The sequence below is a fragment of the Kitasatospora sp. NPDC101801 genome, from assembly GCF_044766665.1.
Classification (GTDB): Bacteria; Actinomycetota; Actinomycetes; order Streptomycetales; family Streptomycetaceae; genus Kitasatospora.
Genome location: NZ_JBIWML010000017.1, coordinates 1 through 54,767 on the forward strand (window position 1 = coordinate 1; position 54,767 = coordinate 54,767).

Below are 54,767 nucleotides of genomic sequence, written 5' to 3' on the forward strand. Positions count from 1 at the left end.
CGGCGGGCATGGGCGATGATGTTCGGGCAGGCACGGTCTCGCTCGGTTCTCATGGGTCTCGACAACCACATGATCACCGGCGCCGTGCCTGCACTGCTTCCCTGGGAACATCCCGCCCTATAACGGGATATGACGTCACGTCATACACGAGACCGGCGAACCGGACCAATCCCGAACACGCAATGGCCCTGATCTGGCGTCGATCGCCATACCGGACCCGCTGAGCAGCCCCATGCCCTCGCCTGGCCCTTCAAGGGTCGGGCGGGGGCTTTCTCTCGTTGGCGGATCGAACTGCCAGGATCATCCAAGATCTTTTATGCCAGAACAGGAATAGTTCTGTGTTCGCATGGACCGATGCGCCCTAGCTGCGTAGCGTCGTCTGCGATCGGCCCAACCGAGGCCGCTGGCAAGGGGGTTCACGATGGCGAACAAGCCGGGGCTCACTCGACTTACGGGTACAGGTAACGGCAGTGGTTCGGGGGAGTGTGGTCAGAACGACTGCCCCAACGTCTACGCCACGGATCGGGGGTCGTTCGTGGTTCAGGGCGACTTGTTCAACGGCTTCACCCCGCCGGAAGGTGAGGGACTGGTTGAGATTCCCAAAGCGGTTCTTCGGGAGGCCATCCGTGTTCTTGGATGGTGAAGAGTGGCAAGCCAAGTTCCGAGACTTCCAGACGGAAGCGTGGCGGCTTGAGACTCTTCCGGAATATCGGATGCCGCAGGAGGCTGAGGAATTCCGCCGGTTTCGCTCGGGTGAGACGTTCGCGGGCCCATTCGAGGACTACTGGACTGGGCTGATTCGCCGGTGCAAGGAAAACGGCGGTAGTATCGGGCGAGTTCACATCCTTTCTCGTCCGCTGTCGGATTACCTCCGATTCGAATTCCAGCGGTACTATGCGCACAGTGCCCGAGCTGGCGAGGATATCCGCATCCTTGATGTGACCGGCCGAGAGAACCCGCTGTCGGGTATTCAGGATTTCTGGATGTTCGACAAGAAGACCATCGTGCTCATGAATTATGAGCCGGACGGCCGACAGGTCAACCGAGAGGTCTACAGGGGTGATCCGAATCCCTTCATCGAATGCCAGCAAATTGCCATTTCGGAGTCAGTTCCGTTCCTGGAGTACGTGAGCAAGATTGACCTTCGATCCTGAAGAGCTAGGCCGGGGCAAGACTGACCTAGCGGAAACATTGAAAGAGCTACGCAAGCGGGCCGGTCTGAGCGGAGACCGGCCCGCTCAGCGTTGTTCCATCTCTCAGTCAAAAATCAGCAAGATTGAGACCGGGAAGACTACGCCTTCCTTGGTGGATGTAGAGCGCATCTTGCGAGCCCTGGAGGCTCCGCCTGCACTTATTGCTGAGATCACTGCTCTGGCAAGGATCGCAAATACCGAATGGCAAGACGCTCGTGCGCTGCGGCGCAAGGGGCTAGAGAAGAAGCAGAGTGAACTCTCCGATCTTGAGAAGACCTCGCAGGAATTTAGGTTCTTCCTGCTGTCGATGATTACCGCTCTACTCTCGACCCCGGAGTACATCAAGGCGAGCCTTGGCCATATCCCTGGTGACCACAGCAAGGCGATTGCAAAGAAGCTCGACCGGCAGGCCATCCTCTATGACCCCAAAAAGAGCTTCACATTCATTCTCACTGAACAGGCGGTCAGGTGGCCTCTTCTTCCGCCGGCCGCCATGGCCATTCAAATTGATCGGTTGGTGTCGCTGAGTCACCTGGCGAGTGTAAGGATTGGTGTAATCCCGATCAGCGGTCACTTGCCGGGATGTCCGCTCAATACCTTCACGATTTATGACGAGAGGATGGCGACAGTCGAAATCTCGACTGGCGCGATGGTTTTCCGGGACTCCCGTGACGTAGCGAGCTACCTTGATGAGTTCGCCAGCTACGAGCGAAATGCACTTTTTGGGGACGATGCCCGATCGCAGCTTTCTGAGTGGTCGGCAGTGTGCCGTAGAGATCTTTAGTCACGGACGGGAATATAGTTGATTGCCGTCCTGGAGTCCTCTTAGCCTGATTGCAATTCGGAATAGTCGATCAGGCGAGCGAGGTGGGCGGCGCATGGCGGAGGCCGAACGGAAAACAGACCGACTGCGAGAGTTCCGTGCGGGAGTCGAGGAAGCTGCCAAGGCCGTTGGGCGGGGCATTCTGCGGGACTGGCCGCCGTGCACCTGCGACAGGCCGGAGTGTCCGGACAGAGCGGCGAACCGGTGAAGCGCCAAGACGACTGGCGGGACCGGTCCACAACCACCCCCGCGCAGCGCGCGCAGGACCGCGAGAACTACCTCAGGGGCCAGGCCGCTGTGTTGGCCAGGGGGCGGCCGTACATATGCCCCGGCTGTGGCCACTCTCGGGAGCCGCACGAAGTGACTGGCACCAAGGTCCCGTGCACTGTTCGAACCCGGGTGATCAACACGCGCCGTGCGGCTTGAGCCGGTCACAACGAGAGGATTCCCGGATGGACAGCGCCGCAGTGTGGTCCGAGCCCCCGTCCCCCGCCGGCCAGCCGGATGAGCAGTCAGGTGAGACCCCCGACGAACCCAACTCCCCGTGCGGCCCAAGCGCGTTGAGGCCCGCTGAGTCGGAGACCATGCGGAAGCTGCGGGCGGCCATGGGGCTATACCGCCACCGCATCTAAGACCCCCGTACCGGGCCGTTGAAAGGGTCGTACGGCCCGGTACGGGTTGCCACACCCGACAGTGACGCGCCCCAACGAAAGGCACCCCTATGCCCAATCTCGGTAAGAACCGGGGCAGCAGCAGCGGCGACAAGGTTGATCCCAAGGGGACAGCCGCCGCGAACAAGCAGGGGGCCGACAAGGCTGCGCTGGTCGACAAGTTCAAGGCCAAGTCCGATGGCAAGGGCAAGCCGTAGAGCTGAGCCCTTGTCTCCAAAGCTCCCGCCCCGATCGGCGTTCCTGGACAGCACACCGACCGGAGCGGGGTCCGCAACACCGAACGGCCTGACCACCATCAGGCGGCCGGTTCCCTCAGTGTGAGGAGTCACCAGTATGCGCGACGACCCGACCAAGAAGACGGAGCGACCGCCCGGCCCGACGGCGCCGGACACCGCCACCGCCGTCAGCTTCGAGTAGAGGAGACCACCATGCCCGTTGAGATCATCGAGTCCAAGCACAAGGGTGCGGAGAAGCCCCCGCCGAAGCACCAGGGCAACCCCGCCCCGGAGACCCCGCCGCAGCAGCCGCAGAAGTAGCAGACTGACTGCCCCGGGCGCGAGTTGCCCGGGGCAGTCCCGTTGCAAGGGAGCCCCATGGCTGAACGGTTCGTGATCTCGTATGCGGCGGCGCACTACGCCGATGCCGACTGGTCACAGTTCGCCGAGCGCTGGACGGCCACGTTCTACACGGCCAGCGTGCCGAACATCGGTACTGCCACCATCACGCGCGTAGTCCCCGGAGTGACTCCAAACCCCTTGCGGGCGTACGAAGTTGACCCTGGCCTACTCGACCGCATCCCGCGCGTGATCTTCACCGAGGATGGCGACCTGGTCCCCGCGCTGGCCGAGCTGCGCCCCTCGCTGCTGCTCCTGTTGGAGTCGGTCCACGTCGCGGACGAATGGCGGGGCAAGGGCGTGGGCATGAGCCTGGCCATTACGGCGCTGCGACGGCTCGCTGTGCCCCGAACGCTGGCCATCTGCTACCCCGCCCCCATCCATGACCACGGGCCCGCTGAACCGTGCTCCTACGAGTCGGACGACCCGGAGATCCGGCGGCCGGACGAAGAGGCTGTGACCAAGCTCCGAAAGGCGTGGGAGCGACAGGGCTTCTCACATCTTGACCAAGGCGTCTACGTCATGCCGCTTGGCTGAGGCTGCCAACCGCTACTTGTCGGCGCGACGGGATGCGAGAAGGCCCCGGAGGCCAATGACACCGACGGCCGTCCCCAGCAGGAACGAGACGACGGTGAGCAGCAGGTGGACCCAGAAGAAAGTGGTCGGCTGCCCATGGTCGCCGTTGGCGAACGCCTGGCCGCCGGAGTCCTTCCATAGGTTCTTGGCGAAGGTTGCCCAGATCACCCAAGACCAGACGCCGAATACTGCGAGGAACCAGGAAACGGGGCGGGTGAGCTTCACGGGGCGTCCTTCAGGCGGTGAGAGGGGCGGTTCCTTGCCAGTATCTGGCCCATGGTCTCCAGTCTGACCACCGGGGGTCGTCCAGTTCACTAGGTTCTTGCGCGTGAACGACCTTCCTGAAGAACCTCTGGAAGGACTCCGGCGGCCAGGCTTTCGTCGGCGGCGACCACGGCCGGCCCACCGCCTTCTTCTGGGTCCACCTGCTGCTCGCCGTCACCTCGCTCCTCCTCGGCCTGGCGGTCGGCGGCATCGGCGTCCGCAGCCTGCGCACCCTGCGCCGCCCCTGAGAAATGCCGTTGCCCCCACCCGGCGGCCCTGCCAGGATCCCCGCCGGGAGGCGTGCACGACGCACCCCATTTCCTCTCCAGGAGTGGGTCATCCAGATGTATCCCGCACGGCTGCTGACCGCCGCCGCCACCGTCGCGCTCGCGGCCGGTCTGCTGTCCGCCCCCGCCGCATCGGCGGCCGGCTCCGCCGTCACCGACCCGCACGCCGTCCCGGCCCCGGGTTTCGCCTCCACCGGCGCCCGCACGGATGCCTGCGACGACACCACGGCGCCCGGTTTCGTCCGGACCACCGCCCCGGTCCTGACCGCCCGCACCACCGGTACCCAGGCCCGCTACGCGCTGTGGGACGAGACCACCGGCGGCAAGCTCTTCGACCAGTCCGTCCCCGCCGTCGACGGCCTGCTCTCCGCAGCCCCCACCGGCCTGACGGACGGTCACACCTACGCCTGGCGCTACTGGCCGGCAGGCGGCGGCAAGCCCACCCCCAAGTGCCACTTCCGGGTGGACGTCACCGCCCCGGTCACCACCGTGTCCTCCACCGACTTCCCGGCCTCGGGCAGCGGCCAGACCCCGCAGAAGTACGCGGGCCAGGTCGGCACCTTCACCTTCAGCAGCGCTGACGCGACCTGCTACCGGTACGTCCTGAACAACGTCCTCGGGGTGGGTGCGACCTGTGACGTCCGGGCTCGACCGGACGGCAGCGCGACCGTCCAGATCAAGCCCACGCAGTGGGGCAGCAACAACCTCACCGTCCAGGCCATGGACGATGCGGGAAACATCACGCATTCGGTGAACTACGGGTTCTACGCCCCGTGGAACCCCCACCCGGTGAGTGGCCCCGGTGATGTGGACGGTGACGGAATCGCGGACATCCTGCTTCCGGACCAGGCCGGCGACCTCCAGGTGATCAGCACCGGCGGGACCGGTACCACCCCGTCCTCCGTCATCTCGGCCTACCAGTCGCCGTCCGCGGTGAGCTGGGCGGGGACGGAGATCGTGAACCGGGGATACGAGGGCCACGATCCGGTGAACGACCTGCTCGTACTCGCCCCGGGGCAGGAGTACACGTACTTCTACCGGAACTTCGACCAGGGCGGGTTCACCAACGGAGCCACCCTGGTTGCCGGAAGGCCGGACGGGACGCCCGGGATGGCGTCGGACTGGAGCCGGGCGACCCAGCTGGTCGGGCTCGGCCCGCTCGACGAGTTCCCCGGCTCCTCGGTGCTCAGCGTCGAGGACGACGACCTCTGGCTGTTCGCCGAGCCGGGTAACCTCCGGTTCTGGAGCGCCAAGCGGCTGAGCACCGGCGCCGCCTGGGCCGGCTACCAGGTGATCGAGCCTGCCGTCGCCGCCGACGGCTCGCTCACCCTGCGGTCGCGCGAGCTGGCGACCGGTCAGCTCCGGGAGTACGCCGTCCCGAAGGCCGCCGACGGCACGTACGACTTCGCCGCCCTCGCCGCCCCGGCGGCGGGCGCCGTGGTCGGCAGCTTCCCGGTCGCCGACTACCCGACCCTGGACAGCAGCGCCGACGGCAACCTCTACGCCGTCACCGCCGGCCGGCACCTGCTCACCTTCACCGGGGTGACCAACCCGAAGGACCGCGGTCTGCTGAAGTAGGACCGGTCGGTCCAAGGCCGACGACCGAGGGCCCGTCCGGAGATCTTAGGACGGGCCCTCGGGGTGTGGCGACGACTAGAAGCGGCGGGTCACCAGGGCCCGCTTCACTTCCTGGATCGCCTTGGTGACCTCGATGCCACGCGGGCAGGCCTCGGAGCAGTTGAAGGTGGTGCGGCAACGCCACACGCCCTCACGGTCGTTCAGGATCTCCAGGCGCTGCTCGGCACCCTCGTCGCGCGAGTCGAAGATGAAGCGGTGCGCGTTGACGATGGCGGCCGGGCCGAAGTACTGGCCGTCGTTCCAGAACACCGGGCAGGACGAGGTGCACGCGGCGCACAGGATGCACTTGGTGGTGTCGTCGAACCGCTCGCGGTCCTCGGCGGTCTGCAGGCGCTCGCGGGTCGGCTCGTTCCCGTTGGTGATCAGGAACGGCATGACGTCCTTGTACGCCTGGAAGAACGGGTCCATGTCCACGATCAGGTCCTTGAGGACCGCGAGGCCCTTGATGGCCTCGATCGTGATCGGCTGCTCCGGGTTGACGTCCTTGATCAGGGTCTTGCACGCCAGCCGGTTGCGGCCGTTGATCCGCATCGCGTCGGAGCCGCAGATGCCGTGCGCACAGGACCGACGGTACGTCAGCGTGCCGTCCTGCTCCCACTTGACCTTGTTGAGGGCGTCCAGGACGCGCTCCTTCGGGTCCATCTCCAGCTGGTAGTCGACCCACACCGGGTCCGGCAGCTCCTCCGGGTTGAACCGGCGGATCCTGAGGGTCACGGTGATCAGCTTGACGCCACCGGCCTCGGCCGCGTCCAGAGCGGCCGAGTGCTTCTCCACGGTCGGAGTGCTCATCAGTACTTACGCTCCATCGGCTGGTAGCGGGTCGTGACGACCGGCTTGTAGTCGAGGCGGATCGAGGTGGTGCCGTCCGCGGCGACCTCCTGGTACGCCATGGTGTGCTGCATGAACTTCACGTCGTCACGGGTCGGGAAGTCCTCGCGGTAGTGACCGCCGCGCGACTCCTCGCGGGCGAGCGCGGAGACGGCCAGCACCTCGGCCAGGTCGAGCAGGTTGCCCAGCTCGACGGCCTCCAGCAGGTCCGTGTTGTAGCGCTGGCCCTTGTCCTGGATCGCGACGTTCTTGTACCGCTCGCGCAGGCCGGCGATGTCGGCCACGGCCTGCTTGAGGGTCTCGCCGGTGCGGTAGACCATGGCGTTGGTGTCCATGGTCTCCTGCAGCTCCTTGCGGATCTGCGCGACCGACTCGGTGCCCTCGGAGTCACGGAGGCCCTCGATGATCGAGATGACCTTCTCGGCCGGGTTCTCGGGGAGCTCGGTGAAGTCGACGGTCCCCGCGTAGTCGGCGGCGGCGATCCCGGCCCGCTTGCCGAACACGTTGATGTCGAGCAGCGAGTTGGTGCCCAGGCGGTTGGCGCCGTGCACCGAGACGCAGGCCACCTCGCCGGCCGCGTAGAGGCCGGGCACCACGTCGGTGTTGTTGCGCAGCACCTCGCCCTCGACGTTGGTCGGGATGCCGCCCATCGCGTAGTGCGCCGTGGGCTGGATCGGGATCGGGTCCGTGTAGGGCTCGATGCCGAGGTAGGTCCGGGCGAACTCGGTGATGTCCGGGAGCTTGGCGTCCAGCTGCTCCGGCGGAAGGTGCGTGAGGTCCAGGTAGACGTGGTCGCCGTCCGGACCGCAGCCGCGACCCTCGCGGATCTCGGTGTAGATCGCGCGGGAGCAGACGTCACGGGACGCGAGGTCCTTCATGACCGGGGCGTAGCGCTCCATGAAGCGCTCGCCGTCCTTGTTGCGGAGGATGCCGCCCTCGCCGCGGGCGCCCTCGGTGAGCAGGATGCCCATCCGCCAGATGCCCGTCGGGTGGAACTGGAAGAACTCCATGTCCTCCAGCGGCAGGCCGCGCCGGTAGACCAGCGCCTGGCCGTCGCCGGTCAGGGTGTGCGCGTTGGAGGTCACCTTGAAGAACTTGCCGGTGCCGCCGGAGGCGAAGACCACCGACTTGGCCTGGAAGACGTGGATCTCGCCGGTGGCCAGCTCGTAGGCGACGACGCCCGCGGTCTTGCCGTCGTTGATCAGCAGGTCCAGGACGTAGAACTCGTTGAAGAACTCGACGCCGTGCTTGACGCAGTTCTGGAACAGCGTCTGCAGGATCATGTGACCGGTGCGGTCGGCCGCGTAGCAGGAGCGGCGGACCGCCGCCTCGCCGTGGTTGCGGGTGTGGCCGCCGAAGCGCCGCTGGTCGATCCGGCCCTGCTCGGTCCGGGAGAACGGGAGGCCCATCTTCTCCAGGTCGAGAACGGCGTCGATCGCCTCCTTGCACATGATCTCGGCGGCGTCCTGGTCGACCAGGTAGTCACCACCCTTGATCGTGTCGAAGGTGTGCCACTCCCAGTTGTCCTCCTCGACGTTGGCGAGGGCGGCGCACATGCCGCCCTGGGCCGCGCCGGTGTGGGAGCGGGTGGGGTACAGCTTGGTCAGCACCGCGGTGCGGCTGCGCTGGGTCGACTCGATGGCCGCGCGCATGCCCGCGCCACCGGCGCCGACGATGACGGTGTCGTACTTGTGAATCTGCATGGGGTCTACGTCGCCTCTGGCTGGCCGATTAGATGTTCGGGTCGAAGGTGAAGATCACCAGGGTGCCGAGCAGGACCGTGAACACGGTCGCGGCGCCCATCAGGGTCTTCAGCCACAGCCTGGTGGAGTCCTTCTCCGCGTAGTCGTTGATGACCGTGCGCATGCCGTTGCTGCCGTGCAGCATGGCGAGCCACAGCATCAGCAGGTCCCAGCCCTGCCAGAACGGCGAGGCCCAGCGACCCGCCACGAAGGCGAAGTTGATCTTCGACACGCCACCGTCGAGCACCAGCATGATCAGCAGGTGACCGAGGATCAGCACGACCAGCAGGACACCCGACAGGCGCATGAACAGCCAGGCGAGCATCTCGAAGTTGGTGCGGGTACGCCGAGGGGTCTTCTTGGTACGCGCACGGGGGGGCTCGACGACGAAGGCGTCGGCGGGGTTCCCGGTGCCCAGGCCCTGGCCCGTGTGGGCCTGGAGCGAGGGAACCACCAGGGTCTCGTTGGCGTCAGTAGCCATCGCGGATCAGCCCCCGAACCAGGTACGCAGCGTGTGCTGGAGGATGTGGTAGAACGACGCCGCCAGCAGGACGACCCAGACACCCACGACGGTCCAGAGCATCTGCTTCTGGAGCTTCGGGCCCTTGGACCAGAAGTCCACCGCGATGACCCGGAGGCCGTTCAGGGCGTGGAACAGGATGGCGGCGGTGAGGCCGTACTCCATCAGGTTCACCAGCGGTGTCTTGTACGTCGCGATGACGGTGTCGTACGACTCGGGGGACACCCGCACGAGTGCGGTGTCGAGAACATGGGCGAACAGGAAGAAGAAGATGAGGACGCCGGTGACTCGATGAGCCACCCAACTCCACATGCCTTCCCGGCCGCGGTACAGCGTTCCAGCCGGCACGGAAAACCCTCCGGAAGCGGATTGGGGGCTCGGCCGGCTTCGGTGTCGGTCAGCCCGGCCGGTACGGTCCTCCGGCCGCCAGCATCCTATCGACGCCGTGTCGTGAACCGCCTCCGGGGGTGTCAGGTGTGATCAATCAGGCACGCACGGCCTAATCGGACCCCCGAATGTGACTCTGCGTGATGGTCCCGCGGCGGCGCGAGGGCTTCCTCCTGACGGCGGCTCACCTCCGGGGACGCTCCCGACGCCGCCGCCACCGCCGGCCCGGCAGTGGCGGCGGCCGGGTCAGTTGCCCGACCGGGCGGCGGCCGAGGCGACCAGGTGCTCCAGCCGGGTCAGGGCGATCCGGCGCAGCTCGTCGGCCGCGATCAGCCGCTCCTCGTCCGGGTCGTTGGCGAGCCTGGTCCGTACGGACGTGAGCACGGTGTCGAGCATCTCCTCCGGTTCGATCCCGTCCAGGCAGACCACGAAGACGTGGCCGAAGCGCGCCTCGTACGCCGCGTGGGCGGCCCGCAGTGCGGTGTGCGCGGCCTGGCTGCCGGGTGCGCACATGCCGAGCAGCGGCTGCGGCATCCAGCTCTCGTCGGCCAGCGCCTCGGCCAGATCGGCCGGACGCAGGTCGTAGGACGCCTCGCTGGCGGCGGCCAACAGGGCCTCTATGTCGGGGTAGGGGCGGTGTGCGGTGAGCCGGAGGGCCCAGCGGTGACTACCGCAGCAGGCCAGGAGGGCCTCCTCGGCGGCGCCGGGGTCGGCCTCGTTGAAACGGTGAAGCCCGAGCAGGGACGGCACCAGCAACGGCAGGTCGAACCGTTGCGGCGGGATGTCACTGGACAGCGGGTCCTCCTCGTGAGGGCGGGAAGGGGAGATGCTCCAGAGACGAAACGTAGGTGGTCAGCGGTTCCGTACGGAACCGCTCGCCCAGGCCCGGGACCAGGGATCTTGTGGACCGCCCGGGCAGCGGCACCACGGTAGTTGAGGGTTCGTCAATTGAGGAAGGGTCATGTCGAATTCACTCGATCGAGCTATCAAGTCGTGACGTTGTCATGTTCGTTGAGGTGGCCGACCGGGTCGGCCACCCCGACGACGGACGGTGGTCAGCCCCGGTGCACCTTGTGGTTGGCCGCCTGGGCGCGCGGCCGGACCACCAGTAGGTCGATGTTGACGTGCGGCGGCCGGGTGACCGCCCAGGAGACGGTGTCGGCGACGTCCTCGGAGCTGAGCGGTTCGGCCACGCCCGCGTAGACCGCCGCCGCCTTCTCCTCGTCGCCCCGGAACCGGGTGACCGCGAACCCCTCGGACTTCACCATGCCGGGTGCGATCTCGATCACCCGGATCGGCTCGCCGCACAGCTCCAGCCGCAGGGTGGCCGCCACGGTGTGCGCGGCGGTCTTCGCCGCCACGTACCCGCCGCCGCCCTCGTACGCGGCCAGCGCGGCGGTCGAACTGAGCACCAGTACGGTGCCGTCGCCGCTCGCCCGCAGCGCGGGCAGCAGGGCCTGCGTCACGTGCAGCACCCCGAGCACGTTCACCTGGTACATCGCCAGCCAGTCGGCCGGGTCGCCGTTCTCGACGCTCTCCGCGCCGATCGCGCCGCCGGCGTTGTTGACCAGCACGTCGACCGGGCCGACCTCGGCGGCGAACGCGTCCACCGCCGTCCGGTCGGTCACGTCGACGGTGTAGGCCCGTCCGCCGATCTCCTTGGCCAGGGCCTCGACCCGGTCGGTCCGGCGGGCCGTCACCACCACCTCGAAGCCGTCCGCGGCCAGCCGTCGGGCCGTCGCCGCACCGATGCCGCTGCTGGCACCGGTGACCACGGCCACCTTCCGCTCGGTCATTTCCACTCCCAGGTCTGGTTCGGTCGTTGCCGCCGATCATCGCAGGGGGCCTGGCCCGGACCCCGACCGTGGTCCCCGCCGCCTCCGGACCGTCCCGCCCGGGTGTCCGCGTCCGCGCCGGGCAGCGGAGCTGACCGTCCGTCAGCCGGGCCGTCGAGGCGGACGGGGGCGCGCCGCCCGGGGGGTCCGCGCCGTGTCCTGCCCCGGGACCGCTCGTTGCACAGATCAGCGAGCACGGAAGGCGGACGAAACGGTATGTCATACCCAGCTGCGGGGCCGGTATGCACCCATCCGGGGACCAGTTCGGCGGAAGCCGGGCCAAAACCCCACCACCGGCCTAGTCTTGTTGAGGTGAACGATCCTCAGCCCGCCGCTCAGGCCACTCTCACCCCCGCCCGCCCCGGATCGGACCTGCGCGCACGGGTACGGGCCTACCAGGCGGAGTTGATCGCCTTCCGCCGTGACCTGCACCGGCACCCCGAGCTCGGTCGGCAGGAGTTCCGCACCACCCGGCTGCTCCGGGAGCGGCTGCTGGCCGCCGGGCTCTCGCCCAAGCTGCTGCCGGGCGGCACCGGGATGACGGTCGACATCCTGCCCGCCGGCCACAAGCCGGGCACCCCGTTCCTGGCCTTCCGGGCGGACATCGACGCGCTGCCGATCGACGACGCCAAGACCGAGGCCCCCTACCGCTCCACGCTGCCCGGCCGGGCGCACGCCTGCGGCCACGACGTGCACACCTCGGTGGTGCTCGGCACCGCACTGGTGCTGGCCCAGGCGGCCCGGACGGGCGAGCTGAAGCAGCCGGTGCGGCTGATCTTCCAGCCCGCCGAGGAGGTGATGCCCGGCGGTGCGCTGGACGTCATCGAGGCGGGCGGGATGGCGGACGTCGGCCGGATCTTCGCGGTGCACTGCGACCCCAAGGTCCAGGTCGGCCGGATCGGCCTCAAGGTCGGCGCGATCACCTCCGCCTGCGACCGGCTGGTGCTGCACCTGGACGGGCCCGGCGGCCACACCGCCCGCCCGCACCTGACGACCGATCTGGTCACCGCGGTGGCCCGGCTGGCCTCCGACCTGCCGCCCGCGCTGGCCCGCCGGATGGACCCGCGCTGGGGCGTCAGCCTGGTCTGGGGCCGGATCGCCTCCGGCACCACCTCGAACGTGATCCCGCAGCACGCCGAGCTGGAGGGCACCGTCCGCTGCCTGGAGCTGGCCGGCTGGCGCGAGGCGCCGGACGCGCTGCACGAGCTGACCGCCAAGCTGGCCGAGCTGTACCGGGCCAAGTGGACGGTGGACTACCACCGCGGCGTCCCGCCGGTGGTGAACGAGCACGAGTCGATCAGCCAGCTGGAGGCGGCGATGACCGGCCGCTTCGCGGCCGGCGCGGGCCCGGTGGTGGAGGACACCGAGCAGAGTCTCGGCGGCGAGGACTTCTCCTGGTACCTGGAGCACGCCCCCGGCGCGCTGGCCCGGCTCGGCGTCCGGAGCCCGCACGACAGCACCGTCCGCGACCTCCACCAGGGCCGTTTCGACGTGGACGAGCGGTCGATCGCGATCGGCGTGGAGCTGTTCGCGGCCCTGGCGCTGGAGTACGGCCGAGTCTGAGACCGTTGGCCCCGGTCGGCGTAGAGTGGCGGAGCACTACCAGGGAGTAGTGACATTCCGGTGTGGCAAGCGTGGTCATATGTCCGGTTCGTCCTGACGTAGCACCACGTTTTGATAACAACCCGAATGCCCTTCCTGCCCGTAACACAACCGTGTTCTACGCGCGTTACGGTGGCGCTCGACCACGCCATACGGGTGTGTGAGAAGGAGATACTCCCTTGCGCCGTTCAATGAAGCTCGCCGCGGTTGTGCTCTCGGGTTCCCTGGGCATCGCCTCGCTCGCCGCTTGCGGCGCAAAGAGCACGGACAACAACACCGGCGCCTCGGCGTCCGGCAGCGCCTCCGGCATCAAGGTCGGCATGGCCTACGACATCGGTGGCCGTGGCGACCAGTCGTTCAACGACTCCGCCGCCCGGGGCCTGGACAAGGCCAAGGCCGACCTCGGCGTGCAGATCACCGAGGCCGAGGCCAAGACCGGTGAGGCCGAGGCCGACAAGGAGACCCGCCTCAAGACGCTGGTGACCGGTGGTTTCAACCCGATCATCGCCGTCGGCTTCGTCTACCAGGGCGCCGTCGAGAAGGTCGCCAAGGAGAACCCGAACGTCAAGTTCGCGATCATCGACTCCGGCTCCTCCACCCAGCCGACCAACGTCACCTCGCTGACGTTCTCGGAGCAGGAGGGCTCGTACCTGGCCGGCGTCGCCGCCGCCTCGAAGAGCACCGCGAAGCACATCGGCTTCATCGGTGGCGTGCAGTCCGAGCTGATCAAGAAGTTCGAGGCCGGTTACGTCGCGGGCGCCAAGTCGGTCACCCCGGACATCAAGGTGGAGACCACCTACCTCACCACCCCGCCGGACTTCTCGGGCTTCAACGACCCGGGCAAGGGCAAGGACGCCGCGCAGGGCCAGATCGACAAGGGCGCGGACGTCATCTACTCCGCCGCCGGCTCCTCCGGCAACGGCGCCATCGAGGCCGTCTTCAACGCGAAGAAGTGGGCCATCGGCGTCGACTCGGACCAGGCCGCCCAGCCGGCCCTGTCCAAGTACAAGGAGCGCATCCTCACCTCGATGGTGAAGAACGTCGACACCGCGGTGTTCTCGTACATCGACGCCTTCAAGAAGGGCACCCCGATCACGGGCACCAAGAACTTCGACCTGAAGGAGAAGGGCGTGTCGCTGGCCACCACCGGCGGCTACATCTCCGACATCCAGGCGAAGCTGGACGCGGCCACCACGGCCATCACCTCGGGCGCCACCAAGATCCCGACCACCACCGGCTGACACTCGCTCAGCCTGCCGCCGACCGCTCCGGTCAGCGCGCATGATTGACAGAGCATCAGGGCGGGGCCCGGCGGGTGCGCATACGACGCGCGCCACCGGGCCTCGCCCGTTCCCCCAAGCCTTCTCCAGCGCAACGACGCGCCCTGTGACCACCAGGAGATCGCCATCACCGCTTCCGAACCCGCCCCGACCCCCACGGGCGGCAACCCCAGCGCGGGGACGGCGACACCGGCCGTCGAACTGCGCGGCATCACCAAGCGCTTCCCCGGCGTCGTGGCCAACCACGACATCGACATCACCGTGGCCCCCGGCACCGTGCACGCCCTGATGGGCGAGAACGGGGCGGGCAAGTCCACCCTGATGAAGATCCTCTACGGCATGCAGAAGCCGGACGAGGGCACCATCGCCATCAACGGCGAGCAGGTCGAGTTCAACACCCCCGGGGACGCCATCGCGCGCGGCATCGGCATGGTGCACCAGCACTTCATGCTGGCCGACTACCTGACGGTGTGGGAGAACGTCGTCCTGGGCGGCGAGAAGCTCTACGGGATAGGAGCCAAGGCCAAGGCGAAGATCCGCGAGATCTCCGACCAGTACGGCCTGGGCGTCCGCCCGGACGCGCTGGTCGAGGACCTCGGCGTGGCGGACCGCCAGCGGGTGGAGATCCTCAAGGTGCTCTACCGGGGTGCCAAGATCCTGATCCTGGACGAGCCCACCGCCGTGCTGGTGCCCCAGGAGGTCGACGCGCTCTTCGGCAACCTGCGCGAGCTCAAGGCCGAGGGCGTCACCGTCATCTTCATCTCGCACAAGCTGCACGAGGTGCTCTCGGTGGCCGACGCGATCAGCGTCATCCGCCGCGGCACCACGGTCGGCGACGCCGACCCGCGCACCGTGACGGCCCGTCAGCTGGCCGAGCTGATGGTCGGTGCCGAGCTGCCCTCCCCGGAGAGCCGCGAGTCGACCGTCACCGAGACCGAGATGCTCAGGGTCGACACCCTGCGGATCGCCAAGGCGGACGCCGAGGGCGTCGAGCGCGTGGTGCTGGACGACATCTCGCTGCGGATCCGCAAGGGCGAGATCCTCGGCATCGCCGGCGTCGAGGGCAACGGCCAGGCCGAGCTGGTCGAGGCCATCATGGGCATGCTGCCGCTGGACGGCGGCGCCGTCACGCTGGACGGCAAGGACCTGACCGGGACGCTGACCCGGGCCCGCCGCGAGGCCGGGATCGGCTACATCCCCGAGGACCGGCACAAGCACGGCCTGCTGCTGGAGGCCCCGCTCTGGGAGAACCGGATCCTCGGTCACGTCACCGAGGAGCCCAACTCCAAGGGCCTGCTGCTGGACCCGGCCGGGGCCCGCAAGGACACCCGGCGGATCGTCGAGGAGTACGACGTCCGCACGCCCGGCATCGAGGTCACCGCGGCCTCGCTCTCCGGTGGCAACCAGCAGAAGCTGATCATCGGCCGCGAGATGAGCCACCACCCCAAGCTGCTGATCGCCTCCCACCCCACCCGTGGCGTGGACGTCGGTGCGCAGGCGCAGATCTGGGAGCAGATCCGGGCCGCCCAGCGCGAGGGCCTGGCGGTGCTGCTGATCTCCGCCGACCTGGACGAGCTGATCGGCCTCTCCGACACCATCCGGGTGATCTACCGCGGCCGGCTGGTCGCCGACGCCGACCCGGCCACCGTGACGGCCGAGGACCTGGGCACCGCGATGACGGGTGCGGCCACCGGCCGCATCGAGTCGGACCCGGAGGCGGTCGCCGAGGCGCACGCCTTCGTGGCCGAGATCACCGAGCCCGCGCGGCCCACCGACGACACCGCCACCGACGCACAGGCGGGGGAGTAACCCACATGACCAGTCCCAACCCCGCTGCCACCGCACCGGTGGCGAAGAAGCGGTTCGACACCGAGAAGATCGTGCTCGGCCTCGCCGCCCCGGTCCTCGCGGTGCTGCTCTCCCTGGTGATCTGCAGCGTGCTGCTGGCGGTCTCGGGCAAGGAGCCGTTCGAGGCGTTCGACGTGCTGTTCACGTACGGGACGGCCTCGGACGGCCAGGTGGGCATCCTGAACCGGGCCACCACGTACTACCTGGCCGGTGCCGCCGCCGCCTTCGGCTTCCGGATGAACCTCTTCAACATCGGCGTCGACGGCCAGTACAAGCTGGGCGTGCTGTTCGCCGCCTTCGTCGGCAGCCAGGTGGACCTGCCCGCGATCCTGCAGATCCCGCTGCTGCTGCTGACCGCCATGGCGGTCGGTGGCCTGTGGGCGAGCATCGCCGGCCTGCTCAAGGTCTACCGGGGCGTCAGCGAGGTCATCTCGACCATCATGCTGAACGCCATCGCCACGTCGGTGGTCGGCCTGCTGCTGGTGCCCGGCATCTTCGCGCCGGAGAAGGGCACCACCACCAACAGCATCCAGACCGACCCGGTCTCGGCGTCCAGCCACTTCTTCACGCTGGAGACCGCGGGCGGGACCCTCTGGGGCTTCCTGGTGATCGCCGTCCTGGTCGGTGTCGCCTTCCAGTTCACCCTGACCCGGACCCGGTTCGGTTTCGACCTGCGCGCCACCGGCCGCTCGGAGAGCGCCGCCACCGCCTCCGGCGTGAACGTCAAGCGGATGGTGATCACCTCGATGGTGGTCTCCGGTGCCATCGCCGGTCTGATCGGTCTGCCCGAACTGCTCTCCAGCTCCTACTACTTCGGCCAGGGCATCCAGCCCGGCCTCGGCTTCATCGGCATCTCGGTCGCCCTGCTCGGTCGTAACTCGCCGATCGGCATCGCCTTCTCGGCGCTGCTGTTCGCCTTCCTCGACGTGGCCGGGACCCAGCTCCCGACCCACGGCGACTACCCGCAGGAAATCGTCACCGTCATGCAGGGCACCATCGTCATCTGCGTCGTCGTCGCCTACGAGCTGGTGCGCCGCTACGGCCTCAAGCGCCAGCAGCAGAAGGTCGGCGCCGAGCTGGCCGCGCAGGCCGCCGCCGCTGCCAAGAAGGAGGTGGCCGCATGAGTACCGCCACTGCCGCCCGGCCGAAGTCGCCGGGTACCCCCGTCAAGAAGCGCAAGCTGACCGTCCCGGTCGTGCTGCTGCTGATCGCCGGTGCCCTGCTGCTGTTCTCCGCCGTGGGCGCGGCCACCGGCAACCACGGTCTGACCTCCTCGGGCCAGGTCACCGCCGCGCTCGGCGCCTCGGTGCCGATCGCGATGGCCGGTCTCGGTGGTCTCTGGGCCGAGCGGGCCGGTGTGGTCAACATCGGTCTCGAAGGCATGATGGTGGCCGGCACCTTCTGCGGCGCCTGGGTCGGCTACCTGGTCAACCCCTGGGTCGGCCTGCTGGCCGGCATGGCGGGCGGTGCGCTCGGCGGTCTGCTGCACGCGCTGGTCACCGTCACCTTCGGCGTCGACCACATCGTCTCCGGCGTCGGCATCAACCTGCTGATCCCCGGCATCTGCGCCTACGTCAACCGGATCTACTACCGCGACTACGTGGCCTTCGGCGCCGGGGCGAACCAGTCCCCGCCGGCCGATCCGCTGCCGTACATCACCGTCCCTGGTCTGGCCGACTGGCTGGACAAGATCGAGGCGCACCACTGGTTCCTGGTCTCCGACGTCGCGGGCATCCTCGGCGGCCTGGTCTCCAACCTCTCGGTGGTCGTGGTGATCGCCGCGGTGTTCGTGGTGGCCAGCTACTTCGTGCTCTGGCGGACGGTCTTCGGTCTGCGGCTGCGCTCCTGCGGCGAGAACCCGACCGCCGCCGAGTCGCTGGGCGTCAACGTCTACAAGTACAAGTACCTCGCGGTGATCACCTCGGGCGCGTTCGCCGGTCTGGCCGGCGCGTACCTCTCGCTGGTCGCGGCGCACTTCTACAAGGACGGCATGACCCAGGGCCGGGGCTTCATCGGTCTGGCCGCGATGATCTTCGGCAACTGGATGCCGGGCGGCCTGGCGATGGGTGCGGGCCTGTTCGGCTTCACCGACAGCCTCCAGCTGCGTGACGCCGACTCGGTGCACGTGCTGCTGCTGACCGTCTCGATCGCGATGGCGCTGCTGGCGCTCTGGAAGCTGTACCGGCGTCAGTTCCGCGGTGCGGCGATCAGCCTCGTGGTCGCCGGCGGTCTGGCGCTCTGGTTCGCCACCACCGACTCGGTGCCGCGTCCGCTGATCGTGGCCACCCCGTACGTGATCACCCTGGTGGTGCTCGCACTGGCCTCGCAGCGACTGCGGATGCCGAAGGCGGACGGTCAGATCTACCGGCGCGGGCAGGGCAAGTGACGGCCGCTCAGGTGGACCGTACCGCCGGGTCGGTCGACTGGGAGCGGCTGCGGACCGCCGCCCGGGACGCGATGGGGCACGCGTACGCCCCGTACAGCAAGTTCCCGGTCGGCGCCGCCGCGCTGGTCGACGACGGCCGGGTGGTCACCGGCTGCAACGTGGAGAACGCCAGCTACGGTCTGGCGCTGTGCGCCGAGTGCGGGCTGGTCTCGGCGCTGCACGCGAGCGGTGGCGGCCGGCTGGTGGCGTTCACCTGTGTGGACGGCGCGGGCGCGCTGCTGGTGCCGTGCGGGCGCTGCCGTCAGCTGCTGTACGAGCACGGCGGGCCCGAGCTGCTGGTCGACCTGCCCTCCGGGCTGCGGCCGATGAGCGAGGTGCTGCCGGACGCGTTCGGCCCGGAGCACCTGGGCTGACCGAAGCCGCGCAGGCCGGGCCGGAGCGGCTCTGGCAACCGCTGCAGTTACGCGCGTAGAGTGTCGCGGGGGATCAGCTCCCTCGCGGCACTCTTCGCATTTCCTCTTCTTCGAACCTCCTGGAGAACCCTCATGGACGCCCCCTCCGTCATCCGGACCAAGCGCGACCGCGGCGAGCTGACCGATCCTCAGATCGACTGGGTGATCGACGCCTACACCCGCGGCGAGGTCGCCGACGAGCAGATGTCCGCGCTGGCCATGGCGATCCTGCTGAACGGCATGAACCTGCGCGAGATCAGCCGCTGGACCGACGCGATGATCCGCTCCGGCGTCCGGATGGACTTCTCCGCGCTCGGCGTTCCGACCTCCGACAAGCACTCCACCGGCGGGGTCGGCGACAAGATCACCCTCCCGCTGGCCCCGCTGGTCGCCGCCTGCGGCGCGGCCGTCCCGCAGCTCTCCGGCCGCGGCCTCGGCCACACCGGCGGCACCCTGGACAAGCTGGAGTCCATCCCCGGCTGGCGGGCGCTGCTCTCCAACGAGGAGATGATGTCGGTCCTGCACGGCGCCGGAGCGGTGATCTGTGCCGCCGGTGACGGTCTGGCCCCCGCCGACAAGAAGCTCTACGCGCTGCGCGACGTGACCGGCACGGTCGAGGCGATCCCGCTGATCGCCTCCTCGATCATGTCCAAGAAGATCGCCGAGGGCACCGGCGCCCTGGTGCTGGACGTCAAGGTCGGCTCCGGCGCCTTCATGAAGAACCTGGCCGACGCCCAGGAGCTGGCCCGCACCATGGTCGGCCTGGGCAAGGCGGCCGGGGTCAACACCGTCGCGCTGCTCACCGACATGTCGACCCCGCTCGGTCTCACCGCGGGCAACGCGCTGGAGGTCCGCGAGTCGGTCGAGGTGCTGGCCGGCGGCGGCCCCGCCGACGTGGTCGAGCTGACCCTGGCGCTGGCCCGCGAGATGCTCGCGGCGGCGGGCGTGCACGGCAAGGACCCGGCCGACGCGCTGCGGGACGGCTCCGCGATGGACCACTGGCGCCGGATGATCTCCGCGCAGGGCGGCGACGTGGACGCCCCGCTCCCGGTGGCCCGCGAGCAGCACGTGATCACCGCCTCCGCCACCGGTGTGCTGACCGGCCTGGACGCGTACGCCGTCGGTGTCTGCGCCTGGCGCCTGGGCGCCGGCCGGGCCCGCAAGGAGGACCCGGTGCAGGCCGGCGCGGGTGTCGAGATGCACGCCAAGCCGGGCGACCTGGTGACGGCCGGTCAGCCGCTGCTGACCCTGCACACCGACACCCCCGAGCGCTACGACTACGCGATCGAGGCGCTGGCCGGTGGCGTCACCATCGCGCCCGCCGGCACCGCGTTCACCGCGAACCCGATCGTGCTCGACCGGATCGCGTGACACCCGCACCGCCCAGTGAGCCCCGGCAGCCCGCCTGCCGGGGCTCCGCGCCGTTCACCGGGCACGCAGTCGCAGGTAGCTGAGCACCAGGCCCGCCGCCCCGGCGACGCCGATCAGCCCGTACCCCAGCTGCCGCAGCCCGGGGCCGACCGGCACCAGGGCGTTCAGCCCGGCCAGCAGGAGGGCCGCCAGCAGCGCGGTGAGCAGCCCGGCGACGAAGGCGACGAACGCGTCCAGCTCGGCGGTGCGGTCCTGGCTCCGGTGCACGGCGGTCCCAACTCTCGGTGCGGCGACACCCGTTGACCTACCCAGGACCGCCCGGCCTCAGCCGTAGGTGAGCAGCCCGCCGGTGTCGAGCGTCCAGGGGCCGACCGGGACGGTGTCGCCGAAGACGAACTTCTCGCGAACGGCGAAGCCGGGCTCGGAGTGCACGATGCCGGTACCCTCGCGCGGATCGACCAGCAGGTAGAGCGGGATGCCCATCGCCGCGTAGTCGTGGACCTTGTTCTCGTAGTCGTTCTCGGGGTTGGAGACGATCTCGACCACCAGCAGGACCTCGTGCGGATGCAGCGAAGGCGCCGTGCTCTCCAGTGCCGCCTCCGCGAAGACCATCAGGTCCGGGCAGCGGAGGCGCCCGAGCCCGGGGTCTTCCAGGCCCGCGCCGGGGTGTGCGGTGTGGCCCGGGTGGGTGCTGGGGAGTTGGGCGTTCAGCTGGCGCGCCAGCCTGAGCACCGCGAGTTCGTGCCGTCGCACCGGGGACATCGTCATGACGATCTCGCCGTTCGCGATCTCGACCTTGCCGATCCCCGGGACGGCCGGCAGGTGAGCGGCGATCTCACGGAGCCTGGCGTACGTGGCCGGGCCGATGCTCATACCCGGAGTGTGCTGACGGCGCGGCGGGTGATGACTGCCTTGCGGGTGGCGTACAGGGTGACGCCGGCGGCCAGGGTCATCGCGACCAGGCCGACGGCCGCCGCGCCTGGCCAGCCGGTGGAGTGGTAGGCGTCGGCGCCCAGGGTGCCGCCGAGGCTGTTGCCCAGGTAGTAGGCGATCAGGTAGAGGGCGGAGGCCTGGGCGCGGCCCTCGGTGGCGGTGCGGCCGACCGAGGAGGAGGCGGTGGCGTGGCCGGCGAAGAAGCCGGCCGTGATCAGGACCAGGCCGAGCAGGACGGCGGCCAGGGTGTCGGCGAGCGAGAGCAGCAGGCCGGCGGTGGTGGTGCCGATCGCGACGTAGAGGGTGCCGCGCCGGCCGAGCCGGCCGACCAGGCGGCCGGCGCAGGCCGAGGAGACGGTGCCGACCAGGTAGACCACGAAGATCGACGCGGCCACCGACTCGGGGAGGTCGAAGGGGGCGGTGGTCAGCCGGTACCCGACGGTGTTGTAGACCGCGCCGAAGACGGCCATGAAGAGCAGACCGAGGGAGTAGAGCCGGAGCAGCAGCGGGTTGCGCAGGTGGCCGGTGACGGTGCGGGCCAGCGCGCGGGCGTCCAGCGGGGTGCGCCGGAACTGCCGGGCGGCCGGGATCAGCAGCCGGAAGGCCAGCGCGGCGGCGAGGGCGAGGACGGCCGAGACCGCAAGCCCCCAGCGCCAGCCCCAGGCCGCGCCCGCCCAGCCGGAGGCGAGCCGGCCGCCCATGCCGCCGATGCTGTTGCCCGCCACGTACAGGCCCATCGCGGAGGCCAGCGCGCTCGGGTGGATCTCCTCGGCCAGGTACGCCATCGCGGTGGCGGGCAGTCCGGCGAGGGCGGCGCCCTGGACGCCGCGCAGGATCACCAGGGTGGTGAGGTTCGGCGCGAACGGCAGGGCCAGTGCGATACCGGCGGCGGCCAGCATGGAGGCGGTCATCACCGCCGTCCGCCCGTACCGGTCGGACAGCGCGCTGGCCGGGAGCAGCGCCAGGGCGAGCCCGAGGGTGGCCACCGAGGCGGTCCAGCTGGCCTGACCGGGGGTCAGGTCGAGGTCGGCGGAGAGCAGCGGCAGCAGGCCCTGGGTGGAGTACAGCAGGACGAAGGTGGCGATCCCGGCGGCGAACAGCGCCAGGTTCGCGCGCCGGAAGGCGCGGTCACCGGGGCGGTGCCGGGTGTCGGCCGGAGCGGAGGCGACCGGGGGTGGCGAGGGGAGGGCATCCGGCAGCTGGACTGCGGATGCCCCGGTACTGGCAGGCGGCATGGAAGCGAAGTTAGGGGGTCGGCCGCTGATGCGTCCAATGCATGACTCGTCGATAATTCATGCCATGTCGCATGAGAGCAGCTCACCGCCGCTGACCGTGGCCGCCCTCGGGCCGGATACCGATCTCGCACTGCTCGCCCCGCAGTTGGCGCAGTTCGCGGCGGTGGCCCGGCTGGAGCACGTGACCCAGGCGGCCCAGCTGCTCGGGATGCCGCAGCCGACGCTGTCCCGGTCGGTGGCCCGGCTGGAGGCGGAGCTCGGGGTGGAGCTGCTGGCCCGGCAGGGGCGGACGGTGCGGCTGACCCGGGCCGGCCGGCTGCTGCTCGGCTCGGTGGAGCGGGCGCTGGCCGAGCTGGAGCGCGGGGCGGAGACGGCCAGGGCGGAGGCCGATCCGACGGTCGGCCGGGTCGCGTTCGGCTTCCTGCACACGATGGGGTCGGACGCCGTCCCGGCGCTGCTGCGGGGCTTCCGGGTGGAGCATCCGCAGGTCAGGTTCCAACTGGTGCAGGACCACGTCACGGCGATGCTGGAGCGGTTGCGGGACGGGGAGCTGGACCTCTGCCTGGTCTCCCCGCTGCCGGTCGCCGCCGAGCTGACGGCCCGTCCGCTGGACGAGCAGCGGCTGCACCTGGCCGTCCCGGCCGACCACCGGCTGGCCGGGCGGCGCCGGATCAGGCTGGCGGAGGTGGCCGAGGATCCGTTCGTCGCGGTCGGGGAGGGGTACGGCCTGCGGGTGATCACCGACGGGTTCTGCGCGGAGGCGGGGTTCTCGCCCCGGATCGCGTTCGAGGGCGAGGAGGCGGAGACCCTGCGCGGACTGGTCGCCGCCGGTCTCGGGGTGGCCCTGCTGCCCCCGGCGCTGGTGCCCCGGCCCGGCGTGGTGGAGCTGGAGGTGACCTCCCCGCGCACCCGGCGGGCGATCGGCCTGGCCTGGGTGACTGGCCGTCCGCTCGCCCCGCCGGCGGTCGTGTTCCGGGACTTCGTGCTGTCCCGCCGGGGGCGGCTGCTCGACCACGACTGAGCTGCCCCGCGCCGTCCGCCACGGCCCCGCGCCGTCCGTCACGCCGCCGCGCCGAGGCGGACCGGCGCGGCGGTCCGCCGCTCCAGCACGGCGGAGAGCACCGCCAGCAGCAGGGCCGAGCCGGTGAGCGCGGCGCCGACCAGGTTCGGCGCGGTGTAGCCGTAGCCGGCCGAGATGACCACGCCGCCGAGCCAGGCGGCGAGGGCGTTGCCGAGGTTGAAGGCGCCGATGTTGACGGCGGAGGCCAGGGTCGGGGCCTGGGCGGTCTGGTCCAGCACCCGCTTCTGCAGCGGGGGGACGGTGGCGAAGCCGAAGAAGCCGAGCAGCGGCACGGTGACCACGGCCGCCGGCTGGCTGTGCGCGGTGAAGGTGAACGCCAGCAGGGTCAGGCTGAGCAGGCCGAGCGAGACGTACAGCAGCGGCATCAGGGCCCGGTCGGCGAATCGGCCGCCGACCAGGTTGCCGATCACCATGCCGAGGCCGAACAGCACCAGCAGCCAGGTGACCGAGGAGTCGGCGAAGCCGGCCGGGCCGGTCATCATCGGCGCGATGTAGGTGATGGCGGCGAACACCCCGCCGAAGCCGAGCACCGTCATCGCCATCGCCAGGCCGACCTGGACGTTGCGGAAGGCGGACAGCTCCTGGCGCAGCCGGGCGGCCACCCGGGGGCGCGGCAGCTCGGGGACGAGCAGTGCGATCCCGGCGATCCCGGCCACGCCGACGGCGGCGACCAGGGCGAAGGTGACCCGCCAGCCGAGCTGCTGGCCGATCAGGGTGCCGAGCGGGACGCCGACCACGTTGGCCACGGTGAGGCCGGTGAACATGGTGGCGATCGCGCCCGCCTTGCGGTCGGGGGCGACCAGTTCGGCGGCGAGCACCGCGCCGATGCCGAAGAAGGCGCCGTGCGCGAGCGAGGTCACCACCCGTCCGGCGATCAGTAGTTCGAAGCTCGGCGTGACGGCGGAGAGCAGGTTGCCGATCACGAACACGCCCATCAGCAGCATCAGCATCCGCTTGCGCGGGATCCGGGTGCCGAGCGCGGTGAGCAGTGGGGCGCCGACCACCACGCCGAGCGCGTAGCCGGTGACCAGGATGCCGGCGGTCGGGATCGAGACGTCGAAGTCGGTCGCGATCTCTGGGAGCAGCCCGGTGATCACGAACTCGGTGGTACCGATGCCGAAGGCGCCGATGGCGAGGGCGAGCAGGGCCGGCAGGCTGCTGCGCGAGGTCCTCGAACTGGTTGCGGGAGCTGGTTGCATGCTTGAACAATAAATGCAGACGCTGGATACTTGCAAACGCGGGATATTTCGGTGGGTCGCTATCCTGGACCCGAGAGGCAGGAGGCCCCGGTGGTGCAGAGCGGTGAGCAGACGGTGGGACGCGGACTCGCGCAGGGCTGGTGCGCGCTGGCGGCGCTGCACGGCCGGATCGAGGCCAGGCTGGAGCGCGAGCTGCAGGCGGCGCACGGGCTGAGCGTGCGGGAGTTCTCGCTGCTGGACGTGTTGAGCCGTCAGCACTCGGGCGAGGGGGGTCACCTGCGGATGGGCGAGGTGGCCGAGGCGGTGGTGCTCAGCCAGAGCGCGACCACCCGGCTGGTCTCCCGGCTGGAGGACCGCGGCCTGCTGTCCCGCTACCTCTGCCCGACCGACCGCCGCGGCATCTACACCGAGGTCTCGCCGGCCGGTCTGGACCTGCTCGAACAGGCGCGCCCCACCAACGGCGCGGCGCTCGACGCGGCGCTCGGTGAGGCGGCCGGGCGGCCGGAGCTGGCCCCGTTGGTCGAGGTGGTCCGGGGTCGGTAGCCCGTACCGCCCGGTAGTCGTCCGCACAGGGTCTTCACCGATCCGGCCGGGCTGCGGCCGGGGGTCGGCCGGTTCGTTCCCGCACCTCAGTGCGGGGCGTCGGAATCCGGCCAGGAGCGGGTCAACTTCCCGAACTTATACCGCTCTTTACCAAATTGAGGGATATTGATGGGGGCCTGCAGGCACGGCTGCACGGAACGAACCAGGGGGAATCGTGTCGGAGCAGGACACGGCCGCGCGCATCGCCGGCGGTGCGACGGGTGAGACCCGGCGGGACCGGTTGGACCGGTTGCTGCGGCGCTCGCCGCTCCAGCCGTTCTTCCGGGCCCGGGCCGCGCACCGGCTCTCGGTGCTCGCCTACCACGGGGTGGACGACCCGGTGAGCTTCGCCGCCCAGATGGAGCGGCTGACCAGGAGCGCCAGCCCGGTCACCCTCGACACCGTCGAACGGGCCGTCACCGAGGGGCGCCCGCTGCCGCCGCGCAGCGTGCTGGTCACCTTCGACGACGGCGACCGGACGCTGCTCACCCGGGGCCTGTCGGTACTCGCCCGGCACGGGGTGCCGGCCGCCGCCTTCGTGGTGGCCGGGCTGGTCGACGGGGACCAGCCGTTCTGGTGGCGGGAGGCCGCCGAGCTGGCCGCGCAGGGCGGCACCGCCGGCCCGCTGGCCGGGGTGCCGGCCGGGGCCGTGGTACGCCGTCTGAAGCTGCTCCCGGATCTCGAACGACAGGCCGCGCTCGACGAGTTGCGGGCCACCGCGGCCCGGCCGGCGGCCCGTCAGCAGCAGCTGGCCGCGAGGGAGTTGCCGGAGCTGGCAGCCGCCGGGGTGGCGATCGGCAACCACACCCTTGGGCACCCCTGCCTGGACCGCTGCGCGCCCGCCGTGGTGCGCACCGAGATCGAGCAGGCACACCGGCTGCTGACCGGCTGGCTGGGCGCGGCTCCGACCGCGTTCGCCTACCCGAACGGGAACTTCGACCCGGGCGCCGACACCGTGCTGCGCGAGCTGGGCTACCGGCTCGGCTTCCTCTTCGACCACCGGCAGGACGCGCTGCTGCCGCCGAACCCGCTGCGGATCAGCCGACTTCGGGTGAACTCCGACACCACCCGGGCCCGGTTCGACACAATCCTCTCGGGGCTGCACCCGGCCGTGCACCGACTGCGCGGCGGCTGCTGAGCGGGAGCTGAGGGGGGCGGGCATGGTCGAGCGGTACACACCCGACCAGCTGACACCGGAACTGGTGGACGGCTGGAGGGAGTTGGTGGCGGAGCTGGGTGAGCGCGGGTCGTGGTTCCTGACCCCCGACTGGGTGCTGTCCTGGTGGGAGACGCTCGGCGGGCGCGGCCCGGCCGAGATCGTGGTCTGGCGGGGCGAGGGCGGTGCGGTGCAGGCCGTGCTGCCGCTGGTCCGCACCAGGCTGCGGCTGCATCCGCGGCTCCCGTTCACGGTCGGCTGCCGGACGCCGCTCGGCGCCGGTCCCGGCGCCGCCGACCACGGCGGCTTCGCGGTGGCGCCCGGCCGGGCGGCCGAGGTCCGGGCCTGGCTGACCGAGCTGGCCGGGCGCGAGACGCTCTGGTTCCCCGACGTCGACCCGCTGCTCGGCGAGCTGCTGCCGGCCGCCCGGCGCGAGGTGTCCAGGCAGTCCTGCCCCCGGGCCGACCTGACCGGGGGAGCCGAGGCGCTGGGCTCCCGGCAGTTCCGGGCCGACCTGCGCCGGTACGGGCGCAAGCTGGCCGCCGCCGGGGTGACCTTCCGCTGGGTGCCGCCGGGCGAGGCCCCGCCCGGGCTGCTGGACACCGTGGTGCGGCTGCACCGGCTCCGCCGGAACGCGCTGGGCCGGGGCACCACCTTCGACCACCGGCGGCTGCCGCTGCACACCCGGCTGCTGGAGCGGGCCCGGCCCGGCGCCGGGCCCGCCTTCCTGCTCGCCGAGCACGAGGGGGAGGTGGTCGGCGGCCTGTACGGCTTCCTCTGGGGCGACACCTTCGCCTACTACCAGATCGGCTGGGACCCGGCCTGGGCGCCGCTGCGGCTCGGCACCGCGATCATCGCCGAGGCCGTCCGGGCCTGCGCGGAGCGGAAGTTGACCACCTTCGACTTCCTCCGCGGCACCGAGCCGTACAAGTACCGGTTTGACGCGGCGGACCGCGCGGACCTGAGCTGGCTGGTCCCGCACGGGCTGTCCGGCGCGCTGCTCGGGCTCAAGCACCGGCTGAAGGGCTGAGGGGTTGCCGGGCTGACCGGTCGCCGGGTGGGCCGACCGGCCCAACCGGCGCTCCCCGGGCGGGGGAAAGTGATGCACCGCATGGTGAATCTACGCGCGTAGGGGCTACACTCCCGCAATGGAGAAGCAGATCCCTGTTACCGCGGGCACCACAGGCCCCCGCATCCCCGACGCCGCCCAGATCGCCCGCGCCCCGAAGGTGCTCCTGCACGACCACCTCGACGGCGGGCTGCGCCCGGAGACCATCGTCGAGCTGGCCGCGGCCTGCGGTTACGAGGGTCTCCCCACCACCGACCCGGTCAAGCTCGGGGTCTGGTTCCGGGAGGCGGCCGACTCCGGCTCGCTGGTCCGTTACCTGGAGACCTTCGCGCACACCTGCGCCGTGATGCAGACCCGCGAGGCGCTGGTCAAGGTCGCCGCCGACTGCGCCGAGGACCTGGCCGCCGACGGTGTGGTCTACGCCGAGGTGCGGTACGCCCCGGAGCAGCACCTGGAGCAGGGCCTGACCCTCGACCAGGTGGTCGAGGCGGTCAACGAGGGCTTCCGGCTCGGCGAGGCGAACGCCCGCGCGGCCGGCCACCGGATCCGGGTCGGCACCCTGCTCACCGCGATGCGGCACGCCGCCCGGTCCCAGGAGATCGCCGAACTGGCCAACCGCTACCGGGACCAGGGCGTGGTCGGCTTCGACATCGCCGGCGCCGAGGCGGGCCACCCGCCCACCCGGCACCAGGGCGCCTTCGACTACCTCAAGGGCGAGAACAACCACTTCACCATCCACGCCGGCGAGGCCTTCGGCCTGCCGTCGATCTGGGAGGCCCTGCAGTGCTGCGGCGCCGACCGGCTCGGCCACGGCGTCCGGATCATCGACGACATCACGGTGCACGAGGACGGCACCGTCGAGCTCGGCCGGCTGGCCGCGTACGTGCGCGACAAGCGGGTCCCGCTGGAGATGTGCCCGACCTCCAACCTGCAGACGGCGGCGGCGACTTCGTACGCCGAGCACCCGATCGGTCTGCTCAGCCGGCTGAAGTTCCGGGTCACCGTGAACACCGACAACCGGCTGATGAGCGGCACCAGCATGAGCCAGGAGTTCGGCCACCTGGTGGACGCCTTCGGGTACACCCTGGGCGACCTGGAGTGGTTCACCGTGAACGCGATGAAGTCCGCGTTCCTGCCGTTCGACGAGCGGCTCGCGATGATCAACGACGTGATCAAGCCTGGCTACGCCGAGCTGAAGGCGGAGTGGCTGTTCAGCACGGGTGCGGGCGCCGGCGCCTGACCGTCCGTCGTGCGGTACCCGACGAGCGCGAGGTCTTCGCCGTGACCTCGCGCTCATCTGACTATTCAGCCGGGAGAGTTAACCGCCTTTGATCTGCGTGCGACGTTGTCACTACGGTGTGCCAGTCAGAGCTGACACGGCGTAGCGGTGGGTGTCTCCGGACTCCCGCCCGCGACGTCGGCCACCGACGAGGACACGAGGACCAACTCATGAAGCAGGCCACTCTGAAGGCTGCCGGGACCGCCGCGCTCGGCGTCGCGCTCGCGGCTGCGGCTGCCGGTTCCGCCTCCGCCGCCACGCCCGGTGGGCTCGGCCTCCCGACCGGAGCGCTCGCCCACTCGGGTGCGCTGACCGGAGCGGCCACCAGCACCGTCAGCCAGCTGCCCGCCACCGCGCCGGTGACCCAGGCGGTCGGCAACCTCAACCCGGACGTGGCCGCCCCGGTGGCGCAGGCCCCGGAGTCCGCCCAGCCGATGACCGCGCCGGTCACCGAGCACACCGCCCCGATGACCGACGAGGCCACCGCCCCGGTCGCCGAGGCCGCCACCCCGCGTGGCCTGCCGCTCCCGGTGCCCGGCGCCGAGGGCCTGACCCAGGCGCCCGGCGTCAGCACCGTGACCGGTGCGCTCGGCGGCGGCCTGCCCGGTGGCGGCGCCCTGCCGGGCCTGGGCTGACCCGCCCCGAAACGGCCGAAGGGCCGCCTCCCCGCACGCGGCGGGGGAGGCGGCCCTTCGGGCTGTCCGGACCGGCTGCCCGGTCCGGGCCGGGTCACGGCTCCTGGGGGAGGATCAGCCAGAGCGCCAGGTAGATCAGGAACTGCGGTCCGGGCAGCAGGCAGGACACCAGGAAGATGATCCTGACCGTCCAGGGGGCGAGCCCGAAGCGCTTCGCGATGCCGGCGCAGACGCCGGCGATGACGCGGTGGTGTCGGGGGCGGGCGAGTGCGCTCATGATCAGCTCCGGTTGGTCGCCCCGGCCGGTCTCTCCGGTGGGCATGTGTCCATCCTCGGCGACGGACCGGGCGGAATCCTCCGTCCTGGTGCCGATCCCGGACCCCGGCTCTCTCACCGCTCCGAGGTACCCGTGGCTCAGGGTTGTCCTCGGGGTAACCCTGACCCGCCCCGGCCCGCAGGGGCTCAGCGCTGCGCGGAACTACCTTGCGGGGCAAGCGAGTTGAGCGGCCCCCGGGGTCGGACGGCGGCCCGCTCGCGGCCCGGCCGGGGGGTGGCGTGCCCGACCAGGCGGGCCCGGGCGAACGGCACCACCACCAGGTGGCAGACGACCACGCCGAGGATGCCGAGCACGATGTCGTCCACGTTCAGCACATGGCCGGGGGCCCAGCCCTTGAGGATCTCCAGCGCGGTGGCGATCAGCGCCGAGCAGCCCGCCGTCCGCAGCAGCGAGGGCAGCCAGCCGACCCGCAGCCGGCCGTCGGCCAGCGGCAGCAGGACGCCCAGCGGCGCCAGCGGCAGCAGGCCGCCGGCCAGCTGGCGCAGCCCGTCCGGTCCGCCGGCCGAGAAGGCCAGCCGGACCGAGGCGAACGGCGTCAGATTGGCGGGCGAGGTCCAGCCGACCGCGAGCGGCCGCAGGATCAGCCAGCCGATCAGGCCCAGATAGCCGGCCAGCAGCAGGATGCCCGGCAGCCGCAGCCGGGGCGACACCTCCGGCGCGGGGTGCGAGGGGTTCGCCTGGTCCGTCACACCGGCAGGGACGCGGGCCGGCGGGCGGACGGTTCCCGTCCGCCCGCCCCCGGCGGTCAGGGCGGGCCGGTCAGGGGCAGCTGGTCGCGCTCGGCGCCGCGCTGCTCGGGGAGGCGCTGAACAGCACCGCGGGCGACTTCGACGCCGGGCCTGCGGTCGGCCGGGCGGTCGGCAGCGCGGTGGGCTGCGCGCTCGGCGGCACCGGGGTCGGCTCGGCCGCCTCCGGCACCCGGACCGGGGTCGGGCAGGCGGTCCGGCTGGCGGGCGCGCCCGCGTCCACCGGGACGGCCGTCGGCCGGATTCCGCAGCCGACGGCGGTGGTCAGCGCGGCGCCCAGCAGGGCGGCGGTCAGCAGGCGACGTACCGTCACTTCGGGCCCTCCTGGCTGGTCGGGGCGGGCTGGTCGACCGGCAGGGTCAGGGTGAAGACCGCACCGGTCGGCCCGTTCGCCGCGGTGATCGAGCCGCCGTGGATCTGGGCGTTGGCCATCGCGATCGACAGGCCGAGCCCGCTGCCCTCGGACCTGGCCCGGCCCTTGTCGGCCTTGTAGAACCGGTCGAAGACGTGTGGCAGTACGTCCTCCGGGATGCCGGGGCCGCTGTCCGAGACCTCCACCACCACGGTCTCGTCGATCTGTCGGACCTTCACCCGGACCGGCGAGCCGCCGTGCTTGAGCGCGTTGCCGATCAGGTTGGCGAAGACCACGTCCAGGCGCCGGGGGTCGACCACCGCGAGCACCCCGCGCGGGGCGTCCAGCTCGACCGCGTCGTACCAGGCCCGGCCGTCGATGCAGGACATGATCAGGTCGGCGATGTCCACCTCGTCGGCGACCAGCTTGGCGGTGCCCGCGTCGAACCTGGTCACCTCCATCAGGTTCTCCACCAGGTCGGACAGCCGACGGGTCTCGCTGACCACCAGCCGGACGGCCGGTTCGATCATCGGGTCCAGCGACTCCGCCTCGTCCTCCAGGATGTCGGTCACCGCGGTCATCGCGGTCAGCGGCGTCCGCAGCTCGTGCGACATGTCGGCGACGAACCGGCGGCTCTGCGCCTCCCGGGCGCTCAGCTCGGCCACCTGACCGGCCAGCGACTCCGCGGTGCGGTTGAACGTCCGTGCCAGCTCGGCGAGTTCGTCCGCGCCCTCGACCTCGAGCCGGGTGTCCAGATGCCCCTCGCCGAGCTGCCTGGCCGCCTCGCCGAGCCGCTTCACCGGCCGCAGCACGGTGGCTGCGGCGGCCTGCGCGATCAGCGCCGAGCCGATCAGCGCCAGCAGGGTGGCGATCGCCAGCGACCAGCCGAGGGTGTTCAGGTCGGCCCGCTCGTTCTCCAGCGACTTGAACATGTACGCGGTCGGCCCGGTCGGCACCACCCGGGTGCCGCCGACCAGGTAGGGGCCGTCCAGGTTCACCCGCTGCCAGTAGAGGTGGTAGGCGAACGGATTGCCCTGGCCGACCTCGCGCGGAGTGTCCACCGTGCCGCGCAGCGAGGCCGGGACCTGGGCCGCGGTGAACCGGGACGGGTCCGAGGAGGCCACGCAGTCGGGCAGCCCGGGCGCCACCACGACCACCGCGTAGCTCAGCCCGGAGCTGGCCACCTGGGAGGCCAGGTAGGCCAGTTGGTTGCAGCTCGGGTCGAGCGGCAGGGCCGAGACGTTCCGGCTCAGCGAGTTCCGGAAGTCGTTCAGCGCGGTGTCCTGGGCGCGCTTGAGCACCGCGTCCCGGTTCAGCCAGTAGGCGATGCCGGAGGCCGAGACCGCGGTGGTCAGCGCGACCACCGCGAAGACCGCGATCAGCCGGACCCGGAGCGAGCGCAGGCGCCGCCCCCGCCCCGGGCGCGGACGGGGCGGGGTCTTGAGGTCAGTCAACGGAGCAGCTCACCATCGTCAGGGATCAGGCCGGCGGGTCGAGCCGGTAGCCGACCCCGCGCACGGTGCGGATCAGGGTCGGGGCGGAGGGGACGTCCTCGACCTTGGCCCGCAGCCGCTGCACGCAGGCGTCCACCAGCCGGGAGTCGCCGAGGTAGTCGTGCTCCCAGACCAGCCGGAGCAGCTGCTGGCGGGAGAGCGCCTGCCCGGGGCGGCGGCTCAGCTCCAGCAGCAGCCGCAGCTCGGTGGGCGTGAGCTGGAGGTCCTCGCCGTCCTTGGTGACGGTCATCGCGGAGCGGTCGATCACCACGCTGCCGTACGCCGAGGAGTCGGAGTTCTCCCGCTCGCCGCGCCGCAGCACGGCCCGGATCCGGGCGTCCAGCACCCGGGGCTGGACCGGCTTGACCACGTAGTCGTCCGCGCCCGACTCCAGGCCGACCACCACGTCGATGTCGTCCGAGCGGGCCGTCAGCAGGATGATCGGCAGCTGGTCGGTGCGCCGGATCCGGCGGCACACCTCGAAACCGTCGATGCCGGGCAGCATCACGTCGAGCACGATCAGGTCGGGACGCTGCTCCTTGAAGAGCTTCAGGCCGTCCTCGCCCGAGGCAGCGGCGGCCACGCGGTGGCCCTGGCGGGTGAGAGCGAGTTCGAGGCCGGTCCGGATGGCGTCGTCGTCCTCGATCAGAAGGAGGAAAGGCACGGGCTCATTCTGGCCCAAGTGGGGCCACTGTTCACCCACCAGGTCCAGCCCTGCACTTCCTCTGCAACCGGAACCCCCGGTTCTGGCGTCCGGGCTCCGGGGGCCGAAGGTCCCGGCGCCTGTGACAGCCCTGTGACAGTCAGCGGACACCCCCATCACAACGCACCGGCAGGATTTCCCTTGTCGCCGCAGTACCGGGCGGCGGAACCGCAGGTACCGACCCATGGGGGTGCACGATGAACGCCACGCTCAAGACCCGCAGCAACGCGGCCGTCCACAACGCGCGTTCGTCTCGCACGCACTTCGAGGTACGGACCGACGAGACCTCCGGTGCCGTGATCGTACGGGGGTGCGCACACAGCACCGGATCCCGCCGCCTCGGTGGCGGGAGCAAGGGGGAGCTGTTCGGGATCGGTCGCATGGGGAGTGCGGCCGACTCCGCCTCGACCATGACGCTGCGGGGAGTCCTTCCCGCCCGCGTCGAGGGTCGGGAGAACACGGGGGGCACGGGGGGCACGGGGGAGAACCTGTCCGGTTCCGGCTCGGGGGAGCCGGCCGGACGGGAGGCCGCGGGTGCGACGCTGCTCAGGCTCGCACCGGCGACCGGGGAGCACACCGTCGCTCCGAACGACAACGTCGCCGAGTTCACCGCGTACGTCCGGGAGCGCCGGGCCTCGCTGTACGCCACCGCGTACCACCTGACCGGGGACCGCCACGCGGCCGAGGACCTGCTGCAGAGCGCGCTGTTCTCGACCTACCGGGCCTGGGACCGGATCACCGACAAGGCCGCGGTCGGGGGCTACCTCCGCCGCACCATGACCAACCTGCACATCTCCGCCTGGCGTCGCCGCAAGGTCGCCGAGTACCCGACCGAGGAGCTGCCGGAGACGGTCGGCGACACGGACGCGATGGGCGGCACCGAGCTGCGCGCGGTGCTCTGGCAGGCGCTGGCCAAGCTGCCGGAGAACCAGCGGACCATGCTGGTGCTCCGCTACTACGAGGGCCGCACCGACCCGGAGATCGCCGACATCCTGAACATCAGCGTCGGCACCGTGAAGAGCAGCATCTGGCGCGCCCTGCGCCGGCTGCGCGAGGACGACCAGCTGAACCGTACGGGCGACACCGTTTTCGCCTTCGGTGAGCTGGTCGCGTAACAGGACTCCCGTCGGGGGACGGGGCAGGTCGCGGACGTACGGCGGGTCGACTCGGGGGAGCGGCCGTCGTGGGGACGTGACCGGACAGGAAGGGCCCGGTGCCGGGGAGCGGCACCGGGCCCTTCCGGCTGTCCACGGGCCGTCAGGCGGGCTGCGGCTGCCGCCCGGCCACCGCACCGATCCGCTGCTCGGCCTCCGGCCCGGCGCAGGCGTACGCGCCCAGCCCGACCTGCCGGGCCACGATGCCGCGCTCGGCCCGCATCAGCCGCCAGCCGCGCCGCAGCAGGTACGGCACCGACTTGCGGGCCTCCCGGACGTCCCGGCGGAACCGCCGCCAGGCGGTGGTCAAGGGTCGGTTGCGCAGGCAGATCGCCGTGCCGAGCAGTCCCTCGGCCGCGCACTGCCCGACCAGTTCGGCGGCGAATATCCCCTCGGCGATGAAGGCCGGGGCACCCGCCAGGTCGAGCACATGGGTGCCGGCCCGGCCGTTGGCCGGGATCGAGTACACCGGGACCTCGGCCCGCCCGGTGCCGGTCAGCAGCCGGATCGCGGCCATCGCCTGCTCGCGGTGCCAGGAGAGCGGCGAGTCCCAGTCGGTGCCGCCGCCGTCCTCCTCGGTGAGCACGGGCAGGGTCGGGTCGTCGCCGTCCTTGTAGAAGTCGTCGAGCTGGAGCACCGGCAGACCGGTCCGCTCGGCCAGCGAGGACTTCCCCGATCCGGAGGGCCCGGACAACAGGACGACCAGGGCGGGTGCCGTCGGGGCGGGGTTCATGGGGGAGTCACTCACGAGACACCAGTCTGACGCATCAGGGGGCGATGCCGAAACAGACGGGACGTCAGCTTCCGTCACGAATCCCGGGGATCCGGCAGCCGCCGGAAAGGTCGACGGGCCCGCACCAGGGGGGGAGAGGTGCGGGCCCGTCTGTGGCACGTCCGGGCCCCGGGGGGGGTAGGGCACTGGGGACGGCCAGTCTGTGTGGAGTTTTCCCTGCGGGAGGGTCAGATACCCATCGGGTGCCAGACCGTCTTGGTCTCCAGGAACGAGAGTAGCCGCTCGGTTCCGGGCGCATTGGTCCAGTCCAATGCCACCTGGTCGACCGCCGGGCGGATGACTCGCTTCAGAGTATCCGCGGCGAGCACCTCGAGCTCGACCGCCGCGCCGGGGCCTTCGGTCGCGATCGCGCCGGCCAGGTCCAGGCCGTTGACGTCCTGGTGCGAGGCCAGCGTCGGGGCGATGTCGGCGGTCTTCCCGGAGATCAGGTTGACCACGCCGCCCGGCAGGTCCGAGGTGGCCAGCACCTCGCCCAGCGAGAGCGCGGGCAGCGGTGCGTCGGCGGCGGCCGCGACCACCACGGTGTTGCCCGCCGCGATCGCCGGGGCGATCACCGAGACCAGCCCGAGGAAGGAGAAGCCCGTCCCGGACTGCGGCGCGACCACGCCGATCACGCCGGACGGCTCCGGGGTGGAGAGGTTGAAGAACGGCCCGGCCACCGGGTTGGAGCTGCCCGCGATCTGCGCGACCTTGTCGGTCCAGCCCGCGTACCAGACCCAGCGGTCGATCGCGGCGTCCACCAGGGCGGCGGCCTTCTTGGCCCCGATGCCCTCGGCGAGCGCCACCTCGGCGGCGAACTGCTCGCGGCGGCCCTGCAGCATCTCGGCGGTCCGGTACAGCACCTGGCCGCGGTTGTACGCGGTGGTGCCGGCCCAGCCCTTGACGGCCGCCCGGGCCGCGAGCACCGCGTCCCGGGTGTCCTTACGGGTGCCGAGCGGAGCGTTGGCGAGCCACTGGCCCTTGGAGTCGGACACCTCGTACACCCGCCCGCTCTCGGAGCGCGGGAACTTCCCGCCGACGTACAGCTTGTAGGTCTTGAAGACGCTCAGGGTGGTCTCAGACATCGAGGTACGCCTCCAGGCCGTGGCGACCGCCTTCGCGGCCGTAGCCCGACTCCTTGTAGCCGCCGAACGGCGAGGTCGGGTCGAACTTGTTGAAGGTGTTGGCCCAGACCACACCGGCCTTGAGCTGGTTCGCCATCCAGAGGATGCGCGAGCCCTTCTCGGTCCAGATGCCCGCCGACAGCCCGTACGGGGTGTTGTTGGCCTTCTCGACCGCCTCGGTGGGCGTGCGGAAGGTCAGCACCGAGAGCACCGGGCCGAAGATCTCCTCGCGGGCGATCCGGTGGGCCTGCGAGACACCGGTGAACAGGGTCGGGCGGAACCAGTAACCGGCGCCCGGGAGTTCGCACTCCGGGGCCCAGCGCTCGGCGCCCTCGGCCTCGCCCGCCGCCGACAGCTCGGTGATCCGCGCGAGCTGCGCGGCCGAGTTGATGGCGCCGATGTCGGTGTTCTTGTCCAGCGGGTCGCCGACCCGCAGGGTGCCCATCCGGCGCTTCAGCGCGTCCAGCAGCTCGTCCTGGATCGACTCCTGGACCAGCAGGCGGGAGCCCGCGCAGCAGACGTGACCCTGGTTGAAGAAGATGCCGTTCACGATGCCCTCGACCGCCTGGTCGATCGGCGCGTCGTCGAAGACGATGTTCGCGGCCTTGCCGCCGAGCTCCAGCGAGAGCTTCTTCCGGCTGCCCGCGAGCTGCTTGGCGATCGCCCGGCCGACCGGGGTCGAGCCGGTGAAGGCGACCTTGTTGACGTCCGGGTGCGAGGTCAGCGCGGCGCCGGTGCGGCCGTCACCGGTGACGATGTTGACCACGCCCTTGGGCAGACCGGCCTGGCGGCAGATCTCGGCGAACCGCAGCGCGGTCAGCGGGGTGGTCTCGGCCGGCTTCAGCACGACCGTGTTGCCGGTGGCCAGCGCGGGCGCGATCTTCCAGGCCAGCATCAGCAGCGGGAAGTTCCACGGGATGACCTGGCCGGCCACGCCGAGCGGCTTCGGGTTGGCGCCGTAGCCCGCGAAGTCGAGCTTGTCGGCCCAGCCCGCGTAGTAGAAGAAGTGCGCGGCGACCAGCGGGAGGTCGACGTCCCGGGTCTCCCGGATCGGCTTGCCGTTGTCGATCGACTCCAGCACCGCCAGCTCGCGCGAGCGCTCCTGGATGATCCGGGCGATCCGGAACAGGTACTTGGCCCGCTCGCTGCCCGGCAGTGCCGACCAGTCGGTGAACGCCTTGCGGGCGGCGGCGACCGCGCGCTCCACGTCCTCGTCGGTGCCCTGCGCGAACTCCGCCAGCACCTGCTCGGTGGCCGGGTTGACGGTCTTCAGCGCCTCGCTGCCGGAGGAGTCGACGAACTCGCCGCCGATGAAGTGGCCGTACGAGGTGGCGATCTCACCGGCGGCGGCCGGCGACTCGGGCGCGGGGGCGTAGCTGAAGAGACCGCCCTTGGGGGCCTCGGCCTGCTGCGGCTGCTTGTTCTTGGCCATGGGGATCAGTCCACCGTCACGTAGTCGGGACCGGAGTACCGGCCGGTGGTCAGCTTCTGACGCTGCATCAGCAGGTCGTTGAGCAGGCTGGAGGCGCCGAAACGGAACCAGTGCGGGGACAGCCAGTCGTCGCCGAGCGTCTCGTTGACCATCACCAGGTACTTCATGGCGTCCTTGGTGGTCTTGATGCCACCGGCCGGCTTCACGCCGATCTGCACGCCGGTCTGCTGCCTGAAGTCGCGGACGGCCTCCAGCATCAGCAGGGTGACCGGGGGAGTCGCGTTGACGGCGACCTTGCCGGTGGAGGTCTTGATGAAGTCGGCGCCGGCCAGCATCCCGAGCCAGGAGGCGCGGCGCACGTTGTCGTACGTCTGCAGCTCGCCGGTCTCGAAGATCACCTTGAGGTGGGCGGCGGTGCCGTCGGCCCGCCGGCACGCCTGCTTGACCGCGACGATCTCGTTGAAGACGTCCAGGTACCGGCCGGAGAGGAAGGCCCCCCGGTCGATCACCATGTCGATCTCGTCCGCCCCGGCGGCCACCGCGTCGGCGGTGTCGGCCAGCTTCACCGGCAGCGCGACGCGCCCGGCCGGGAAGGCGGTGGCGACCGAGGCCACCTGGATGTCGGTGCCCGCGAGGGCGGCCTTGGCGGTGGCGACCATGTCCGGGTAGACGCAGATCGCGGCGACCCGGGGGGCGCTCGGGTCGGTCGGGTCGGGGTTCCGGCCCTTGGTGCACAGGGCGCGCACCTTGCCGTGGGTGTCCGCGCCTTCCAGCGTGGTCAGGTCGATCATCGAGATCGCCAGGTCGATGGCGTACGCCTTCGCCGTGGTCTTGATCGATCGAGTACCGAGAGTGGCGGCGCGGGCTTCCAGGCCGACGGCGTCGACGCCGGGCAGGCCGTGCAGAAAGCGGCGGAGCGAGGCCTCGGACGCCGCAACGTCCTCAAGGCCGCCGCCCGCAGCGCCGGGGGCATTGGCTGCAACAGTGGACATAGTCACCAGACCAGCATATCTACGCGCGTAGCGATACGCTAGGCCCACCCACTTTCGATGCTGGACCGATATCTCCCCCGGCGGGCCGGGCCGCCTACGCCTCGTGCTTCTCCAGCACCTCGCGCGTCACCCGGGTCAGGTCCTCCGGGCTCGGCAGCAGTGGGCGCAGCTCGGCCGGCAGGGTCTGGTACGTCGTCACCGCGAGCGGCTGGCTGGTGCCGCGCAGCGAGTACTGCACCACCTCCTCGTCCCGGTGGGCGGCGATCAGGATGCCGAGGGTGCCCTCGTCGTGCTTCGGGTCACGCACCATGTCGTCCACCACGGCGGTGTAGAAGCTGAGCTTGCCGACGTGCTCGGGTTGGGCGCGGCCGATCTTCAGCTCGATGACCACGTACCGGTGGAGCCGGGTGTGGTAGAAGAGCAGGTCGATCCGGAAGTCCTGACTGCCGACCCGGAGCTTGTACTGACGTCCGACCAGGGCGAAGCCGACGCCGAGTTCCTGGAGGAAGCAGATGACGTGCCGGACCAGCGCGGTTTCGAGGTCCTCTTCGGTGTGGTCGGGGTCGAGTTTGGTGAACTCGACCTGGTAGGGGTCCTTGACCAGGTCCTTCAACAGGTCTGCGCCCTTGGGGATGGTGGCGTCGAAGTTGTTGAGGGCGATGCCCTCGCGCAGGTGCAGCTTGGTCTCGATGTGGTGCACGAGGACGTTTCGGGACCAGCCGTGCTGGACGGCCCGTGCGGCGTAGAAGTCCCTGGTCGGGAGGTCGTCGAGGGAATCCAGCAGAACCATGATGTGGCCCCAGGGCAATTGGGCGGCAGCTTGCTGCCTAATTGCCTCCGGCCAGACCGAGGCCATGTGCTGCATGTACCGGAGGGACCGCGGCGAGTAGCCGCGCTGGCCCGGGAAGGTGGTGCGCAGGTCGACGGAGAGCCGGGCGACGACCTTCGTGCCCCACTTCTCCTTGGCCTGCCGTTCCAGGATGATCCGCCCGATCCGCCAGTAGTGCTCGATCAACTCGGTGTTGATGACCCGGTGCACCCGGATGGCAGCCGAGGTGATCTCGGCCTTGACGTCCCGCAACAGCTCGTCGTACCCGGGCGGGGTGCTGTCGCCGGTCGCCTGGGCGGGGACGTTGCGGTGGATTTCGACTTCGTTGTTCATGGCGCGCATGCTGCAGCTCCGCTCATTCGCGTGCGGAGGAGAAACCTTTCGGCTCACCCGAAAGAGTTGCGGCCCGGCGAGAATGACCAGGTGACCTCAGCAGAGCAGCCCGCCGTGCCCGGCACCACCCCCCGCAAGCGGACCGGCCGGCGCCCCGGCTCGACCGACACCCGCCGTACCGTGCTGGAGGCGGCCCGGGCCGAGTTCGCCGCGCGCGGGTACGAGAAGGCGAGCATGCGGGCGATCGCCCGGGCCGCCGGGGTGGACTCGGCGCTGCTGCACCACTACTTCGGCAGCAAGGACCAGCTCTTCCTGGCCGCGCTGGAACTGCCCGTCGACCCACGGGCCGTGGTGGAGCACGCCCTGGCCGGCGACCGGGCCACCGTCGGCGAGCGGGTCGCGGGCTTCGTGCTCACACTCTGGGAGCAACCCGGCGTACTGGACCGGATGCTCGCGCTGATCCGGGCGGCGGCCACCACCGAGCAGGTCGCGCAGCTGATGCGCGGCTTCGTGACGGCAGAGCTGATCACCCGGATCGCCGCCGAGCTGGACGTGGAGCAGCCGGAGCTCCGGGCCGAGCTGATGTTCTCCCAGGTCGTCGGCCTGGCGATGGCCCGTTACGTGGTGAAGGTCGAGCCGCTCGCCTCCGCCACCCGCGAGGAACTGCTGCCCCTGCTCGCCCCCACCTTCCAGAACTACCTGACGGCAGGTGCCTGATGGAGCCGACCCTCAACTACTGGCGCCGCCCGCTCACCGAGGTCCCGGACGAGGTCTGGCACCACCCGGGCCTGCGCGTACTGATCCTCGCCGACACCGGACTGGCCACCCTCCCGCCCGAGATCGGCGAGCTCCGGCAGCTGCGCACCCTCGACCTCGGCCACAACCAACTCACCGAACTCCCACCCCAGCTCGGCAACTTGACCGAGCTCACCGACTTCCTCTACCTGCACGACAACCAACTGACGGTCCTCCCGCCGTCCCTTGCCCGGCTGACCGCCCTCCGGTACCTCAATCTCTCCGAGAATCGGCTTGCCCAACTCCCGTCCACCATCGGTGATCTGACATCCCTGCTCGAACTTCGGTCCCAGCACAACCGGTTGACCACTCTCCCGGCCGGTATCGGCGAGCTCCGAGCCCTGCGCGAACTCTGGCTGCGGGGCAACGCCATCAATCAACTGCCCGACTCCATCGCCCAGTTGTCTGCGCTGCGCCACCTCGACCTGCGGGAGAACGCCCTCCCCGTCCTCCCCGAATCCCTGGCCGCGCTGCCCCGTCTGCGCCACCTCGATCTCCGCTCCAACCAACTCCGCACCCTGCCGGACTGGCTCCCCGCCATGCCCGCCCTGGAGAAGCTGGACCTGCGCTGGAACGACGTACAGCCGTCGCCGTCGCTACTGGCCGAGCTCACCCGGCGCGGCTGCACCGTCCTCCACTGACTGGCGCCCATCTCCTTGACGAGTGCCGCACGGCGCGCAAAACTCATCATATGATGAATTCTTCGGCGGGCCCGGCGCCCGCCATCCGGACCGGCGGCCTCACGGTCGTCCGGGGCGGCCACCCCGTCCTGCACGGCCTCGACCTGGAGGTCCCGGCCGGCTCGGTCACCGGCCTGCTCGGGCCGAGCGGCTGCGGCAAGACCACCCTGCTGCGCTCGATCGTCGGTGTGCAGCGGATCTCGGGCGGCCGGGTCGAGGTGCTCGGGGCACCGGCCGGCAGCGCCGGACTGCGCAGCCGGATCGGCTACCTGACCCAGGCCCCGTCCGTCTACGGCGACCTCACCGTGGCCGAGAACCTGCGCTACTTCGCCGCCGTGCTCGGTGCCCCGGCCGGCGACCCGGACCGGGTGGCCGAGGCGGTCGGCCTCACCGCCCACCGGGACCACCGCGCGGCCCGGCTCTCCGGCGGCCAGCGGGCCCGGGTCTCGCTGGCCGCCGCACTGCTCGGCCGCCCCGAGCTGCTGGTCCTGGACGAACCGACGGTCGGCCTCGACCCGGTGCTCCGCCGCGACCTCTGGCAGCTCTTCCGGGACCTCGCCGACGCGGGCAGCACCCTGCTGGTCTCCAGCCACGTGATGGACGAGGCGGTCCGCTGCGACCGGCTGCTGCTGATGCGCGACGGCCGCCTGCTGGCCGCCGACACCCCGGCCGGCCTGCTCGCCAGGACCGGCGCCGCCGACGTGGACGCCGCCTTCCTCAGCCTGGTCGGGAGCACCTCGTGAACCTCCGTCGCACCCTGGCCACCGCCCGCCGCGTGCTCGCCCAGCTCCGGCACGACCCGAGGACCCTGGCGATGCTGCTGGTGGTGCCCTGCCTGCTGCTCACCCTGCTCCGGTACATGTTCGACGGGCAGCCCCGGGTCTTCGACCAGGTCGGCGGCGCCCTGCTGGGCATCTTCCCGCTGCTGGTGATGTTCCTGGTCACCTCGGTCGCGATGCTCCGGGAACGCACCAGCGGCACCCTGGAACGCCTGCTCACCATGCCGCTCGGCAAGCTCGACCTGCTGCTCGGTTACGCGATCGCCTTCGGCCTGGTCGCCCTGGTCCAGGCCGCGCTGGCGTCCGCGCTCACCCTCGGCCTGCTCGGCCTCGACATCCAGGGCCCGACCTGGCTGGTCTTCGCGGTCGCGGTCGGCGACGGACTGCTCGGGATGGCGCTCGGCCTGCTGGTCTCCGCGTTCGCCGAGACCGAGTTCCAGGCCGTCCAGTTCCTCCCGGCGGTGATCCTGCCGCAGCTCCTGCTCTGCGGCCTGTTCGTCCCCAGGGACGCGATGGCCCCCGTGCTCCGCTGGGTCTCCGACGTGCTCCCGCTCTCGTACGCGGTGGATGCGATGGACCACCTCAGCACCGGCCCGGACGTCACCGGCGACCTGGTCCGCGATCTGGCGGTGATCGGCGGCTGCGTGCTGCTGGCCCTCACCCTCGGGGCGGCCACCCTGCGGCGTCGTACGGCCTGACGGGTCGTCGGGTGCCCGGCGCCGGGCTGAGCGGCCGCACCTCCCGGCGCCGGGTGTGAGGCATGGTGCAGAATCGGCCCCATGACCGAATCCGACGGCAAGCCCGACCCGGGCACCGCCGCCTCCGAGCCCAAGTACGCCGACCGCGTCTACCGCTCCGTGCCGGGCGTGATCTCCGGCGTGCTGCTGCTGGCCGTGGCCGCCTGGCTGATCATCGACGCGCTGCTCACCGGTACGGGCCGGACCCCCTGGATCGCGTTGGCCTGCGCCCCGGTCTTCGTCTTCCCGGTGATCGCCTACACGATCCGGCCCGCGGTGCTGGCGAGCGACTCCCGGCTGCTGGTCCGCAACCCGTTCCGGACCGTGCACGTGCCGTGGGCCGCGGTGGAGGGCATCCGGGCCGGCTACTCGGTGGAGCTCTTCGCCGGCGGCAGGAAGTACCAGGTCTGGGCCGTCCCGGTGTCCCTCCGGGCCCGCAAGAAGGCCACCCGGGCGGCCTCCCGGGCCGCGGCCGCCGACGACCCCCGGTCCTCCCGCAGCGCCGGTCTGGTCAACCCGATGCGGTCGGGCCGGCCGGACCCCACCAAGGCCTGGTCCGACCAGGTGGTCAACACCCTGCTGGAGATCGCCGAGCGGAACGCCGGCAGCCCCGCCGCGGCCGGCCCGGTGACGGTCGGCTGGTGCTGGTGGATCATCGCGCCCGCCGCGATCGGCCTGGTCACCCTGGTCACCCTGATCCTCGCCACCAACTGACCGCGGACAGCACGGTGCCCGGCTCCCCGCACGGGGAACCGGGCACCGTCGCGTCACGGGCCGTCAGATGCCGGCGGCCGCCGCCAGGTCGCGCTTGATCGCGTCGAGCAGCTCCGTTGCCCGCGCCCGGCTGCCGGCCAGGTCGGCAGCGGTGGTGACCGGGAGGACGACCTCCAGGTAGCACTTGAGCTTGGGCTCGGTGCCGGACGGGCGGACCACGATCCGGGCGCCGGTGACGGACTCGCCGGCCAGCTGGTAGCGCAGGCCGTCGGTCGGCGGCAGCTCGGCCGTACCGGCCGTCAGGTCGTCGGCGCGGGTCACCTTCAGGCCCGCCAGCAGGGTCGGCGGCTGATCGCGCAGGCGCTGCATGGCGTTCGCGATCAGCGAGAGGTCGTCCACCCGGACGGACAACTGGTCGGTGGCGTGCAGGCCGTGCTCCAGCGCCAGGTCGTCCAGCAGGTCGGTCAGCGTGCGGCCGGACCGCTTGAGGGTGGCGGCGAGTTCGGCGACCAGCAGGGCGGCGGTGATGCCGTCCTTGTCGCGGACGCCCTCGGGGTCGACGCTGTAGCCGAGCGCCTCCTCGTAGCCGTACCGCAGGCCGTCCGCGCGGGAGATCCACTTGAAGCCGGTCAGCGTCTCGGCGTAGCCGAGGCCCGCCGCCGCCGCGATCCGGCCGAGCAGGGTGGACGAGACGATGGTGGTGGCGAAGGTGCCGGTGGCGTGCTTGGCGACCAGGGCGGCGCCGAGCAGTGCGCCCACCTCGTCGCCGCGCAGCATCCGCCACCCGCCGTTGTCCGCGACGGCGACCGCGCAGCGGTCCGCGTCCGGGTCGTTGGCGATCACCAGGTCGGGCCCGACCGAGGCGGCGGTGCGGAACGCGAGGTCCATCGCGCCCGGCTCCTCCGGGTTGGGGAAGGCCACGGTGGGGAAGTCCGGGTCGGGCTCGGCCTGCTCGGCCACCACGGTCGGGGCCGGGAAGCCGGCCTGCTTGAAGGCGGACACCAGGGTGTCCCGGCCGACGCCGTGCATCGGGGTGTAGACCACGTCGAGGTCGCGGGGCCCGGCCGGGTCGAGCACGGTGACGGCCCGGTCCAGGTACGCCTCGACCACGTCCTCGCCGAGCACCTCCCAGCCGTCCTCGGCCAGCGGCACCTGGTCCAGCGAGACGATCGCGTCGATCTCGGCGGCGATGCCCGCGTCGGCGGGCGGGACGATCTGCGAGCCGTCGCCCAGGTAGACCTTGTAGCCGTTGTCCTGCGGCGGGTTGTGGCTGGCGGTCACGGTGACGCCGGCCGCCGCACCCAGGCGGCGGACGGCGAAGGCCAGCACCGGGGTGGGCAGTGCGCGCGGCAGCAGCGCGGCCCGGAGCCCGGCGCCGACCACCACGGCGGCGGTGTCCCGGGCGAAGTCGTACGACTTGTGCCGGGCGTCGTAGCCGATCACCACCAGGTCACCGAGCTGCTCGGCCTTCACGTACGCGACCAGTCCGGCGGCGGCCCGGATCACCACGGCCCGGTTCATCCGCATCGGGCCCGCGCCCAGCTCGCCGCGCAGGCCGGCGGTGCCGAACTGGAGCCGGTCGCTGAAGCGCTCGGCCAGTCGGGACCAGGCGATCCGCCCGTCGGCCTCGGGGTCACCCTCGGCGGCGGCCAGCAGCGCGGTCAGCTCCTCCCGGGTGTCCGGGTCCGGGTCCTCGGCGAGCCAGGTCCGGGCGCGGGCGAGGAGGTCGGTGGTCGGTGCCTGGGACATTGCTGCCAGCTCCCTCTGAGGGTGAGTGGGAAAGAGACGGAGCCGCCGCCCGGAGAGCGGGTGCCGGGCCCGGCGGGAGCGGCTCCACGAGGAGCGTCCCACCGGGCCCGGCACCACCTCGGTGCGACGGCTCCGGATTACTGATTCTGCGTCAGACGACGGTCAGATCCGCTCAAGGACCTTGGCCAGCAGCGCGCCCATCCGCTCGGCGCTGGCCTTGCCGGCCTCCAGCACCTCTTCGTGGTTCAGCGGCTCGCCGGTGATGCCGGCCGCCAGGTTGGTGACCAGCGAGATGCCCAGCACCTCGGCGCCGGCCTCGCGGGCGGCGATCGCCTCCAGCGTGGTGGACATGCCGACCAGCTCGCCGCCGATCGCCCGGACCATGCCGATCTCGGCCGGGGTCTCGTAGTGCGGGCCGCGGAACTGCACGTAGACGGCCTCGTCGAGGGACGGGTCCACCTCGCGGCAGAGCTCGCGCAGCCGCTTGGAGTACAGGTCGGTGAGGTCGACGAAGTTGGCGCCGACGATCGGGGAGTCCGCGGTGAGGTTGATGTGGTCGCTGATCAGCACCGGCTGACCGGGCACCCAGCCCTCGCGCAGACCGCCGCAGCCGTTGGTCAGCACCACGGTCTCGACGCCCGCCGCGACGGCGGTGCGGACGCCGTGCACCACGGTGGCCACGCCGTGGCCCTCGTAGTAGTGGTTGCGGCCGAGGAAGATCAGCGCGCGCTTGTCGCCGATCTTCACCGAGCGGATCTTGCCGGAGTGACCCGCGACGGCGGGGGCCGGGAAGCCGGGCAGGTCGGTGACCGGGAACTCAGCCACGGTCTCGCCGAGGGCGTCGGCAGCCGGCACCCAGCCGGAGCCCATCACCAGGGCGACGTCGTGGCGCTCGGCACCGGTCAGCTCACGCAGACGCGCGGCGGCCGCCTGAGCGGCGGCGTAGGGGTCGGCGGAGACGTTGGACTGAGGAGATGCGTTCACGTCACCGAGAATAGACGGCATTCGCCTACGCGCGTAGACATACCCGGCTAACCATGCCGGATCGTTACCCGGATGACCTAGAGACCCAAACGAACACCCGCTACGGGCCGCTCTGTTCGGACAGTCCTACAAGCCGGTCGTCAGCAGGGCCGTCGCCGCAGGTCCAGCACGTAGTCGTGCGGTGCGCCGGCGCTCTCCGCCGCGTCCGCGACCATGCCCAGGTAGCGGGCGGCGGGCAGCCCGCCCTCCCAGTCGTTCAGCACGTACGTCCAGACCGGGATGTCCCCGTCCAGGGTGTGCGCCCGGAGCCGGATCTTCCGGTAGATCCCGAGCTGCACGCCCTCCCAGCGGTCGAGACCGTCCTCGTCCATCGGCGCGACGTCGTACAGCGAGACGAAGACCTGGTCCTTCTCGTCCTCCACCACGGTGGCCAGCGAGCCCTCCCAGCCCAGCTGCTCGCCGCCGAAGGTCAGGCGCCAGCCGTCCAGCCACCCCGTGCCGCGCAGCGGCGAGTGGGGGGCGCGGCGGCTCATCTGCCGGGCGTCGAGGTTCGTGGCGTACGCGGCGTAGAGGGGCATGGGCGTCACCTTACGGGAGAGCGGCGCTCGCAAGGGAGCGGGTACGGAGCTTCTGACGGTCCGTCCGAACGCGTATTCCGGACACTTCCCGACCGGCTCCGACCGGAGCTGAGCACAAGGCGACGCCCCCGGCGTGGCGCCGGTCCCGGCGTACGGGACAATGGTGCCCGTGACTCGGATCGTGATCATCGGTGGCGGACCCGGCGGATATGAGGCGGCCCTCGTGGCCGCCCAGCTCGGCGCGGAGGTGACCGTTGTCGACCGCGACGGTCTGGGCGGATCGGCGGTGCTGACGGACTGCGTGCCGTCCAAGACCCTGATCGCGACGGCGGAGGTGATGACCACCTTCGACAGCTCGTACGAGGAGCTGGGCATCATCGTCGCGGACGACACCCCGCCGATCGAGGGATCGGCCCGGGTGGTGGGGGTCGACCTCGGCAAGGTCAACCGACGGGTGAAGCGGCTGGCCATCGCCCAGTCGCACGACATCACCCAGTCGGTCACCCGGGCCGGTGTCACCGTGCTGCGCGGTAAGGGCCGGCTCGGTCCCGGCGGCCAGGCGGCGGACGGCTCCCGCGAGGTGATCGTGGACGGCGCCGACGGCTCGACCGAGACGCTCCGGGCCGACGCGGTGCTGATCGCCACCGGCGTGCACCCCAGGGAGCTCCCGGACGCCCAGCCGGACGGCGAGCGGATCCTGAACTGGACCCAGGTCTACGAGCTGGAGGAGCTGCCGCGCGAGCTGATCGTGGTCGGCTCCGGCGTCACCGGCGCCGAGTTCGCCGGTGCGTACCAGGCGCTCGGCTCCAAGGTCACCCTGGTCTCCTCCCGCGACCGGGTGCTGCCCGGCGAGGACCCGGACGCCGCCGAGGTGCTGGAGGAGGTGTTCCGCCGGCGCGGCATGAACGTGATGAGCCGTTCGCGCGCCGAGAGCGCCAAGCGGATCGGCGACCGGGTCGAGGTGACCCTCTCGGACGGCACCGTGATCGAGGGCACCCACTGTCTGATGGCGGTCGGCTCGGTGCCGAACACCGCCGGTCTCGGCCTGGAGGAGGCCGGGGTCAAGCTCAACGACTGGGGCCAGATCCAGGTCGACCGGGTCTCCCGGACCAGCGCCCCCGGCGTCTACGCGGCCGGCGACTGCACCGGCGTCTTCATGCTCGCCTCGGTCGCCGCGATGCAGGGCCGGATCGCGATGTACCACGTGCTCGGCGACGCGGTGCAGCCGCTCAACCTGAAGACGGTGGCCTCCAACGTCTTCACCGACCCGGAGATCGCCACGGTCGGCTACACCGCCACCGACGTCTCCTGCGGGAAGATGGACGCGATCGCGATCAAGCTCCCGCTGCGCGGCAACCCGCGGGCCAAGATGCAGGGCATCCGGGACGGCTTCGTGAAGCTGCTCTGCCGCCCGGGCACCGGCATCGTGGTGGGCGGTGTGGTGGTCGCGCCGCGGGCCAGCGAACTCATCCATTCGATCTCGCTCGCCGTGGACAACAACTTGACGGTCGAACAGGTGGCCGGTGCCTTCACGGTCTACCCGTCGCTCTCCGGCTCCACCGCCGAGGCCGCCCGCCAGCTGCACATCCGCAAGCGGGAGGACTCGGACTCCTGAGCTGCGGAACGGAGTTGGGGCGGTCGCCGGCGGCGGCCGCCTCTGCCGTCTCACCCGCCCGGCCCAGCGTGACCCCCGGTAGCTGACGGCGCGTATTGTACGGTCGCGCGCTGCTCCGAGGTGAGCATTTCCCGATACCAGCTGCAAACGCCTGAAAGCAGACGGTCATTCAGTTACCGTCGGTTCTGTGTTTGCTGCAGAACGTCGCCAGTTGATCCTCGAAATGGTGCGCGCCAACGGAGCGGTATCGCTCCGCGAGTTGGCCCGCGTCGTCCAGACCTCCGAAGTCACCGTACGTCGGGACGTACGGGCGCTGGAGGCCGAAGGGCTGCTCGACCGCCGGCACGGCGGCGCGGTGCTCCCCGGCGGCTTCAGCAGGGAGCCCGGCTATCCGCAGAAGACCCATCTCGCGGCCGCCGAGAAGAGCGCGATCGCCGATCTCGCCGCCTCGATGGTCGAGGAGGGGGACGCCGTGGTGGTCGGTGCGGGCACCACCACGCAGGAGTTGGCCCGTCGGCTGGCCCGGGTCCCCGGGCTGACGGTGGTCACCAACTCGCTGCTGGTCGCCCAGGCGCTGGCCCACGCCAACCGGGTGGAGGTGGTGATGACCGGCGGTACGCTGCGCGGTTCCAACTACGCCCTGGTGGGCAGCGGGGCGGAGCAGTCGCTGCACGGGCTGCGGGTCTCCAAGGCCTTCATCTCCGGCAGTGGGCTGACCGCCGAGCGCGGGCTCTCCACCACCAACATGCTCTCCGCGAGCGTGGACCGGGCACTGGTGCAGTCGGCTGCCGAGGTCATCGTCCTCGCCGACCACACCAAGCTCGGCGCGGACACCATGTTCCAGACCGTCCCGACCGAGGCGATCACCCGCCTGGTGACGGACGAGCAGGCCGCCGGGACGGACCCGACCGCCCGCGAGCTGGACGCGCTCGCCGACTGCGGCGTGCAGATCTCGATCGCCCCGCTCGGCGCCCCGGCCGACACGTCCCCGGCGCACCAGCAGTCCGCGCCGGTCAACGCCGCCCCCCGCCGCCCCGCCCCACTCCCCGGACAGCGCCGCCCGGCCCACCAACTCCCGGGCCGTCTCGCCGAATTGAGCCCGTCCCGTGCGCGCTGAGCACGACAGGTGCTCAGCCCGCCACGGAGGCAGGGGCTCGGGGAACTGGGACGCCGACCCCGGAAAGGGTCACCGGTGCGTAGGCGGTCAGGCCCGTTCGCCTGTTGACCCGCACACCACGTAGCGTCGCCGTTCCCCGAGCCCCTGGACAGTGCAGGCAGAGCTCGGACCGGACGTCAGTCCTTGATCTCGCAGAGCACCGCACCGCTGCTCACGCTGCCGCCGACCTCGGCCTTGAGGCCGGTGACGGTGCCCGCCTTGTGGGCGTTGAGCGGCTGCTCCATCTTCATCGCCTCCAGGACCACGATCAGCTCGCCCTCGGCGACCACCTGGCCCTCCTCGACGGCGACCTTGACGATCGTGCCCTGCATCGGCGAGGCCAGCGTGTCACCGCCGGCCGCCGCGCCGGCCTTCTTCGCGCCGACCCGGCGCTTGGCCTTGCCGGTCGCCGAGGCACCGGCCGCCGGAGCGGAGGAGACCCCGAGCGAGGAGGGCAGCGAGACCTCGATCCGCTTGCCGCCGACCTCGACCACCACGGTCTCCCGCTGGTCGGCCTCGTCCGCGTCCGCGCCACCGCCGGTGAAGGCCGGGATGGTGTTGGCGAACTCGGTCTCGATCCACCGGGTGAAGACCGTGAACGGGCCCTCGCCGCCGTGCACCTCCGGCGCGAACGCCGGGTCGGTGACGACCGCCTGGTGGAACGGGATGGCGGTGGCCATGCCCTCGACCTTGAACTCGGCGAGCGCCCGGGCGGCGCGCTGCAGCGCCTGCTTGCGGGTGGCGCCGGTGACGATCAGCTTGGCCAGCAGCGAGTCCCAGGCGGGGCCGATGACCGAACCGGTCTCGACGCCCGCGTCCAGCCGGACACCGGGGCCTGACGGCGGCGCGAACAGCGTCACGGTGCCGGGCGCCGGGAGGAAGTTGCGGCCCGGGTCCTCGCCGTTGATGCGGAACTCCAGCGAGTGGCCGCGGATCTCCGGGTCGTCGTACCCGAGCTCCTCGCCGTCGGCGATCCGGAACATCTCGCGGACCAGGTCGATCCCGGTGACCTCCTCGGAGACCGGGTGCTCCACCTGGAGCCGGGTGTTGACCTCCAGGAAGGAGATCAGCCCGTCCTGGGAGACCAGGAACTCGCAGGTGCCGGCGCCGACGTAGCCCGCCTCGCGGAGGATCGCCTTGGAGGCGCGGTACAGCTCTGCGTTCTGCTCGTCCGTCAGGAACGGCGCGGGCGCCTCCTCGACCAGCTTCTGGTGCCGGCGCTGGAGCGAGCAGTCCCGGGTGGAGACGACCACCACGTTGCCGTGGCTGTCGGCCAGGCACTGGGTCTCCACGTGCCGCGGGTTGTCCAGGTACTGCTCGACGAAGCACTCGCCGCGACCGAAGGCGGCGACCGCCTCGCGGACCGCCGACTCGTACAGCTCGGGGATCTCCTCGAGCGTGCGGGCGACCTTGAGGCCGCGGCCGCCGCCGCCGAACGCCGCCTTGATGGCGACCGGCAGGCCGTGCTCGCGGGCGAACACCACGACCTCGTCGGCGCCCTGGACCGGCTCCGGCGTACCGGCCACCAGCGGGGCGCCGGCGCGCTGGGCGACGTGACGGGCGGTCACCTTGTCGCCGAGGTCGCGGATCGCCTGCGGCGGGGGGCCGATCCAGGTCAGGCCCGCGTCGAGCACGGCCTGGGCGAAGTCCGCGTTCTCGGACAGGAAGCCGTAGCCGGGGTGGATCGCGTCCGCCCCGGAGTCCGCCGCCGCCTGGAGCACCTTGGCGATGTCCAGGTAACTGGTGGCGGGGGTGTCGCCGCCGAGCGCGTACGCCTCGTCGGCCGCACGGACGTGGAGGGCGTCCCGGTCCGGCTCGGCGTAGACGGCGACGCTGGCGATACCGGCATCCGAGCAGGCCCGGGCGACTCGGACGGCGATTTCGCCACGGTTGGCGATGAGCACCTTGCGCACGTTTGGCTCCCTTCTTGAACCACGTTGAGTTTATGGATTGCGAGGGTGTACCGGCGAGTAGCCCCAGGTGGTGAGCTTGCCCACACGGAGCGTGACGCGATTTCGTGATCACCCGGATACGGAGCGGCATGCGCCGCTGATGGGGACGTTACGCGGTCGGCCTATAGCGCGCCCGAAGCCGAGCTGGGACGCTCCGGGCGCGCCGTGGCCTTCACCACATCACCTGCACCGTCCGGTTCATCCGCCCACCTCAGCCGACCGTCGCGAAGGCTTTGACGGTGACGTCCGAGGCGAGTTCGACCACGTCGGGCCCGTACGCGTCCGGGTTGACCACCCGGAGCACCAGGGCGAACCCGCCGTCCCGGCCGTGCCGGTGGGCCAACTGCCGGTGACGGGAGGTCAGGTAGCGGACCGCCGCGTGGTTGGAGGTCGCGGTCTGGCCGGCTATCAGGAAGACCGGGCGGCTGCCGGGGCCGGCGTGCACCCGGGCCAGCAGGACGTACGCCCGCGGCGTCCCGTCGGCGGAGCCGAACCGGAAGGTCTCGTCGCCCACCGCTATGGTGCTCGCCCACTGCGGCCCCGGCTCGGCGGTGAAGCTCACCCCGGGCAGCCAGTTGGCCAGGTGGGCGGCGGTCCGGTCGTTGCTCTCCGGGCCGCCGAGGCAGAACTCGGCCTTCCCGCCCAGCCCCTGGCGGACCTGGTCGTGCGCGACGAGGTCGGCCTGCGCGCCGCACTCCCTGACCAGCGCGGCCAACTCCATCAGCGCGTACACGTCGTTGCGCGAGACGCTCTTCGAACTCGTCGCCGCGGTGTGCCGGTTGACCACCAGCAGGCATTCGGTGCCGCCAGGCAGGCCGAAGAACTCCCGGACCCGGCCGAGGCGTCGGCGGCGCCGCACGGTGTGGGCGAGCCAGCCGAGGCCGGCGCTGATCGCGCTGGCCAGCAGGCCGAGCACCAGGTTGAGCAGGCTGTCGATCATCGCGCTGTCCCTCCCTGGTCCCTTCCCGATCCGACGACCGCGCCAGCCTAGCGGCCGGGCCGATCCGGTGAGGGTGGCTCCGGGTAACAGATGTACGGGCCAGGATCTGTCCGGATCAGCACGACGGGAACGGAGGCGGAGGCTCCGGTTCGGCCGGTGTCCAACCGTGATGGTCTGGACCATTGACGACGATTCCCCTTGATCCCTAGCGTTTCGGGCGACGGTCGCCGCCCGGCGCCCGTCGTCAACTCGACGGGGGAGTCGAAGAGATGAAGATCCGTACGGTCGTGCCCGCAGTCGGCGCGCTGGCCGCCACCCTGCTGCTCGCGGGCTGCGGCAGCGACGGCCAGGGCGTGGCCGCGCCGTCGTCCGCCCCGAAGGCCGCCGACTACGGCTGCCTGCCGCAGGACCGGGCCGACAAGGGCTCGTTCGGGCTCGACAGCGTGGCGAAGCGGGACGCCTACTACCAGGACTCGGACGCCGGCCGGGCCAAGGTCGCGGTGGTGTTCTCGCACGAGAACGGCGACACCCTCTGCGACTGGATCCCGTTCGTCGAGGACTTCACCAAGGCCGGGTACGCGACCCTGGCCTACACCTCGGCCGGTGACCTGCCGCTGGACATCGAGGCGGCCGCGAAGTACCTCAAGGCCAAGGGCGTGGAGCGGGTGGTCCTGGTGGGCGCCTCCAAGGGCGGCACCGGCTCGCTGGCCGCCGCCGCGGTCCCCGGCACGCTCCCGGTGGCGGCCGTGGTCACCCTCAGCGCGCCCACCTACTTCGGCAGTTGGAACGGGGTGGAGGCGATCGCCAGGATCAAGGCACCACTGTTCGTCGCCGCCCAGGAGAACGACCAGCCGTTCGCCGAGAACGCCGCCGAGCTGGCGAAGGCGGCCACCGCCCCGGTCAAGGAGCTGAAGATCTACCAGGGCAGCAGCCACGGCGCCCGGCTGCTCCCGCAGGGCACCGCCAAGGCCGACCTGCTCGCCTTCCTGGCGAAGAACGCACCGAGCAGCTAGGCCCGGCGGGGGCTCAGCTCCAGAGGTCGGTGATCCGGACGTCGAGGTCGGCCAGCAGCCGTCGCAGCAGCGGCAGCGACAGGCCGATCACGTTGCCCGGGTCACCGTCGATGCCGTCGACGAACGGCGCCGAGCGGCCGTCCAGGGTGAACGCCCCGGCCACGTGCAGCGGTTCGCCGGTGGCGATGTAGGCGGCCAGTTCGGCGTCGTCCGGGGTGCCGAACCTGACGGTGGTCGAGGCGGTCGCCGAGGACTCCTTGCCGGTCGCGGTGTCGATCACGCAGTGGCCGGTCTGCAGGATGCCCTCGCGACCGCGCATCGCCTGCCAGCGGGCCAGCGCGTCGGCCGGGTCGGTGGGCTTGCCGAGCGCCCGCCCGTCCAGCTCCAGCACCGAGTCGCAGCCGACCACCAGCTGACCGCCGGTCAACCCGCCCGCCACCGCCCGGGCCTTGGCCTCGGCCAGCACCAGCGCGAGCTCGGCGGGGGTGGGCGCGCTCAGGGCGTCCTCGTCCACCCCGCTCACGATCACCTGCGGGTCGAGGCCCGCCTGCCGCAGCAGCCCCAGCCGGGCGGGGGAGGCGGAGGCGAGGACGAGTACGCGGTTGCTCATGTGCAAACCATAGACGGCCGCACTCCGGGCAGGCGCTCAGCGGTCGACTACCCAGGGGCTCGGGGGCTGCGCTGTAGGTAGGCGCTCAGCGGTCGACTACCCAGGGGCTCGGGGAACTGCGAGGAGATCTGGCGTGCGGGTCACTGCGAAAGTGCCTGACCACCTACGCATGCGTGACCTTTTCCGAGGCCGGCGTCGCAGTTCCCCGAGCCCCTGACTCTTCCGAAGCGCCTGCCGAAAAGTCGGCGGAGCCGCACATCAGCGGAGCCCCGAGCCCCTGGTGGTGCACCTCGTGGCAAACGGCACCGCTCACAGCAGGAGCAGGACGCCCATCAGCAGGGCGAGGAGCGCGAGCATCAGCCCGGCCCGTCGCAGCATTCGCTGGGCGCGACGGGCCTCGGCCGATGTTTCGTCCCGGGGGTCTGACCAGAGCACCCTCTCAGGGTGCGCCGGGGACCACCCGGAACGCTTGAGTACGGATACTCAACCTCAGCCGGCCCACCCGGAGGTGCGCCAGACGTTCAGGCCGGGCTTAGGCGTGTGCCGCATCCGCCGGGCCCGGTCGTTCCACGCGGAGGCCGGGCCACCACCGGCGCGGCGGGCCGCCGTTGCGGCGGCTTGCGTGGCGGCGGCCCGGGCTGAGACCACCGCCAGGACGGTGGCCAGCTCCTCGGGGGTCGGCTGCCCGTGCAGCACCTGAATCGGAGTCATA

Annotated in this window: 57 protein-coding genes and 1 pseudogene; 29 read left to right on the forward strand and 29 right to left on the reverse strand. The window is 71.1% G+C overall.

All coding sequences use genetic code 11. The features are described 5' to 3' along the window. The first annotated feature begins 421 nt into the window (after window positions 1-421). From ACIRPK_RS19805 to ACIRPK_RS19825, 5 genes are all read left to right on the forward strand, one after another. Window positions 422-643, forward strand: coding sequence for a hypothetical protein (locus tag ACIRPK_RS19805; protein WP_403040545.1), 222 nt, complete (start codon window positions 422-424; stop codon window positions 641-643). After that, on the forward strand, window positions 627-1,154 hold the full coding sequence (locus tag ACIRPK_RS19810) for a DUF6879 family protein (RefSeq protein WP_403040547.1): 528 nt from the start codon (window positions 627-629) through the stop codon (window positions 1,152-1,154). Before ACIRPK_RS19805 ends, ACIRPK_RS19810 begins: the two co-directional genes overlap by 17 nt. Further along, entirely contained in the window at window positions 1,138-1,977 is an 840-nt protein-coding gene (locus tag ACIRPK_RS19815; RefSeq protein ID WP_403040548.1) for a helix-turn-helix domain-containing protein, read from the forward strand. Before ACIRPK_RS19810 ends, ACIRPK_RS19815 begins: the two co-directional genes overlap by 17 nt. Before the next feature lie 760 nt (window positions 1,978-2,737). Continuing rightward, complete coding sequence (locus ACIRPK_RS19820; protein ID WP_403040549.1) at window positions 2,738-2,884, forward strand: hypothetical protein; 147 nt, start codon at window positions 2,738-2,740, stop codon at window positions 2,882-2,884. A 396-nt stretch (window positions 2,885-3,280) separates the two neighbouring features. Next, window positions 3,281-3,838, forward strand: a complete 558-nt coding sequence (locus ACIRPK_RS19825; protein WP_403040550.1) for a hypothetical protein — start codon at window positions 3,281-3,283, stop codon at window positions 3,836-3,838. Between the two features lie 12 nt (window positions 3,839-3,850). On the opposite strand, the gene ACIRPK_RS19830 is transcribed toward ACIRPK_RS19825, so the two are convergent. After that, window positions 3,851-4,102, reverse strand: coding sequence for an SCO4848 family membrane protein (locus ACIRPK_RS19830; protein ID WP_403040551.1), 252 nt, complete (start codon window positions 4,100-4,102; stop codon window positions 3,851-3,853). Between the two features lie 110 nt (window positions 4,103-4,212). On the opposite strand from ACIRPK_RS19830, the pseudogene ACIRPK_RS19835 reads away from it, so the two are divergent. Beyond that, window positions 4,213-4,389, forward strand: a pseudogene (locus ACIRPK_RS19835) (SCO4848 family membrane protein); the annotation flags it as partial. Window positions 4,390-4,485: 96 nt separating this feature from the next. Then, the gene (locus ACIRPK_RS19840) at window positions 4,486-6,006 is read left to right on the forward strand and encodes a hypothetical protein (protein ID WP_403040552.1); all 1,521 of its coding nucleotides are present in this window, start codon (window positions 4,486-4,488) and stop codon (window positions 6,004-6,006) included. A 75-nt stretch (window positions 6,007-6,081) separates the two neighbouring features. Here the strand turns inward: ACIRPK_RS19840 and ACIRPK_RS19845 are convergent, their stop codons facing one another. The 6 genes from ACIRPK_RS19845 to ACIRPK_RS19870 form a co-directional block, all read right to left on the reverse strand. Then, window positions 6,082-6,855 carry a succinate dehydrogenase iron-sulfur subunit gene (locus ACIRPK_RS19845; RefSeq protein ID WP_403040553.1) on the reverse strand — a complete coding sequence of 258 codons (774 nt, stop codon included), beginning with the start codon at window positions 6,853-6,855 and terminating at the stop codon, window positions 6,082-6,084. Beyond that, the gene (gene sdhA, locus ACIRPK_RS19850) at window positions 6,855-8,597 is read right to left on the reverse strand and encodes a succinate dehydrogenase flavoprotein subunit (protein WP_403040554.1); all 1,743 of its coding nucleotides are present in this window, start codon (window positions 8,595-8,597) and stop codon (window positions 6,855-6,857) included. Before sdhA ends, ACIRPK_RS19845 begins: the two co-directional genes overlap by 1 nt. A gap of 28 nt (window positions 8,598-8,625) precedes the next feature. Next, window positions 8,626-9,117: a succinate dehydrogenase, hydrophobic membrane anchor protein gene (sdhD, locus tag ACIRPK_RS19855; RefSeq protein ID WP_403040555.1), complete on the reverse strand. Its 492-nt coding sequence runs from the start codon at window positions 9,115-9,117 to the stop codon at window positions 8,626-8,628. Between the two features lie 6 nt (window positions 9,118-9,123). Beyond that, the gene (gene sdhC / locus ACIRPK_RS19860; RefSeq protein WP_403040556.1) at window positions 9,124-9,504 is read right to left on the reverse strand and encodes a succinate dehydrogenase, cytochrome b556 subunit; all 381 of its coding nucleotides are present in this window, start codon (window positions 9,502-9,504) and stop codon (window positions 9,124-9,126) included. Between the two features lie 285 nt (window positions 9,505-9,789). Further along, window positions 9,790-10,305 carry a 2-oxo-4-hydroxy-4-carboxy-5-ureidoimidazoline decarboxylase gene (locus tag ACIRPK_RS19865; protein WP_403040650.1) on the reverse strand — a complete coding sequence of 172 codons (516 nt, stop codon included), beginning with the start codon at window positions 10,303-10,305 and terminating at the stop codon, window positions 9,790-9,792. A gap of 293 nt (window positions 10,306-10,598) precedes the next feature. Beyond that, on the reverse strand, window positions 10,599-11,339 hold the full coding sequence (locus tag ACIRPK_RS19870; RefSeq protein ID WP_403040557.1) for an SDR family oxidoreductase: 741 nt from the start codon (window positions 11,337-11,339) through the stop codon (window positions 10,599-10,601). 351 nt (window positions 11,340-11,690) lie between these two features. Here ACIRPK_RS19870 and ACIRPK_RS19875 point away from each other — a divergent pair, with 351 nt between their 5' ends. The 7 genes from ACIRPK_RS19875 to ACIRPK_RS19905 all read left to right on the forward strand — a co-directional run bounded on the left by ACIRPK_RS19875 (window position 11,691) and on the right by ACIRPK_RS19905 (window position 20,317). Beyond that, a complete protein-coding gene (locus ACIRPK_RS19875) occupies window positions 11,691-12,941 on the forward strand; it encodes an amidohydrolase (RefSeq protein WP_403040558.1) in 1,251 nt (416 codons plus the stop codon). Between the two features lie 218 nt (window positions 12,942-13,159). After that, window positions 13,160-14,221, forward strand: coding sequence for a BMP family protein (locus ACIRPK_RS19880; protein WP_403040559.1), 1,062 nt, complete (start codon window positions 13,160-13,162; stop codon window positions 14,219-14,221). A gap of 273 nt (window positions 14,222-14,494) precedes the next feature. Then, window positions 14,495-16,069: an ABC transporter ATP-binding protein gene (locus tag ACIRPK_RS19885; protein WP_403040560.1), complete on the forward strand. Its 1,575-nt coding sequence runs from the start codon at window positions 14,495-14,497 to the stop codon at window positions 16,067-16,069. Window positions 16,070-16,074: 5 nt separating this feature from the next. Further along, window positions 16,075-17,232: an ABC transporter permease gene (locus ACIRPK_RS19890; protein WP_403040561.1), complete on the forward strand. Its 1,158-nt coding sequence runs from the start codon at window positions 16,075-16,077 to the stop codon at window positions 17,230-17,232. Continuing rightward, window positions 17,229-18,494 carry an ABC transporter permease gene (locus ACIRPK_RS19895; RefSeq protein ID WP_403040562.1) on the forward strand — a complete coding sequence of 422 codons (1,266 nt, stop codon included), beginning with the start codon at window positions 17,229-17,231 and terminating at the stop codon, window positions 18,492-18,494. Before ACIRPK_RS19890 ends, ACIRPK_RS19895 begins: the two co-directional genes overlap by 4 nt. A gap of 11 nt (window positions 18,495-18,505) precedes the next feature. Beyond that, window positions 18,506-18,907 carry a cytidine deaminase gene (locus tag ACIRPK_RS19900; protein ID WP_403040563.1) on the forward strand — a complete coding sequence of 134 codons (402 nt, stop codon included), beginning with the start codon at window positions 18,506-18,508 and terminating at the stop codon, window positions 18,905-18,907. Between the two features lie 132 nt (window positions 18,908-19,039). Continuing rightward, window positions 19,040-20,317, forward strand: coding sequence for a thymidine phosphorylase (locus tag ACIRPK_RS19905; RefSeq protein ID WP_403040564.1), 1,278 nt, complete (start codon window positions 19,040-19,042; stop codon window positions 20,315-20,317). 54 nt (window positions 20,318-20,371) lie between these two features. Here the strand turns inward: ACIRPK_RS19905 and ACIRPK_RS19910 are convergent, their stop codons facing one another. From ACIRPK_RS19910 to ACIRPK_RS19920, 3 genes are read right to left on the reverse strand one after another with little or no spacing between them, the layout of a single operon-like run. Further along, the gene (locus tag ACIRPK_RS19910; RefSeq protein ID WP_403040565.1) at window positions 20,372-20,584 is read right to left on the reverse strand and encodes a hypothetical protein; all 213 of its coding nucleotides are present in this window, start codon (window positions 20,582-20,584) and stop codon (window positions 20,372-20,374) included. Between the two features lie 57 nt (window positions 20,585-20,641). After that, window positions 20,642-21,190, reverse strand: coding sequence for a Uma2 family endonuclease (locus ACIRPK_RS19915; RefSeq protein WP_403040566.1), 549 nt, complete (start codon window positions 21,188-21,190; stop codon window positions 20,642-20,644). After that, the gene (locus ACIRPK_RS19920) at window positions 21,187-22,485 is read right to left on the reverse strand and encodes an MFS transporter (protein WP_403040567.1); all 1,299 of its coding nucleotides are present in this window, start codon (window positions 22,483-22,485) and stop codon (window positions 21,187-21,189) included. Before ACIRPK_RS19920 ends, ACIRPK_RS19915 begins: the two co-directional genes overlap by 4 nt. Window positions 22,486-22,549: 64 nt before the next feature. On the opposite strand from ACIRPK_RS19920, the gene ACIRPK_RS19925 reads away from it, so the two are divergent. Next, on the forward strand, window positions 22,550-23,506 hold the full coding sequence (locus ACIRPK_RS19925) for a LysR substrate-binding domain-containing protein (protein ID WP_403040568.1): 957 nt from the start codon (window positions 22,550-22,552) through the stop codon (window positions 23,504-23,506). A 38-nt stretch (window positions 23,507-23,544) separates the two neighbouring features. On the opposite strand, the gene ACIRPK_RS19930 is transcribed toward ACIRPK_RS19925, so the two are convergent. Continuing rightward, window positions 23,545-24,765 carry an MFS transporter gene (locus ACIRPK_RS19930; RefSeq protein WP_403040569.1) on the reverse strand — a complete coding sequence of 407 codons (1,221 nt, stop codon included), beginning with the start codon at window positions 24,763-24,765 and terminating at the stop codon, window positions 23,545-23,547. A 93-nt stretch (window positions 24,766-24,858) separates the two neighbouring features. Between ACIRPK_RS19930 and ACIRPK_RS19935 the strand changes: the two genes are divergently transcribed. The 5 genes from ACIRPK_RS19935 (at window position 24,859) to ACIRPK_RS19955 (ending at window position 29,486) form a co-directional block, all read left to right on the forward strand. Beyond that, window positions 24,859-25,308: a MarR family winged helix-turn-helix transcriptional regulator gene (locus ACIRPK_RS19935; protein ID WP_403040651.1), complete on the forward strand. Its 450-nt coding sequence runs from the start codon at window positions 24,859-24,861 to the stop codon at window positions 25,306-25,308. Between the two features lie 214 nt (window positions 25,309-25,522). Beyond that, window positions 25,523-26,485 carry a polysaccharide deacetylase family protein gene (locus ACIRPK_RS19940; RefSeq protein ID WP_403040570.1) on the forward strand — a complete coding sequence of 321 codons (963 nt, stop codon included), beginning with the start codon at window positions 25,523-25,525 and terminating at the stop codon, window positions 26,483-26,485. 22 nt (window positions 26,486-26,507) lie between these two features. Further along, complete coding sequence (locus ACIRPK_RS19945) at window positions 26,508-27,533, forward strand: GNAT family N-acetyltransferase (protein ID WP_403040571.1); 1,026 nt, start codon at window positions 26,508-26,510, stop codon at window positions 27,531-27,533. A gap of 118 nt (window positions 27,534-27,651) precedes the next feature. Then, window positions 27,652-28,812, forward strand: coding sequence for an adenosine deaminase (locus tag ACIRPK_RS19950; protein ID WP_403040572.1), 1,161 nt, complete (start codon window positions 27,652-27,654; stop codon window positions 28,810-28,812). A 209-nt stretch (window positions 28,813-29,021) separates the two neighbouring features. Continuing rightward, window positions 29,022-29,486, forward strand: coding sequence for a hypothetical protein (locus ACIRPK_RS19955; protein WP_403040573.1), 465 nt, complete (start codon window positions 29,022-29,024; stop codon window positions 29,484-29,486). A gap of 94 nt (window positions 29,487-29,580) precedes the next feature. Here ACIRPK_RS19955 and ACIRPK_RS19960 read toward each other — a convergent pair whose 3' ends face one another. The 5 genes from ACIRPK_RS19960 to ACIRPK_RS19980 all read right to left on the reverse strand — a co-directional run bounded on the left by ACIRPK_RS19960 (window position 29,581) and on the right by ACIRPK_RS19980 (window position 33,078). Further along, window positions 29,581-29,763 carry a PspC domain-containing protein gene (locus tag ACIRPK_RS19960; RefSeq protein WP_403040652.1) on the reverse strand — a complete coding sequence of 61 codons (183 nt, stop codon included), beginning with the start codon at window positions 29,761-29,763 and terminating at the stop codon, window positions 29,581-29,583. Window positions 29,764-29,948: 185 nt separating this feature from the next. Then, window positions 29,949-30,512, reverse strand: a complete 564-nt coding sequence (locus tag ACIRPK_RS19965) for a VanZ family protein (protein ID WP_403040574.1) — start codon at window positions 30,510-30,512, stop codon at window positions 29,949-29,951. 70 nt (window positions 30,513-30,582) lie between these two features. Next, on the reverse strand, window positions 30,583-30,882 hold the full coding sequence (locus ACIRPK_RS19970; protein ID WP_403040575.1) for a hypothetical protein: 300 nt from the start codon (window positions 30,880-30,882) through the stop codon (window positions 30,583-30,585). Continuing rightward, complete coding sequence (locus tag ACIRPK_RS19975; protein ID WP_403040576.1) at window positions 30,879-32,375, reverse strand: ATP-binding protein; 1,497 nt, start codon at window positions 32,373-32,375, stop codon at window positions 30,879-30,881. Before ACIRPK_RS19975 ends, ACIRPK_RS19970 begins: the two co-directional genes overlap by 4 nt. 25 nt (window positions 32,376-32,400) lie before the next feature. Next, entirely contained in the window at window positions 32,401-33,078 is a 678-nt protein-coding gene (locus tag ACIRPK_RS19980; protein WP_057231105.1) for a response regulator transcription factor, read from the reverse strand. Window positions 33,079-33,314: 236 nt separating this feature from the next. Between ACIRPK_RS19980 and ACIRPK_RS19985 the strand changes: the two genes are divergently transcribed. Continuing rightward, window positions 33,315-34,232 (forward strand): SigE family RNA polymerase sigma factor, encoded by a 918-nt coding sequence (locus ACIRPK_RS19985; RefSeq protein ID WP_403040577.1) that lies wholly within the window; start codon window positions 33,315-33,317, stop codon window positions 34,230-34,232. A gap of 142 nt (window positions 34,233-34,374) precedes the next feature. On the opposite strand, the gene ACIRPK_RS19990 is transcribed toward ACIRPK_RS19985, so the two are convergent. The 5 genes from ACIRPK_RS19990 to ACIRPK_RS20010 all read right to left on the reverse strand — a co-directional run bounded on the left by ACIRPK_RS19990 (window position 34,375) and on the right by ACIRPK_RS20010 (window position 39,753). After that, entirely contained in the window at window positions 34,375-35,004 is a 630-nt protein-coding gene (locus ACIRPK_RS19990) for an ATP-binding protein (RefSeq protein WP_403040653.1), read from the reverse strand. Between the two features lie 227 nt (window positions 35,005-35,231). Further along, entirely contained in the window at window positions 35,232-36,128 is an 897-nt protein-coding gene (locus tag ACIRPK_RS19995; protein ID WP_403040578.1) for an aldehyde dehydrogenase family protein, read from the reverse strand. Beyond that, window positions 36,121-37,599, reverse strand: a complete 1,479-nt coding sequence (locus ACIRPK_RS20000; protein ID WP_403040579.1) for an aldehyde dehydrogenase family protein — start codon at window positions 37,597-37,599, stop codon at window positions 36,121-36,123. The genes ACIRPK_RS19995 and ACIRPK_RS20000 overlap by 8 nt, the downstream gene beginning before the upstream one ends. Before the next feature lie 5 nt (window positions 37,600-37,604). Then, a complete protein-coding gene (gene deoC / locus ACIRPK_RS20005) occupies window positions 37,605-38,591 on the reverse strand; it encodes a deoxyribose-phosphate aldolase (protein WP_403040654.1) in 987 nt (328 codons plus the stop codon). 94 nt (window positions 38,592-38,685) lie between these two features. Then, window positions 38,686-39,753 (reverse strand): YhcG family protein, encoded by a 1,068-nt coding sequence (locus ACIRPK_RS20010; protein ID WP_403040580.1) that lies wholly within the window; start codon window positions 39,751-39,753, stop codon window positions 38,686-38,688. Between the two features lie 90 nt (window positions 39,754-39,843). Between ACIRPK_RS20010 and ACIRPK_RS20015 the strand changes: the two genes are divergently transcribed. From ACIRPK_RS20015 to ACIRPK_RS20035, 5 genes are all read left to right on the forward strand, one after another. After that, window positions 39,844-40,470 (forward strand): TetR family transcriptional regulator, encoded by a 627-nt coding sequence (locus tag ACIRPK_RS20015; protein ID WP_403040581.1) that lies wholly within the window; start codon window positions 39,844-39,846, stop codon window positions 40,468-40,470. Further along, complete coding sequence (locus ACIRPK_RS20020; RefSeq protein ID WP_403040582.1) at window positions 40,470-41,189, forward strand: leucine-rich repeat domain-containing protein; 720 nt, start codon at window positions 40,470-40,472, stop codon at window positions 41,187-41,189. The genes ACIRPK_RS20015 and ACIRPK_RS20020 overlap by 1 nt, the downstream gene beginning before the upstream one ends. Window positions 41,190-41,239: 50 nt before the next feature. After that, window positions 41,240-41,971 carry an ABC transporter ATP-binding protein gene (locus ACIRPK_RS20025; RefSeq protein WP_403040583.1) on the forward strand — a complete coding sequence of 244 codons (732 nt, stop codon included), beginning with the start codon at window positions 41,240-41,242 and terminating at the stop codon, window positions 41,969-41,971. Beyond that, the gene (locus tag ACIRPK_RS20030) at window positions 41,968-42,705 is read left to right on the forward strand and encodes an ABC transporter permease (RefSeq protein ID WP_403040584.1); all 738 of its coding nucleotides are present in this window, start codon (window positions 41,968-41,970) and stop codon (window positions 42,703-42,705) included. The genes ACIRPK_RS20025 and ACIRPK_RS20030 overlap by 4 nt, the downstream gene beginning before the upstream one ends. A gap of 81 nt (window positions 42,706-42,786) precedes the next feature. Beyond that, the gene (locus ACIRPK_RS20035) at window positions 42,787-43,458 is read left to right on the forward strand and encodes a PH domain-containing protein (protein ID WP_403040585.1); all 672 of its coding nucleotides are present in this window, start codon (window positions 42,787-42,789) and stop codon (window positions 43,456-43,458) included. Window positions 43,459-43,521: 63 nt separating this feature from the next. Here the strand turns inward: ACIRPK_RS20035 and ACIRPK_RS20040 are convergent, their stop codons facing one another. From ACIRPK_RS20040 to ACIRPK_RS20050, 3 genes are all read right to left on the reverse strand, one after another. Further along, the gene (locus ACIRPK_RS20040) at window positions 43,522-45,207 is read right to left on the reverse strand and encodes a phospho-sugar mutase (RefSeq protein WP_403040586.1); all 1,686 of its coding nucleotides are present in this window, start codon (window positions 45,205-45,207) and stop codon (window positions 43,522-43,524) included. Between the two features lie 162 nt (window positions 45,208-45,369). After that, window positions 45,370-46,212, reverse strand: coding sequence for a purine-nucleoside phosphorylase (locus ACIRPK_RS20045; RefSeq protein ID WP_403040587.1), 843 nt, complete (start codon window positions 46,210-46,212; stop codon window positions 45,370-45,372). Window positions 46,213-46,331: 119 nt separating this feature from the next. Beyond that, a complete protein-coding gene (locus ACIRPK_RS20050; RefSeq protein ID WP_403040588.1) occupies window positions 46,332-46,769 on the reverse strand; it encodes a gamma-glutamylcyclotransferase in 438 nt (145 codons plus the stop codon). Between the two features lie 160 nt (window positions 46,770-46,929). Here ACIRPK_RS20050 and ACIRPK_RS20055 point away from each other — a divergent pair, with 160 nt between their 5' ends. Together ACIRPK_RS20055 and ACIRPK_RS20060 are read left to right on the forward strand one after the other, a co-directional pair. Then, on the forward strand, window positions 46,930-48,384 hold the full coding sequence (locus ACIRPK_RS20055; protein ID WP_403040589.1) for an NAD(P)H-quinone dehydrogenase: 1,455 nt from the start codon (window positions 46,930-46,932) through the stop codon (window positions 48,382-48,384). 187 nt (window positions 48,385-48,571) lie between these two features. Further along, entirely contained in the window at window positions 48,572-49,501 is a 930-nt protein-coding gene (locus ACIRPK_RS20060) for a DeoR/GlpR family DNA-binding transcription regulator (protein ID WP_403040590.1), read from the forward strand. Between the two features lie 176 nt (window positions 49,502-49,677). On the opposite strand, the gene ACIRPK_RS20065 is transcribed toward ACIRPK_RS20060, so the two are convergent. Continuing rightward, window positions 49,678-51,453 carry an acetyl/propionyl/methylcrotonyl-CoA carboxylase subunit alpha gene (locus ACIRPK_RS20065; RefSeq protein ID WP_403040591.1) on the reverse strand — a complete coding sequence of 592 codons (1,776 nt, stop codon included), beginning with the start codon at window positions 51,451-51,453 and terminating at the stop codon, window positions 49,678-49,680. Between the two features lie 250 nt (window positions 51,454-51,703). Continuing rightward, a complete protein-coding gene (locus ACIRPK_RS20070; protein WP_403040592.1) occupies window positions 51,704-52,432 on the reverse strand; it encodes a hypothetical protein in 729 nt (242 codons plus the stop codon). Between the two features lie 269 nt (window positions 52,433-52,701). Between ACIRPK_RS20070 and ACIRPK_RS20075 the strand changes: the two genes are divergently transcribed. Next, window positions 52,702-53,445: an alpha/beta hydrolase gene (locus ACIRPK_RS20075; RefSeq protein WP_403040593.1), complete on the forward strand. Its 744-nt coding sequence runs from the start codon at window positions 52,702-52,704 to the stop codon at window positions 53,443-53,445. Window positions 53,446-53,458: 13 nt separating this feature from the next. Here the strand turns inward: ACIRPK_RS20075 and ACIRPK_RS20080 are convergent, their stop codons facing one another. The 3 genes from ACIRPK_RS20080 to ACIRPK_RS20090 all read right to left on the reverse strand — a co-directional run bounded on the left by ACIRPK_RS20080 (window position 53,459) and on the right by ACIRPK_RS20090 (window position 54,766). Then, window positions 53,459-54,055: a nucleoside triphosphate pyrophosphatase gene (locus ACIRPK_RS20080; protein ID WP_403040594.1), complete on the reverse strand. Its 597-nt coding sequence runs from the start codon at window positions 54,053-54,055 to the stop codon at window positions 53,459-53,461. 309 nt (window positions 54,056-54,364) lie between these two features. Then, complete coding sequence (gene mmpB, locus ACIRPK_RS20085) at window positions 54,365-54,490, reverse strand: morphogenic membrane protein MmpB (protein ID WP_403040595.1); 126 nt, start codon at window positions 54,488-54,490, stop codon at window positions 54,365-54,367. Between the two features lie 54 nt (window positions 54,491-54,544). Next, window positions 54,545-54,766, reverse strand: coding sequence for an acyl-CoA carboxylase subunit epsilon (locus tag ACIRPK_RS20090; protein ID WP_403040596.1), 222 nt, complete (start codon window positions 54,764-54,766; stop codon window positions 54,545-54,547). Window position 54,767 lies beyond the last annotated feature (1 nt).

What these genes read in the sequence shown, in the direction of transcription:
- ACIRPK_RS20035 (WP_403040585.1), top strand. Translation starts at nt 42,787, where the DNA reads ATGACCGAATCCGACGGCAAGCCCGACCCGGGCACCGCCGCCTCCGAG.
- ACIRPK_RS19960 (WP_403040652.1), bottom strand. Translation starts at nt 29,763, where the DNA reads ATGAGCGCACTCGCCCGCCCCCGACACCACCGCGTCATCGCCGGCGTC.
- ACIRPK_RS19925 (WP_403040568.1), top strand. Translation starts at nt 22,550, where the DNA reads ATGTCGCATGAGAGCAGCTCACCGCCGCTGACCGTGGCCGCCCTCGGG.
- ACIRPK_RS20000 (WP_403040579.1), bottom strand. Translation starts at nt 37,599, where the DNA reads ATGGCCAAGAACAAGCAGCCGCAGCAGGCCGAGGCCCCCAAGGGCGGT.
- ACIRPK_RS19920 (WP_403040567.1), bottom strand. Translation starts at nt 22,485, where the DNA reads ATGCCGCCTGCCAGTACCGGGGCATCCGCAGTCCAGCTGCCGGATGCC.
- ACIRPK_RS20075 (WP_403040593.1), top strand. Translation starts at nt 52,702, where the DNA reads ATGAAGATCCGTACGGTCGTGCCCGCAGTCGGCGCGCTGGCCGCCACC.
- deoC (WP_403040654.1), bottom strand. Translation starts at nt 38,591, where the DNA reads ATGTCCACTGTTGCAGCCAATGCCCCCGGCGCTGCGGGCGGCGGCCTT.
- ACIRPK_RS20050 (WP_403040588.1), bottom strand. Translation starts at nt 46,769, where the DNA reads ATGCCCCTCTACGCCGCGTACGCCACGAACCTCGACGCCCGGCAGATG.
- ACIRPK_RS19805 (WP_403040545.1), top strand. Translation starts at nt 422, where the DNA reads ATGGCGAACAAGCCGGGGCTCACTCGACTTACGGGTACAGGTAACGGC.
- ACIRPK_RS19895 (WP_403040562.1), top strand. Translation starts at nt 17,229, where the DNA reads ATGAGTACCGCCACTGCCGCCCGGCCGAAGTCGCCGGGTACCCCCGTC.
- ACIRPK_RS19930 (WP_403040569.1), bottom strand. Translation starts at nt 24,765, where the DNA reads ATGCAACCAGCTCCCGCAACCAGTTCGAGGACCTCGCGCAGCAGCCTG.
- ACIRPK_RS19945 (WP_403040571.1), top strand. Translation starts at nt 26,508, where the DNA reads ATGGTCGAGCGGTACACACCCGACCAGCTGACACCGGAACTGGTGGAC.
- ACIRPK_RS19990 (WP_403040653.1), bottom strand. Translation starts at nt 35,004, where the DNA reads ATGAACCCCGCCCCGACGGCACCCGCCCTGGTCGTCCTGTTGTCCGGG.
- ACIRPK_RS19955 (WP_403040573.1), top strand. Translation starts at nt 29,022, where the DNA reads ATGAAGCAGGCCACTCTGAAGGCTGCCGGGACCGCCGCGCTCGGCGTC.
- ACIRPK_RS20045 (WP_403040587.1), bottom strand. Translation starts at nt 46,212, where the DNA reads ATGCCGTCTATTCTCGGTGACGTGAACGCATCTCCTCAGTCCAACGTC.
- ACIRPK_RS20080 (WP_403040594.1), bottom strand. Translation starts at nt 54,055, where the DNA reads ATGAGCAACCGCGTACTCGTCCTCGCCTCCGCCTCCCCCGCCCGGCTG.
- ACIRPK_RS19915 (WP_403040566.1), bottom strand. Translation starts at nt 21,190, where the DNA reads ATGAGCATCGGCCCGGCCACGTACGCCAGGCTCCGTGAGATCGCCGCT.
- ACIRPK_RS20025 (WP_403040583.1), top strand. Translation starts at nt 41,240, where the DNA reads ATGATGAATTCTTCGGCGGGCCCGGCGCCCGCCATCCGGACCGGCGGC.
- ACIRPK_RS19890 (WP_403040561.1), top strand. Translation starts at nt 16,075, where the DNA reads ATGACCAGTCCCAACCCCGCTGCCACCGCACCGGTGGCGAAGAAGCGG.
- ACIRPK_RS19905 (WP_403040564.1), top strand. Translation starts at nt 19,040, where the DNA reads ATGGACGCCCCCTCCGTCATCCGGACCAAGCGCGACCGCGGCGAGCTG.
- ACIRPK_RS19995 (WP_403040578.1), bottom strand. Translation starts at nt 36,128, where the DNA reads ATGTCTGAGACCACCCTGAGCGTCTTCAAGACCTACAAGCTGTACGTC.
- ACIRPK_RS19870 (WP_403040557.1), bottom strand. Translation starts at nt 11,339, where the DNA reads ATGACCGAGCGGAAGGTGGCCGTGGTCACCGGTGCCAGCAGCGGCATC.
- sdhD (WP_403040555.1), bottom strand. Translation starts at nt 9,117, where the DNA reads ATGGCTACTGACGCCAACGAGACCCTGGTGGTTCCCTCGCTCCAGGCC.
- ACIRPK_RS19820 (WP_403040549.1), top strand. Translation starts at nt 2,738, where the DNA reads ATGCCCAATCTCGGTAAGAACCGGGGCAGCAGCAGCGGCGACAAGGTT.
- ACIRPK_RS19825 (WP_403040550.1), top strand. Translation starts at nt 3,281, where the DNA reads ATGGCTGAACGGTTCGTGATCTCGTATGCGGCGGCGCACTACGCCGAT.
- ACIRPK_RS19845 (WP_403040553.1), bottom strand. Translation starts at nt 6,855, where the DNA reads ATGAGCACTCCGACCGTGGAGAAGCACTCGGCCGCTCTGGACGCGGCC.
- ACIRPK_RS19985 (WP_403040577.1), top strand. Translation starts at nt 33,315, where the DNA reads ATGAACGCCACGCTCAAGACCCGCAGCAACGCGGCCGTCCACAACGCG.
- sdhA (WP_403040554.1), bottom strand. Translation starts at nt 8,597, where the DNA reads ATGCAGATTCACAAGTACGACACCGTCATCGTCGGCGCCGGTGGCGCG.
- ACIRPK_RS20040 (WP_403040586.1), bottom strand. Translation starts at nt 45,207, where the DNA reads ATGTCCCAGGCACCGACCACCGACCTCCTCGCCCGCGCCCGGACCTGG.
- ACIRPK_RS20055 (WP_403040589.1), top strand. Translation starts at nt 46,930, where the DNA reads ATGGTGCCCGTGACTCGGATCGTGATCATCGGTGGCGGACCCGGCGGA.
- ACIRPK_RS19950 (WP_403040572.1), top strand. Translation starts at nt 27,652, where the DNA reads ATGGAGAAGCAGATCCCTGTTACCGCGGGCACCACAGGCCCCCGCATC.
- ACIRPK_RS20090 (WP_403040596.1), bottom strand. Translation starts at nt 54,766, where the DNA reads ATGACTCCGATTCAGGTGCTGCACGGGCAGCCGACCCCCGAGGAGCTG.
- ACIRPK_RS20070 (WP_403040592.1), bottom strand. Translation starts at nt 52,432, where the DNA reads ATGATCGACAGCCTGCTCAACCTGGTGCTCGGCCTGCTGGCCAGCGCG.
- ACIRPK_RS19840 (WP_403040552.1), top strand. Translation starts at nt 4,486, where the DNA reads ATGTATCCCGCACGGCTGCTGACCGCCGCCGCCACCGTCGCGCTCGCG.
- ACIRPK_RS20020 (WP_403040582.1), top strand. Translation starts at nt 40,470, where the DNA reads ATGGAGCCGACCCTCAACTACTGGCGCCGCCCGCTCACCGAGGTCCCG.
- ACIRPK_RS20010 (WP_403040580.1), bottom strand. Translation starts at nt 39,753, where the DNA reads ATGAACAACGAAGTCGAAATCCACCGCAACGTCCCCGCCCAGGCGACC.